Here is a 56,797-nt window from a genome sequence, read left to right on the forward strand (position 1 = left end):
TATGCCTTTTTAACTGTTTTTCTCTCGACCGTTCAGTATTCGTTCAAATGTGATCAGAACTTAACATTTTATGCGTTAAATCTGAGCAAAACTTGGTAGTTAATAGTTTCGGTGCGTAAAATAGGGGAATAAACGAAACTTACGCAACAGCGGATACTATGACCTACAAAAAGATTGATACAGCAAACTACCCAGAGCAGTTCCGAAGCAAAGAAGAAAGCTTAATAAAGAAGTTGTCGAAATTTGGGGTACAACAACTGAATACTTTCGAGTCCCCCCAAAAGCACTACCGTATGCGTGCTGAGTTTCGTGTTTGGCATGAGGGCGATGATCTTTATTACATCATGTTCAACCCGGAAACGCGGGAAAAAATCCGTATGGACGAATTTTTACCGGGTAGCGAGTTAATTAACCGCTTAATGAAACAACTAATAGAAAAGCTAAAACCTAATCCAGTACTCAGGAACAAGCTTTTTCAAGTCGATTTTCTTACGACAACAACGAATCAAGCTGTTATCTCTTTGCTTTATCATCGCGCCCTGGATGACGAATGGGAAAAGGAAGCCACAACTTTACGTGAAGAGTTTAAAGAGTTGGCAGACATTAATATTATTGGTCGTGCTCGAAAGCAAAAACGGGTTTTGTTTGACGACAGTGTTGTCGAGCATATCCACGTCGGAAATAAAACCTACCAATCGATTCAAACCGAAAATAGCTTTACCCAGCCCAACGCAAAAATTAACGAAGCAATGATTGGCTGGGTCAAACAGCATATCGGACAAAATACTCATGACTTATTGGAGCTGTACTGCGGTAACGGCAACTTCACCCTACCTTTAGCAGAAAACTTCCAGCGAGTCTTAGCCACGGAAATTAGTAAAAGCTCGGTAACGTCTGCCCGGAGAAGTGCTGAGCTGAATAACATTGAAAACGTCACTATTGTTCGTATGTCTGCTGAAGAGTTTACTGAAGCACTAAATGGTGAGCGGTCATCTCGTCGCGCTGATGAGGCTGACATTAAAAGCTTTGACTGCAAAACCGTGTTGGTTGATCCGCCTCGCGCCGGGCTTGATGCTGAAACACTGAAAATGGTGTCGGCTTATTCCAGAATTATCTACATTTCCTGCAACCCGGATACGTTAGCAGAGAACTTAGATTATTTAACGGAAACTCATGAAATTACTGCCGCCGCTATGTTTGATCAATTTCCATATACTGATCATGTAGAAACAGGGGTCGTACTAGAGGCTAAAGCTGACTAGCTTTACAAAGGTTGCTGAGAGGAAGTAAAAGCCAACTTTTTAATAAGGCGTAAGTTTGAAACGTGAGCGTATACGATCAAGCCTGCGCCAAATAGAATAATGACGGGTTCGCCCCAATGACCAAGCACGTCTCGTTGTGAGTAAATAGCCGCCCCTAACAGTAGCAGTGTTAACAAATTCCAGTTACCGTGTTTGCGAGCACCACTGACTAATGACCAAAGCCCAATCAGTACACTTAATCCAAGAATTGCGTTTTCTAATGTATCTTCACCAATGAATGCTAAACCTGCCATTGCTAGCAATGGCAGAATAAGAGGCAGCAGCAAGCAATGGATAGCACATAATGTAGTAATCCAAATTCCTGCTTTATCTAAGTTTTTGGGCGTATTGGCCTGCATAAAACGTTCTGCCTTACTCTTTCTTACTGAATGAGTTATTGAACTCATCACCTAACTGACGTGTTATATTATAACATACGCGTTCATTATCCAAGACAGATCATCTAAATTTTGATTTAAGACAGAATTGTTGGTGGGTTTTAGGCGTTATTAATAGTGAAAGGAAGCACTTCGCTAATGTGCTGAGCGCCAGATTTTATCATTAGCAGCCTATCGAAGCCTAAAGCGACACCGGCACAGTCGGGTAAACCGGATTCCAAAGCTGAAATTAGTCGCTTGTCCGCCGCCATTTGCGGCTGCTTGTTTGTCACTCGGTGTCGGTTGTCGTCTTGAAAGCGCCTTGTCTGCTCAACAGCATCGGTCAATTCGTGATACCCATTGGCAAGCTCGACACCTTGATAATAAACCTCAAACCGTTTTGCGACTCGTGGGTCAGACTCATCCACTCGAGCTAGTGCAGCTTGTTCTACAGGAAAGTGCGTTACACATTGCGGCACGTTTTTAGTAAAAGTTGGTTCAATAAACTCCGAGAAAACTACTTGTAATATAGTGGACGCATCGGTTTCTTTTTGCATCCAGTCAGTCAGCGCAGGAACGCTCTCTAACTGTTGTCTTATGCCCTCAATGCCATCCGGCGTCAAAGGATCCAACTTTAGCGTTTCCAGAAAACACTGTTGGTAGCTACGCTCAACGATTGGCGGAGCGCCGCAGGTTTCCGACAACAACTGAGAGACTTCATTAATAAGCGCGTTATCGTCAAAGCCAATACGGTACCACTCGAGTAAAGTAAACTCAGGATTATGATACCGACCAACTTCATCGTCCCGAACCACATGACTGAGCTGATAAATGTCTTGTTGGTAAGCTGCGACAAGCCGCTTCATTGCAAATTCAGGAGAGGTTTGTAAATAGAGGGTGTTTGTACCAGACGGAAGAGGCTGACTAAAATCGGTAGACAGGTTTTTTAGATGGACGTCAGTAACACCATACTGGGAAAGTAAGTGGGTATCGACTTCAGTCACACCACGATTTTCAAAAAACTGGCGCACTGACTTAAATAGGTCAGCCCGCTGTTGCAGCATGCTCCAACTTGCATCAGGGCGCCAGTTCATAGTGCGGACTTACTTTTGAACGCGTGAAACGTATTCGCCTGAACGTGTATCCACTTTAATCACTTCACCAATTTGTACGAAAAGCGGTACTCGAACTACAGCGCCAGTGCTTAACGTTGCTGGTTTGCCTCCAGTTCCTGCGGTATCGCCTTTTAAGCCCGGATCTGTTTCGGTAACTTCCAGTTCAACAAAGTTTGGTGGCTGTACACTGATCGGCTTTCCTTCCCATAAAATCAATGTGCAAACGTCCTGTTCAACCAACCATTTTTCCGCGTCGCCAACAGCCTTAGCGTCAGCAGGCACCTGCTCAAACGTCTCATTGTTCATGAAGTACCAGAACTCACCGTCGTTATATAAATAAGACAACTCAAGCTCGATAACGTCAGCACCCTCAACCGACTCGCCCGATTTAAAGGTTTTTTCTACCACTTTTCCGCTAATTAATTTCCGGATTTTCACGCGGTTAAATGCTTGGCCTTTCCCCGGTTTAACCATTTCGTTTTCGATGATCGAGCATGGCTCGCCATCTTGCATGATTTTTAAACCACCTTTGAATTCACTTGTACTGTAATTTGCCATAACGACATTTTCCTTGCTTAAACCATCATTATTTGCGCGCAATAATAAAACAAAATGACTTTATTTTCAGGTAAAATACGAACTTTGTTGAGTATAGGGAGGTCGCATGACCGAAAATTCTGTGTCCATCAGTCCACGAGCTGACTGGCTCTACGAATTAAAGAAGTCATACACCCGACCTGAAGACTTACTCTCGGCTTTGCAGCTGGACACCAGCGCGTACGCCGACGATATTAAAGCTCGGCAACTATTCTCCATGCGAGTACCACGCCCCTTCGTTCAACAAATGAACATTGGCGACCCTAATGACCCTCTGCTGCGGCAAGTACTTCCTCTAGCGGACGAGTTTAGAGTCGAACCAGGGTTTCACAAAGACCCGCTTGACGAGCAAAGTTCACCAGCTAATGGGCTGCTGCATAAATATCACGGACGCGTTCTATTAATCCTGCAAGGCGGATGCGCTGTTAATTGCCGATATTGTTTTCGCCGACACTTTCCCTATGACGAATTGACCATTAGTCAGCGGCAAATCGATGAAACTCTAGATTACATAAAACAGAACCCAGAAGTTAACGAGGTGATTTTAAGTGGCGGTGACCCATTGATGGCGAAAGACGAGAGGCTGCATAAACTCGTGCAGGAGCTGGAAGCTTTACCTCAGCTGACTCGTTTACGCATTCACAGCCGGCTGCCCGTTGTTATTCCGTCGAGACTGACTGACCGGCTATTAACGTCTTTAACCAAAAGTCGATTACAAGTCGTGTTAATAATACACGCGAATCACGCGAACGAGATTTCTAATGATTTGTCCGCCGCTTTAAAGAAGTGGCATAACGCTGGCATACACCTGCTGAATCAAAGCGTTTTGCTAAGAGGAGTTAACGATAGTTCGGATGCCCTGTGCCACCTGAGTGAAACGCTCTTTCGAGCAAACGTGTTACCCTATTATCTGCACCAGCTGGATAAAGTAGAAGGCGCCAGTCACTTTGAAGTCGATGACAGCGCAGCGCAGCAGCTTTGGCTGGAAATGACGCAACAATTACCCGGCTTTTTAGTTCCTAAGCTTGTTCGGGAGCAAGCTCGCAAACCCAGTAAAACTGCCATAATGCCCGATGGCTTAACAACATAATGAAGGATGATTCATGAGCGACAGCTTTGACAGTGTTGAACAAAAAATTCAAGAGCACCTGCAAGTTCTCTATAGACAGGTCGTCGATGCCGATCAATATCTAGATGATATGCGTCAACAGGGTAAAGCCAAGTTCCAGGGAGTGTTTGCCGAGCAGACAATTTTCAAAAGTAAGGGCAATAAGTTTCAGCCTTACTTAAATGAAATAACTGAGAACTTTGAAGCCTGGAAACAAAACCAAAGTGATGAAGAGCTGCTGCAGCTACTCGTTCAGCAACTGCAGCTTATGACGGAAACTCTGGCGCGACTTAAAAGTATTCGCCAGGCCGGTTAACTCTTTTCGCCCAAGGTTTCATCGAACCAACGGGTCAACATTTCTTTTTCAAAATACAAATCGTCGCGACGTTTTACCGAAGCCAGGCTGTCATAGTTAAAGCCCATGTTCTTTAGCTTCTCCTGGCCTTCTTTTATCACTTCACCGCTACTGTCCGTTAGCTGATAATTAAAGCTGATGCGTGGAAAGTCTATTTCACGAACAATTCGCACATAATTTGAGGTTGAGCGTCCAAACGTAGGCTCCAGACGACCTGTTAAGTCGACATCGGTTACGACAATAGTCAGCTTCTGCCCCTCTGGTAGCTTACCCGCCAGATGATGAATATGCTCAGTCAACTGCTCTTTCACTTTTTCCTGATAACGCTCTTCGTTGCTGTTAGCCGGTTTAAAGTCAGTATATTTATCAACACCTTCCCATTTCACTTCGGCTTCTCCAGCAAAGGAAAAAGCACTAAAGGAGATAGCCATTAATACCACTAAACTACGAATACGCATGCTTGTTCCTCCATCATACGTTTTATCTATATAGCGTTAGAGTGCGCAATGATGAAAAAATTCCATAAAAAAAGGGAGCCAACACTGGCTCCCTTTTTAGGCGTTTATGCGCGCATTACATCATGCCGCCCATTCCGCCCATGCCACCCATGTCGCCGCCAGGCATTCCGCCAGCGTTGTCATCTTGTGGGATGTCAGCAATCATAGCTTCTGTGGTAATCATTAACGCACCTACTGAAGAAGCAAACTGCAGTGCTGAACGAGTCACTTTGGTTGGATCCAAAATACCCATTTCCAGCATATCGCCGTACGTATCGTTACCCGCGTTGTAACCGTAGTTTCCTTCGCCGTCACGAACGTTGTTAGCAACAACAGAAGCTTCTGCACCAGCGTTAGTTGCGATTTGACGCAGTGGCGCTTCCATTGCACGTAATGCTAAACGAATACCAACGTTCTGCTCTTCGTTGTCGCCACGTAGGTCGCCCAGCTTGCTCGCTGCACGAACCAGTGCAACACCACCACCTGGAACTACGCCTTCTTCAACCGCAGCACGGGTAGCGTGCAGAGCGTCTTCAACGCGTGCTTTCTTCTCTTTCATCTCAACTTCGGTCGCAGCACCTACTTTAATGACTGCAACACCACCAGCTAACTTAGCCAGACGTTCTTGCAGTTTTTCGCGATCGTAGTCAGAAGTGGTTTCTTCCATTTGCTGTTTGATTTGCGTTACACGGCCTTCAATAGCAGCGTCATCGCCATTACCATCAACAACAGTGGTGTTATCTTTAGTGATAACCACACGTTTCGCTGTGCCTAAATCTTCCAGCTGAGTTTTCTCCAACTCCATGCCGATTTCTTCAGAAACAACAGTACCACCTGTCAATACTGCGATGTCCTGCAGCATTGCTTTACGACGGTCACCAAAACCAGGCGCCTTAACGGCAGCAACTTTAACAATGCCACGCATGTTGTTCACAACCAATGTCGCCAAGGCTTCGCCTTCAACATCTTCAGCGATGATCAGCAATGGTTTACCTGCTTTAGAAACACCTTCTAATACCGGCAGTAATTCGCGGATATTAGAGATTTTCTTATCTACCAACAGGATGAATGGGTTATCCAGTTCAACTGAACCGCTTTCCTGATTGTTAATGAAGTAAGGAGACAGGTAACCACGGTCGAATTGCATACCTTCAACAACGTCCAGCTCATCAGTCAGCGCCTGACCTTCTTCAACAGTGATAACGCCTTCCTGACCTACTTTGTCCATTGCTTCGGCGATGATTTGACCGATAGTTTCGTCAGCGTTTGCCGAAATAGTACCAACCTGCGCAATCGCTTTGCTGTCGGCACATGGTTGAGAAATTTTCTTCAACTCTTCAACAGCAGCGATAACCGCTTTGTCGATACCGCGTTTTAAATCCATTGGATTCATACCCGCCGCAACAGCTTTCAAGCCTTCGTTTACGATAGCTTGCGCTAATACGGTCGCAGTAGTTGTACCGTCACCAGCTTCGTCGTTTGCTTTAGACGCAACTTCTTTAACCATCTGTGCGCCCATGTTTTCGAACTTGTCTTCCAGCTCGATTTCTTTTGCAACGGACACACCATCTTTAGTGATGTTCGGCGCACCGAATGACTTATCTAAAACAACATTACGACCTTTAGGACCTAAGGTTACTTTTACTGCGTCAGCCAGTACATTGACGCCTTTCAGCATTTTTTGACGCGCTGTATTACCAAACTTAACTTCTTTAGCTGCCATTTTTGCTTTCCTCTTAAATAGGGTTTAACGATTTATGCGTTAGGGTTTGGCTTATTCTTCGATAGCCAAAATGTCGCTTTCGCTCATGATCAGGTACTCTTCACCGTCGATTTTCTCGGTTTTGACACCGTAACCTTCGTTGAACAGAACCTTGTCGCCGGCTTTTACGTCCAGCGCACGCACTTCACCGTTATCCAAAATACGGCCATTACCTACAGCGACGACTTCACCGCGTGTAGATTTTTCTGCCGCAGAACCAGTCAGAACAATGCCGCCTGCCGATTTAGCTTCGACTTCGATGCGTTTAATAATGACTCGATCGTGTAAAGGACGAAGTTTCATTGGTGATAACTCCTCAACCTATGTTGTTAGTGGTTAATACCCCTTAGGGGCGTTTAAAAAAGTTCGTGCCCAATAAATGGGGGAAATTTTTGGCTTATCAAGGGGGCAGATAAAAATTTTTTATGGTAATTTTGCTGCTTAACTGAATAACGCAATGATATAGGTGTTTCCATGGTCAAACTCTTCTATTGCACAACCGATAGTCAGTCGTCCGCTAATGAGTTAGCCGCATCGATTGTGGAACAGCAATTGGCCGCCTGCGTTAATATTATCCCGGGCATTACCTCGGTGTATCATTGGGATAACGAAATTCAGCACGATCAAGAATGGCTGCTACTTATTAAGACCACTGGCGACATGTCTGAGGCTCTCAAAGAAGCAATAATGAAGATACACCCGTACGATTCACCAGAGCTTATCAGTGTCGATGTTACCGACGGCTTACCCGATTATCTGCAATGGGTTCAGGATACCGTCAAATGATAAAATCGCTGTTTCAAGCCGCTCTAACCTTATTGTTGATAGTCGCAGCTACATTACCCGCTACCGCGACACAAAGTCCGTTTGCCAGTAATAACCAAGAGTTTTTACCGGTCGACGAAGCCTTTGACTTTAGCAGCGACGTTGATGGCAAAACGGTAACCATCAGTTGGTTAATTGCACCAGACTACTATTTGTATCAACACCGCTTTTCGGTAGTTCCAAAGAACGCCGTAGCCAATGAGTTAAACATCCCTGAAGCAGAGTCTCACCACGACGAATTTTTCGGCGAGTCTTTTATTTACCGAGAGTATGTAGAGCTTACCTTCGAACTAAGCGAAGACTACTCCGGCCAACAAATTACCATTCAGTATCAGGGCTGTGCTGATGCGGGGCTATGCTACCCACCGACCCAGAAAACCATAACGCTTGACGTTAGCACCGAAGCTGACGCTAGTCCGGTAAACGGAACAAGCTCTAATGATTCCTTGTTTGGTATTGACGAGCAGTCACTTGTGGTGACTCTTCTTCTGTTTTTTGCCTTGGGTATAGGTTTAGCATTTACCCCTTGTGTCTTCCCTATGTATCCGATTCTGTCGGGCGTTGTACTGGGAAACCGTCAGCGCACCTGGCGTAATACGTTATGGCTTTCCTTTATTTATGTGCAAGGTATGGCTATCACCTATTCGTTATTAGGCCTGGTCGTTGCGCTCGCAGGGATGCAATACCAAGCCTATTTTCAGCACCCAGCGGTTCTCATTGTTTTAGCAGTATTGTTCACCGCGTTCGCGTTAAGTATGTTTGGTGTGTTTACCTTACAACTTCCCATTAGCTGGCAGTCTCGACTGCAGCAGTTTAGCGGTCAACAAAAAGGAGGTAGCCCCTTAGGTGTATTCATTATCGGCGCCATCTCCGGATTAGTAGCCTCTCCCTGCACAACGGCACCTCTTTCCGGCGCTTTACTCTTTATTGCACAATCAGGCGATATCGTTAACGGAGCGGCAATACTCTATGCATTAAGTTTAGGTATGGGTGTGCCCCTTATTCTGTTCGGTCTCAGCGGCGGTAAGCTGCTACCTAAAGCTGGCGCCTGGATGACCGTCGTGAAACAGGTTTTTGGCTGGTTACTGCTTGCTGTCACACTGTTCTTAATCGAGCGTTTACTACCAACCCATATAAGTATGTGGCTATGGATATTCTACTTTGTGATTGCCGCCGGTGCGTTAATTGCCGCCATTAGTCGAATTACCTCAGTGAAATCGACCGTTATTTCATTAATCGTTTTATCGAGCCTGGCTACCATTGGGGTTTACTGGCAAGTGAATAAAGCGCAGTTAGAGCAGCAAAGTCATGGCTTATTTAAGCAAGTGAGTACTCTTGAAGACATTCAGCGTGAGATAACGCAGAGCGATGAATGGGTCATGCTGGATTTATACGCGGACTGGTGTGTTGCCTGCAAGGAGTTTGAGCAGTACACATTTTCTGACGCGAGCGTACAAAAGCACTTTGAAAGCATGCACTTGATACAAGCTGACGTTACTGCCAATAACCAGCAGGACATCGCTATACTGAATCACTACAAAGTACTGGGTCTGCCAACCATTTTGTTCTTTTCACCCAAGGGTGAAGAACAAAAAATGTACCGAGTAACTGGCTTTAAAAACGCTGAAGACTTTAAAAAGCACCTTGAAAACATGTTAAATGAGTAATTTAGCGCCTAAATGCTCTGATAAGACCAGTAAAGTGCTGCATTCCTGTCATTTTTGCCTATAATACGGAAAATAAGAACTCACATTAGAAGTTGCTGTCTACAATAGTTAGTTTTCAGTGATTTCGAAGCAGATGGCGGCATAATGGCGAAACCTTCTCATATATTAGTGCTAAATGGCCCAAATCTTAACCTGCTAGGTTCGCGGGAGCCCTCGATTTATGGTCATAAAACGCTCTCCGATATTCAGCAGGACTTGAACAGTATCGCCAAAGCAGAAGAGGCGGAGCTGACCTTTAAGCAATCAAACGCCGAACACCAACTTATTGACTGGATACAGCAAGCAGCAGAATCTGACGTTGATTACATCATCATCAACCCTGCGGCTTACGCTCACACCAGCGTTGCAATAAGAGATGCACTATTAGCCTCTGCTATTCCATTTATTGAAGTACACATTTCCAATATTTATCGCCGTGAGTCATTCCGGCATCACTCGTATTTAGCGGACGCCGCAACCGGCGTTATTTGCGGCTTAGGACCTTCAGGTTATGAGTACGCTTTGAAGGCCGCTTTACAGCACTTAAATAACAACGACATTGAAAGGTAAGCGTTAGCATGGACATTCGTAAAATTAAGAAATTGATTGAACTGGTTGAAGAGTCAGGCGTGGCTGAGTTAGAAATCACCGAGGGTGAAGAGTCGGTCCGTATTAACCGATACAGCGCTCAGGCGGCACCAGCGCCCGTTCAGTATGCTCCGCAACCGGCACCTCAGGCTGCGCCTCAAGCTCAGTCAGCACCAGCGGCTGCCGACAGTGCTGAAGCGCCTAGTGAAGAAATATCCGGTCATATCGTTCGCTCACCCATGGTGGGAACGTTCTACGAAGCCCCTTCACCTGATGCTAAGCCATTTGTCACTGTGGGTTCACAAGTCAACGCTGGCGACACGCTGTGCATCGTTGAAGCAATGAAAATGATGAACCAAATTGAAGCGGACAAGTCCGGTGTTGTGAAGCAAATTCTGGTCGAAAACGAAGAGCCAGTTGAGTTTGATCAGCCACTATTTGTTATCGAATAAAGTAACCGCAGGAATTTGTCATGTTAGATAAAGTGGTCATAGCCAACCGTGGCGAAATTGCACTGAGAATACTGCGAGCTTGCAAAGAGCTTGGCATTAAAACGGTTGCGGTTCACTCGACGGCCGACAGAAATTTAAAGCACGTACTACTTGCTGATGAAGCCATTTGTATTGGTAAAGCCCCAGCGAATGAAAGCTATTTGAACATACCCAGAATTATTAGCGCTGCTGAAATTACTGACGCAGCGGCGATTCACCCAGGTTACGGCTTTCTGGCTGAGAACGCAGACTTCGCTGAGCAAGTTGAACAATCAGGTTTCGTTTTCGTGGGACCAACAGCAGACGTTATCCGCCTGATGGGCGATAAGGTCTCGGCAATTAAAGCGATGAAAAAAGCAGGCGTTCCTTGCGTTCCGGGGTCAGACGGCCCTCTGGACGATGACAATGAACGCAATATTAAACTCGCCAAGCGCATTGGTTACCCAATTATTATTAAAGCGGCAGGCGGCGGCGGTGGCCGCGGGATGCGCGTTGTGCGTCAAGAAAGCGAGTTACTGAGCGCCATTAGTATGACGCAGAATGAAGCAAGAGCCGCTTTCGGGAACCCCGTTGTTTATATGGAGAAGTTCCTGGAAAACCCTCGCCACGTAGAGGTTCAGGTTCTCGCCGATGGCCAGGGCAACGCTATTCATTTAGGCGAGCGAGACTGCTCTATGCAGCGTCGCCACCAGAAAGTGGTCGAAGAAGCGCCAGCCCCAGGTATTACGCCAGAAATGCGTAAGTTCATTGGTGAGCGCTGTGCCAAGGCCTGTATAGAAATTGGCTATCGCGGTGCTGGTACCTTTGAGTTCTTATATGAAAACGGCGAGTTCTACTTCATTGAAATGAACACCCGTATTCAGGTGGAGCACCCAGTCACCGAAATGGTTACCGGTATCGACCTTATTAAAGAGCAGCTGCGCATTGCTGCTGGCCGACAGCTTTCTATCAGCCAGGAAGACGTTGTTATTCGTGGACATGCCGTAGAATGCCGCATTAACGCGGAAGATCCTGACACCTTTGTCCCGTCGCCAGGACAAATCACCCGGTTCCACCCTCCGGGCGGCTTTGGTGTGCGCTGGGACTCTCATGTTTATGCAGACTACAAAGTGCCACCTAATTATGACTCAATGATTGGTAAGCTCATTACCTACGGTGAAAACCGCGATATCGCTATCGCACGTATGCGCAATGCGTTAAATGAGCTGATTATTGAGAACATTAAAACCAACGTACCTCTGCAAAAAAGCATCATGGCGGATGAGAACTTCCAGCATGGTGGTACCAACATTCACTACTTAGAGAAAAAGCTCGGTATGGGTGGTCATTAATAGGATGGCCTGGATACAACTCACCCTTTCCAGTAGTGAAGAGCATGCGCCGCGTGTCGGCGACATGCTCATGGGTAACGGCGCTCAAGCGGTCACCTACCGTGATGGCGCCGACACGCCTATTTTTGAACCCAGACCGGGCGAAGTGACATTATGGCAAAACACTCTAGTAACGGGGCTGTTTGACGCTGAGGCTGATATTAAGTCGGTTGTCACTAACTTGGAAAAGTCGTCGATTTTACCGACACCGCTTCAATACAAAACCGATGCGCTTGAAGACAAAGACTGGGAACGTGAGTGGATGGATAACTTCCACCCTATCCAATTTGGCGAACGCCTTTGGATTTGTCCAAGTTGGCGTGATATTCCTGACCCATCGGCTGTCAATATCTTGCTTGACCCAGGCATGGCCTTTGGTACCGGCACGCACCCAACGACGGCTATGTGCCTGAGATGGCTTGATGCGAACCCACCAAAAGGCAAGACCACCTTAGACTTTGGCTGTGGCTCCGGCATTTTAGGCATCGCAGCGTTGCTATTTGACGCTAAGCACGCCATTGGTATCGATATCGATCAACAGGCGCTCATTGCGACCAAGGATAATGCCGAACGTAACGGTGTCAGCAGCAAATTCGACGTATTCCTGCCAAGTGAGCAACCGCAAATCCAGGTCGATCTGGTTCTTGCTAATGTACTTGCCGGACCTCTCAGAGAGTTATCGGATACCATACTGGCGTTCGTTAAACCGGGGGGGCAGCTCGTACTTTCAGGAATTTTGGAACGTCAAGTCAGCGATGTAATGCAAGCCTACCAGCCTGACATAAAATTCGACGCGCCCGTCATAGACGGCGACTGGGCAATGCTCAGCGGCACTCGAGTTGGTTAACAAGCGTTCGCTTTGTCAATAGTAAAAAGTTAAAAAAAGACTCAAATTGCGTAATAAATAGCCTTTTCTTTATTGCGCAAATTCCATAAAATTCTCTCCCCTTTCGCTGAGTAGTTTTTAACCGATGCGGATTGGTCCATATCAACTCGACAATCAGGTCATTCTAGCTCCCATGGCAGGAGTTACTGATCAGCCCTTTCGTCAGCTGTGTTACAGCAAAGGGGCAGGTTTGACAGTGTCTGAAATGCTGTCCAGTAACCCGAAAGTGTGGAAAACCGGGAAGTCCAGGCAACGCATGGACCACTCGGGTGAGTTAGGTATTCGCGCCGTGCAAATTGCAGGCTCCGAGCCTTCTTTAATGGCAGAAGCGGCCAAAGTGAATGTCGATATGGGTGCTCAAATTATTGACATCAATATGGGCTGCCCAGCGAAGAAAGTGAATAAAAAAATGGCAGGCTCTGCGCTGATGCAATACCCGGAGCTTGTTGAAGAGATACTGACAGCCGTGGTTTCAGCTGTCGATGTTCCGGTCACGTTAAAAACCCGTACAGGCTGGGATCGGGATAATAAGAATGGCATTGAAATAGCCAAAATTGCCGAACGTTGTGGTATTCAATCGCTCGCAGTGCATGGTCGAACAAGAGCCTGTATGTACAAAGGCGAAGCCGAATACGACACCATACGAGCGGTAAAGGAAGCAGTTTCAATCCCTGTCATTGCTAATGGTGATATTCGCACACCACAGCAAGCCCAGGAGGTTTTAGCTTATACCGGCGCTGACGCCATAATGATTGGTCGTGGTGCGCAAGGAAACCCTTGGTTATTCAGGGAAATAAGCCATTTTCTGGAAACCGGTGAAGAGTTAGCGCCACCGTCAATAACGGAAGTCGCGGAAACAACGATTAACCACGTTGAACAGCTGCACCAATTTTACGGCAGCTTTCAAGGTGTTCGAATAGCCAGAAAACATGTTGGTTGGTACTTGAAAGAACAAGCCAGCAACGATGAATTCCGGCAAGTATTTAATCGCCTGGAAGACGCCAGCGAGCAACTCCAGGCACTTGAAGATTATTTTGTCACTGTAGAGAAGAGATAAGCGTATTATGTTTGATCAAAACCTTAATCGTGAGAATGTATCTCCCCTGACCACTATCGGAAATAACGCTCAACCTAAGCCGCTGCGTGACTCCGTAAAACAAGCACTGCACAGCTTTCTGCGCCAGCTTGACGGTCAGGATCCAGAAGAGCTGTATGAACTGGTGCTTTCAGAAGTAGAGGCACCATTACTTGAAGAGGTCATGACTTACACCCGGGGTAATCAAACCCGCGCCGCGACCATGCTAGGCATTAACCGCGGCACCTTACGCAAAAAGCTGAAAAAATACGGCATGAACTAATACGATTTTTGGGCGCCTTTTGGCGCCTTTTTTATGGCTGAAAAAGTAACTTAGAACAGAAAGGCAAAACCATGGAAAACCGTCCTATCCAACGCGCGTTAATCAGTGTTTCAGATAAAACAGGCATCGTTGAGTTTGCTCAGGCGTTAGCAGCGAAAAATATTGAAATTCTCTCTACAGGTGGCACTGCTAAACTTTTGCGCGACTCTGGCTTAACCGTTATTGATGTATCTGAGCATACAGGTCAAACGGAAATTATGGGCGGTCGTGTGAAAACGCTGCACCCGAAAGTTCATGGCGGCATTTTAGGTCGACGAGACATTGATCAGGACGTTATGCAAGAGCAAAACATTGCGCCTATCGACATGGTCGTTGTGAACCTGTATCCATTTGCCGAAACGGTAGCGAAGGAAGGTTGTACTTTAGAAGACGCGATAGAGAACATCGATATTGGCGGTCCAACCATGGTTCGCGCGGCAGCGAAAAACCATAAAGATGTCACTATAGTAGTTAATGCGTCTGACTATGACCGTGTTTTAAATGAGATTAATGACAGCGGTAGTGTCAGCTACAACACCCGTTTTGATCTCGCGGTTGCTGCGTTTGAACACACAGCCCAATACGACGGTATGATAGCAAACTACTTAGGCCAGCAGCTCAGCGACAATGACTTTGCGCGCACCTTGAACTTGCAAGTATCTAAGAAACAAGACTTGCGCTACGGTGAAAACTCGCATCAATCGGCGGCGTTCTACACTGAGCGTAATGCGCCTAAAGGTAACGTGTCTACGGCAGAGCAGCTGCAAGGCAAAGCACTGTCTTTTAATAACATTGCCGATACCGACGCAGCGTTGGAATGTGTGAAAAGTTTCGCAGAGCCTGCGTGCGTCATTGTAAAACACGCTAACCCATGCGGAGTTGCCATTGGCGAGTCTATTACCCAAGCTTACGATAGAGCCTTTAAAACCGACCCGACCTCAGCTTTTGGTGGCATCATTGCGTTTAACCGCGAACTGGATGAAGCGACAGCAACGGCAATTGTTGAGCGCCAGTTTGTCGAAGTTATTATTGCGCCAAGCGTTAGCGATGCCGCGAAAAAAGCCGTCTCCGGTAAGAAAAACGTACGTTTGCTCGAGTGTGGTCAGTGGGCTGACTCTGGCACTCAGCTCGACTATAAGCGAGTCACCGGCGGATTATTGGTACAAGATACCGACACACAAGACTTTAACGAAGACGAGTTGAAAGTCGTTAGCAAGGTTCAGCCAACCGAAGAACAAATGACTGACTTAATGTTCTGCTGGAAAGTAGCCAAATTCGTTAAATCGAATGCTATTGTGTATGCCAAAGACGGCATGACTATTGGTGTTGGCGCAGGGCAAATGAGTCGCGTATACAGCGCAAAAATTGCCGGTATTAAAGCAGCTGACGAAGGCCTGCAGGTTGAAGGGTCGGTTATGGCATCCGATGCATTCTTCCCATTCCGGGACGGAATCGATGCTGCCGCTGAAGCAGGCATTAAAGCCATTATTCAACCCGGTGGGTCTATTCGCGACGACGAAATTATAGCGGCCGCAGACGAACATGGTATTGCGATGGTCTTTACCGGAATGCGCCATTTCCGCCATTAATGCGTAGTGATAAGTGATGTTATTTGCCGCCCCGACGATTCGGGGCTAATCTTTACAAACACTTATAAAAACGAAGAGGCAGGTTTATGAAATATTCTGCAATCGCATTATCTATGGTATCGCTGTTAGCTTTGTCGGCTTGTGATAGCGGCCCTAAGTCATCCGCACCAGCGAGCACCGAGCAGGGAGCTTCAATAACGTTGGAACAAGCGGTCAATCATGATGATCGTACGCCCGCGTATGTTGAGCGTGATCAGTTCCGCCACCCTAAAGAAACTCTAGAGTTTTTCGAACTTGAACCATCCATGACGGTTGTGGAAATATGGCCGGGCGGCGGTTATTACAGCGAAATTCTGGCGCCATACCTTGCCGAAGAAGGGACATTTTACGCAGCTCACTTCCCCGAAGACACACAAAGCGACTATTACCAGCGCTCACTTAATAAATTTAAAGAACGCCTCACCAGCGAAGCTGTGTTTGGCGATGTTGAGCTGACTCAGTTTGCCCCTTTGACACCACTGGAAACTGATATTGCACCACCAAACAGCGCTGATCGCATACTGACCTTCCGTAATTTACACAACTGGTATATGAGCGGCGGCGAAGAAGCTGTACTCAGCGCTTTTCGTCAGTTCCACCAAGCGCTAATTCCTGACGGCATTTTAGGGGTGGTCGACCATCGATTGCCTGAAAGTGCCGATGACAGCGCGATGGAAAACAGCGGCTATATCAAAGAAACCTGGGTCATCGATCTTGCTGAACAGGCTGGCTTTGAGCTTGTCGAAAGCAGTGAAATTAATGCAAACCCGAAAGATACAGCGGACCATCCTAACGGTGTTTGGAACTTACCTCCAACACTCAATGTAGAAGATGGTGATGACGCTGAAATTTATAAAGCTATCGGTGAGAGCGACCGATTCACACTGAAGTTTAGAAAACCCGTAGAATAAGGATACTCATGAAAGTTTTGGTTGTTGGCGGCGGAGGCCGTGAACACGCACTGGCGTGGAAAGCATCACAGTCCTCACAAGTAGACTGTGTGTTCGTAGCTCCTGGCAATGCAGGAACTGAACGTGAGCCAAACCTCACAAACGTTGATATTGCGGCCGAAGACATCGACGGCCTGCTTCACTTTGCCAAACAGGAAAACATCGGACTGACCATTGTTGGCCCTGAAGCACCTCTTGTCGCGGGCATTGTCGACAAATTTACTGAGGCTGGCTTAGCCGCTTTTGGTCCTACAGCTAAAGCCGCTCAGCTGGAAGGATCTAAAGCCTTCAGTAAGGATTTTCTGCAACGCCACGAGATTCCAACCGCCGACTACCAAAACTTCACAGACGTAGACTCTGCAAAAGCTTATGTTGCTGAAAAAGGCGTGCCTATTGTCATCAAAGCAGACGGCTTAGCAGCCGGTAAAGGCGTTATTATCGCTGAAACCCTGGAGCAAGCTAACGCAGCGATAGACGATATGCTGGCAGGCAACCGCTTTGGTGACGCAGGTCACCGCGTGGTCATTGAAGAGTTTTTAAAAGGCGAAGAAGCGTCATTTATTGTGATGGTTGACGGTGAACGCGCAATACCCTTTGCATCAAGTCAGGATCATAAAGCTCGTGACAATGGCGATACCGGCCCGAACACCGGTGGTATGGGCGCCTATTCTCCAGCGCCGGTCGTTTCTCCGGCTATTCATGACTGGGTAATGCGTCATGTTATTAAACCGACTGTTGACGGAATGGCTGCTGAAGGAGCTCCTTATAAAGGCTTTCTATACGCCGGCTTAATGATTGCCGACGACGGAACCGCTAAAGTCCTCGAATATAACTGCCGTTTTGGAGACCCGGAAACACAGCCAATTATGATGCGGCTGAAGTCAGATTTAGTCGAACTATGCCTGCAGGCAGTCGACGGTAACTTAAACCAGGCACCTATCGAGTTCGATGAGCGCGCTGCGGTAGGCGTGGTTATGGCCGCAGGTGGTTACCCTGAAAGCTACCATAAAGGCGACGTTATTCACGGTTTACCAGACACTGAGCTGGAGAACCAAAAGGTTTTTCACGCAGGCACTAAAATGGAAAGCGGAAACGTTGTTACCAGCGGTGGTCGAGTCCTTTGCTGTACGGCCTTAGGTGGTAACGTAACCGAAGCCCAACAACTGGCTTATGATTTAGTTAACCGTATAAGCTGGGACAATGTCTATTTCCGCACAGATATTGCCCACAGAGCGATTAAACGCGAAGGTTAAAACCCACTTCCTGTCATAACATCGTCATAAAACGGACTTATCATCCGTGGTGTTTATGACAGGAGGCTTTATGTCAACGAGCGATAACCGCCGGGCACTCATTTCACTCATTGATAATCAACAATTGTATCCCCTCTTTCAGCCCGTTGTTGATACTACCCGCGGTTGTGTGATTGGTCATGAATCCCTTATTAGGGGGCCTAAAGGCCATGTTCTGGAGTTTCCCGATAAACTGTTCTCGGTTGCTCACGAAAGCGATTTACTTTCAGAGCTTGAGCTTGCCTGTCGTTACGCCGCGATAAAAGAGTTTCAGCGCCGAGGTATGACCGGCAAACTGTTTTTAAACGTAAACCCCAACGTTTTAAAAGATGACTCTCACCCTCATGGTTCAACATTACGACTGTCACAACAACTGGGGCTCGATCCTCACCAAATTGTTATAGAAATTTCCGAACGCTACCCGATAGAAGATACCGAGAACCTAAAAGAAGCTATTATTCATTATCGTCAGTTAGGCTTTATGATCGCCATTGACGACTTAGGTGCTGGCTACTCTGGTCTAAAGCTATGGTCTGAACTGCATCCCGATTACGTTAAGATTGACCGCTACTTCATTCAGGATATTCACGAATCATCAGTTAAAAGAGAGTTTGTTCAAAGTATTTTGTCGTTGGCAAAGAACATAAGAACTAAGGTTATTGCTGAGGGTATTGAAACCAAAGATGAGCTTGAACAGCTTCACGCATTAGGCATTAAGCACTGCCAGGGCTATCTGTTCGGTAGGCCTGCCAAGTTGCCTGCGAGAGATGTGAACACATCCCTTTTAAATACATATCAGCCTACTAAAAGCAGCTACCACGAAACTATCGCCAGCGTTGTTAATTCACTGGAAACTATTGCTGATGATGAACCGGCACTAGAGGCACTCAACCGTTTTACCAAGAATGCCTCATTGTCGTTACTTCCGGTCACCCGATACCAGCAAGTGGTAGGCGTGCTTCGCAGAGAAAAACTGTTAGAGCGTTTTTCCGGCTCTTATGGGCATGCCTTAAATGCCAGCAAGCACGTTGTGCATATTATGGAAAAAGAACCGATAGCTGTAGATTGGCGAGCATCGTTAGAAGACGTCAGTCAGTTAATCACTGAGCACGAAGAAATCGATGTCTATCAACATATTATCGTCACTCGCAATAACAGATATTACGGCGTAGCTTCTATAAAGAGCTTACTGCGGAAAATAACTGAGCTGAAAATTAATGATGCCCGACATGCCAATCCCTTAACTCAATTGCCCGGTAATGTAGCTATAAATCGGGTTATCAACGAAAAGTTGAAAGCTCAAACCCCATTTAGTGTCGCCTACTTCGATTTAAACCACTTCAAGCCCTATAACGATATTTATGGCTACGAGCAAGGTGATCAAGTGATCAAGTGGGTTGCTCAGCTACTGCAGAAACGCCTTACAGGGGGCAGTAACTTTGTCGGTCATATTGGTGGTGATGACTTTGTTGTAATATTTGATCACTCAGCGGGAAATGCAGATCTCGTTGAAAACAGCTGTAAAAACGTTATTGAGCTGTTTGATAGGGATATCATTCAGTTTTATCAAGAGGAACATATAGAGCTTGGAGGCATTAAGGCAGTTAACCGAGAGGGTCACCCAACATTCTTTTCTTTATTGAGCATTGCCGTTGGAGTGGTCAGCCCAGACGCTAAACTTTGTGAGTCGCACCATGACGTTGCCTTACTAGCAACCGAGGCCAAGAAAGAAGCAAAGCGTTTTGGCGGCAGCCATTGTTACCTTTGCCACCGCCAAGCCCCCAGACGCTTAAAGCTTGTTAGTTCACATTCTTAATCTTCGACAATCAAATCGTCTTCTGTGTCTGAAGAAGAACCTAATGAGTCATCTGCAAACTTACCTTTGCCATACATACTGGCGACTTTAGGGCGGTGAATTCGCGCTTGATATTTGGCCCAAGCTTTTTCAACCGGGGTAACAGGCGCTTGCTCGCCTTTTGCAGCAGTCAGTAAGTCGATGTCCTCTTGAAAAGTCGGTTTAAACTCTCCATTAAGCATGGCGGTAATTAAACAGCCATAGTGTGTGAGTGCGTCGCTTTCGCGAATAGAAAAATCGCCCGAACGGGCAAAGCCATAAGGGTAGTTTCTGAAATCGTTAAACGGTTTCTTCAATAATAACTCTCGGGTAATAGTGGTCATGATAAGCCCTTCCTACAGACTAAAACCGAACAAAAAGCCTGTCGTTATTTACGACAAAAACGATATAGAGCTATACCGACGATTTGTCAATGAAAATGTTTGTAAAACGCGTTTTAAATAAGTGCTGTAGTGCCTATAAATAACAGGAGTTAACTCATAAGGAGGAATGCTCATGCGTTTATTTGCTTACACTACGTTAGCTTTAGCGACAGTAACGCTAGCCGCTTGTGGCGGTTCAGATGATGACCCGACCACACCGGATACCGCTCAGTTCACTTTAGGAGTGAGTGACGCGCCTGTCGATAACGCAGAGTCCGTGGTTGCCTGCTTTAATGCCGTGGAGCTCACTGGAAACGGTAATGGAACGCAGACATTTACTGTTGGCGATGATTTAGAAGCACCTGAAGAGAATGATCTTTGCCTCGACGGTGAAGGTAACCCAATTCCCAATACTATAGGTATCGACTTACTTGAATTTACGGGTAACGAGTCGATGGTATTTCTCGAAAATGCGGAAATTGAAGCCGGTCAATATGGACAGCTCAGACTGGTAATGGCCGACGGTTCGTACATTATGACTGACACGAATGGTGATGGAGAGGCTGAGCAAGTGCCTGTCCAGGTGCCGTCCAATGAACTTAAACTCGATGGGTTCATCGCTGATGCAGGCGGTAACCTTAACTTCACCGTTGAGTTTGATTTGCGCCACGCCATGACCAACCCTGTCGGTCAAGAACACTATATTCTCAAGCCTCGCGGCGTTCGCTTAGTTGATAACTCAGCTGTTGGTCACTTGAAAGGCACGGTAGCGGAAGGGGCTCTGCTGTTTAATGAAGCCTGCACTGTCGCACCCGAAGATGAATCGCAGCCAGTTGCTTACGTTTACCTTTATGAAGGCAGCGACTTAGAAGCGTCAGCGTTAGCCGATAACGGCGGTAGCGAAGAGAATGAGCCGTACGCGAGCACAGCCGTTTATTTTGATGGGGTTGATACCTATGACTTTACGATGGGTTTCATTGCGACCGGCGAGTACACCGCTGCGTTAACTTGTAATGATGCGGATGACCCAGAAGCAGATGATGACATAGAGTTTTTCCTCACTGAAAATGTCACCATTGAAGCATCAAGTGAGCCAGTAGAACTCGAGTTCGTTGGTGCCGCAAGCGAATAACTCGTTTCACAGTTTTAGGCAGCAGGGACGCTGCCTTTTTCTTATTTTAGAGAGCTAAAAAGCTCCGAATGCTGAGCCTAAACTTCTGACACTCAGCACAATTGAAATAATGAACACCATTGCCGCTAACAGGTTTTGCCACCAGGAATTGCGATTCTGACCCAACAAACTTCCCCAACTCAACCACCATAAAAAGCCCACAATAACAGGCAGCAAAATGCCGTTCGCCACCTGCGCAAACCAAATAACGGTGACAGGCTCTATGCCAAGGCTGGAAATAGCTACGCCCAACACTAAAATAGTCAACCATACCGCTCTAAAGGCGCGGCTCTTTAAACTCACCGACCACCCCATTATACCGTTGAGGGCATAGGCGCTGGCTAGAGGAGCCGTAGTCGCTGACGATATACCGGCAGCAAACAGACCCATTGCCATTAAGTACGTTGCCGCGTTGCCAAACAATGGCTCTAAAGATACAGCTAAATCGGCAGCACTGGAAATTGTAATTTGGTGACCAAAAAACGCCGATGCGGCAGTCGCCACAATTGCCATGGATATTAAGCCGCCTAATGGAATGGAAACAAATAAATCGCGGCGAACTGCTGGCAAATCACTGGTTGACTGCCATTTTTTAGAAATGCTGGAGGCATGAAGAAAGATATTATAAGGCACAACCGTTGTGCCAATGAGCGCAACCACAGTAAGCGTCGCTCCCGAAGGCATGCTGAGCACAAAAATACCGTTAAATACGCCAGTCCAGTCAGGATCGGTCAAAAAGAACGTACCTAGAAATGCGATACTCATAAGGAGCACCATGGCAATTAACGACTTCTCAATAACCCGAGCATTACCCGACCAAAGTACCAGAAAGGCCACAACACCAATAACCACTGCCCAGGCATTGCTTAACCATTTATCAACGAATGGCACAGGACCTAGCAGTTCATAAGCTCCTAAACTCGCACCAGATAAGTTTCCGCCTTGATAAACGCTGTTGCCAATGGCTATTGCACTGAAAATAAGCAAAAGAGCTAACCACCGCAGCCAGCCGGAGGTTAGATTATTTCGGATATTCTCGCCCAGCCCAGCTTGAGTCACTAACCCGATGCGAGCAGACATTTCTTGCAAGATGAGACAAGCGGAAACAGAAAAAACTAAACCCCATAACAAAGCATAGCCATAATTCGCACCGGCTAGCGACGCTGTAACAACAGTTCCCGGCCCTATGAAAGCAGCAGCAACTAGTGCACCGGGACCAAACTGAGACAGCTTCATGAGGGGTCTTGAGGCGCTTCAGGACCCTCAATGGTTTCCATAGAGATCCATTTATTACTTAATGCCTCAGATAAGTCGGTTTCCAGTATTGCCTGGGCTTCTTCATACGACACATGCAACTCAGTAACCCCACAAGCACGGTTACGTCCATGCGCTTTGCCCATATACAACGCCATATCAGCAACCTGAAGTACTTTCTCCCAATCCATTTGTTTCTCTGAAACACCTGAGAATGGTAAGCGAATAAAACCAATCGTGGTTGTCACTGGAATTTCATAACCTTCATACCTAACAGGCTTTTTAGCCAGTTCATTCAGTATGCGCTCACTCAGCTCTTTTAGGTTTTCATCATCGACATTGCGAACCAAGAATAGAAACTCCTCCCCGCCCCAGCGTATTAGCTTGTCGCTGTCTCGACAGATCATCTGCAGGCGTCGACTGACCTCAGCTAGCACCGCGTCTCCGGCTGCATGACCATACTTATCATTTATACGTTTGAAAAAATCGAGGTCTAGCAAAATCAAGCCATCCGACTGGATCGCAGCATCACGTCGCTCACCGTGTTTTTGGCGTTCATCCATTTCCTTTTGCAGTGCGCGCCTATTCCACAAACCTGTCAGAGGGTCTTTCAGCGATTGATCGGCCAACAGGCTGTTCGCTGCCTTTAATCGCAAGTTTGCTTTCTGAGCCTTGCGGTACATAATAAACACAAAGATAGCAGAGAATAGAGCGACAACCCCCAACAACAGCCAAATCATATTCCGTTGTTTATTAATTTCCAGTAACTGCTCTTTCAAGCGGTTTTGGCGTTCCAGCAACTCAATTTGCTGCTCTTTGTCCTTACTCTCATAAAGCTGTTGCAAGTTTGCTAAATTCTTTTGTTGGTCACTTTGGTAAAGCTCTTCGGATAGTTCCATTTGTTCTTTTAATGTTTCCGCCTGTTTTTGGTACTGCCCCGCAAACTCATAAGCTTCAGCAAGCTCTCCAAGCATAGCTTCTACTTCGGTTTTTCTTCCTTCATCACGGTAATACTGAATTGCTTTTCTCATTTCCTGCAGACCGGCTTCAGTATTACCTTGATGCACCTCAACAAACCCTAAATTAAAATGTATGGTCTGAGCCATCCAGACATCTTCAACTTCTTCAGCAAGCTCCAGAGCTTCCAATAAATGACTGCGGGCTTTTTCCCAGTCCTCTTCATACATATAGTGGTCACCGAAATTATTTAAAATCGTCGGCAATAAATATGTGAATTCTTTTTCCTTAGCTTCGTCATAAGCTGCACTTAACGAGTTTAGTGAGGCATCCCTATCGCCCATGCCTGCTTCTACATAAGACTTATGAAGATAAAACTTTGGTAAGTCATATTCTAAATTATGGGTTTTAGCATGCTCTATCGCTTTATTAATGGTGGTCAGCGAACCCTCCCAGTTTTTCAACTCAGACTGAATAATAGCGATAGAGTAGTCCAAGTATTGCTGGCGAATAGGCGTTCTTTCGTTGTTGGTTTCATTCACAGCTTCCTGAGCTGAAAGCAGGTGGCGCAAGGCATCATCGTAGCGGTTCCAGTCCGCATAAACACGAGAAATACGGTTATGAGCGAAGTAACGCAACCGGGGCATTCGTGCATTGGCAAGGTGAATCTCAATGTCACTAAGTAGTAGGAATGCTTCACCATACTTGCCTTCGTACTGCAGTAACTCTAACTGGGTTGCCAGCGCTTCAACTTTGACATCGGCAATTTCAGTACTGTCAGCAAGGGCAAATAATTTATCCAGTGTTTCAAAGGCAAGTTCTTTATTTTCTTCATAATAGTGCCAATAAGCTTCATAACTCAATGCTCTGGCACGAGTCGCGACAGGAGTTTCGCTAGAAATTTTTTCGATAACGCCAAAAAGCAAAGCTTTGGGGTCGACGCCTTCTTCACCGCTAGTAGTAAGATACTTGTCGAGCTGCTTTTCCATCGCTATATCAACCGGCACTCCGTTGATATTCTCAATGGGCGCCTGGTTTGCCTTAACCGCAAAGCTAAGGAGCAGCAATAATGACAAGGCAGCCCCAAACTGAGCCCATTTATTGTTCTTTTTATGCATGGGTGCGACATCGTTTCGGTTATAAATTAATCGCCGAGTTTACCCGAATTTTAACCATTGCACAAAATATACATCTGCGATAAAACGGATGTTATGGCAGAAACAAAAATTAATTGGTCAAACGTTTTAAAATCGGGGCAACGCATATTTATCGGCTCTCATGCTGCCGTGCCAACTGCCTTAATTGACGACCTGATAGAGAACTCAAAAGATCTGCACGATATTGAAATTGTGCAGCTTATGACGCTGTCCGATAACAAATGGGCAGAGCCACAATATCAGCAACTTTTTAAGGTAAATACCTTTTTTATCGGTGGCGGTACAATTCGCAAAGCTGTTAACGAAGGCCGGGCTGATTACACGCCAAGCTTTATTTCAGACATACCCAACCTGTTCAATAATGGGATTTTGCCACTGGATGCAGCGTTGATTATGGTTGCTCCGGGCGATAAGTATGGCTATCACTCAATGGGCGTATCAGTTGATGTGGTGGCGGCTGCAGCCAAATCGGCAAAAACCGTGATAGCCCAGGTTAACCCGCAAATGCCTGTCACTTACGGACAGTCGTTTTTACACGAAAATCAAATTGACTACTTTTGGGAACATTCGTCACCATTGCCGGAGCTGGCGCCTCCAGAACACGACAACAGCAAAATTATTGAGCGTATTGGTCAATATATTTCCTTGCTGGTTGAAGACGGCGCAACCTTACAGGTGGGTATTGGCAATATTTGTGCAGCCGCTTTGAGATACCTAAGTAATCATAAAGATTTAGGCATTCATAGCGAACTGATTACCGACGATGTCATGCATTTGATGCTGAAAGGCGTCATTAATAATCGCAAGAAAACCTTTCACCCGAATAAAATTGTGACGAGTTTCTGCATGGGGTCAAAAGCCTTATACGACTTTGTCGATCACAACCCCCACGTAGGCTTTTATCCGAGTGAATACGTCAACTCCCCCGCTAATGTCGCACGTAACGATAAGTTAGTGGCGATAAACAGCGCTATTGAGGTCGATTTAACCGGACAAATCGTGTCGGACTCTATTGGACACCAATTTTATAGCGGTATAGGCGGACAGGTGGACTTCAGTCGAGGAGCTTCCTTAAGTAAAGGTGGTAAACCGGTTATCGCTCTTCCCTCAACCACAAACGACGGCAAAGTATCCCGTATTGTCCCATTTATAAGAGAAGGGGCTGGCGTAGTAACAACACGAGGGCACGTGCATTACGTAGTCACAGAGTTTGGAGTTGCTTCATTGCGCGGTAAAAGCATCCGCGAGCGGGCACTTGAGCTTATCCGCGTGGCGCACCCTAAGTTCCGTAGTCACTTATTGCAGGAAGTTCGTAAACATTACTGGGTGCCACATTATCAGCAGCAAACGCCGGTTGATGTGCCGGAACTTGGCGACATTGGCTTTAAAAAGCTGAAAATCAACGGCGAAAATTTCGATCTGCGCCCGTTATACCCATCTGACGAGCGTCGCCTGCAGGAATTTTTCTACTCGCACACTAAAGAAACGCTGCAATTGCGCTACAACGCCGTGCCCACTAGCATGAGTCGTGAAAAGTCTTGTAACTTAGTCAGTGTTGACCAATCTAAAGACTTAGCACTTTGTATTGTTCACCAGAAAGGCTCTGCGGTTCAGATTCAGGCGGTTGGGCGTTACTACTACATCGAGTCGCAAAATAGTTGTGAGGTCGCTTTTGTGACCCGCGAGAAATACCAGGGCCGGGGCATGGCCGGCAAGCTCTTAGATGAAATGATCCGCATAGCCCGGGAGCGCGGCCTGGACAGTATGCAAGCCTACGTGTTAGCCGCCAATAAACCCATGTTAAGTGTGTTTGAACGGGGCGGCTTCAAACGCTTGCCCAGTGAAGAGCCGGGTGAAGTCTTGCTCAAACTCGACCTTAAAGAAGGCAGTGAATAAATTATGTCGATAGTCGTATTCAGTCATGATGACTGCCTCAAACACATACCCAACGAGCAGCACCCGGAGTGCCCGGCCCGTATTGAAGCTATTAATGACCAACTCATTCGCTCAGGCCTCGACTTCGTGCTTATACGCAAAGAGGCTACCGAAGCCCCTTGGGAGGCGATTCAGGCAGCCCACTTACAGGCGCACATAGACTTTATTCGCTCGGAAATTCCCGAATACGACCATGAATGGATAGACCCGGACACCTTAGTGACACCGGGTAGCTTAGCCGCCGCCTTGAAAGCAGCGGGAGCCGCCATCAATGCAGTTGACGATGTTATGACGACCCCCAACAAACAGGCGTTTTGTGCCGTTCGACCGCCGGGACATCATGCGATGCGAACAAAAACCATGGGCTTTTGTTTATTCAACAACATTGCCATTGCTGCCTATCACGCCATTGAAAAACATGGGCTTGAGCGTGTTGCTATTGTCGATTTTGACGTACACCACGGCAACGGTACCGAAGACATTGTTCAGAATGATGACCGTATCTTGTTTTGCTCGTCCTTTCAGCAGGCTTTCTACCCATTTACCGGGGAAGACACCAGCACCGGCAATGTTCATAACGTGCCGCTACCAGCTGGTTGCAAAGGCGAACAATGGCAACAAGCCGTTTCAGAAAAATGGTTCCATGTCCTCGACCAATTTCAGCCTCAACTGGTACTTGTTTCTGCCGGCTTCGATGGTCACGCAGAAGACGACATGTCCCAGTTTCTACTGAAAGAAGAAGACTACCACTGGATAAGCGTTAAGCTGAAAGAAATTGCCGACAAACATTGTGACGGCCGTATCGTATCTACGCTCGAAGGCGGGTATAATCTCAGCGCGTTAGGCCGCAGTGTTGTTGCACATTTAAAAGGCTTACTCTAAGCGCACCTCTATTCTTAAAACAGTCATAAAAAAGAGTCGAATATTATGGGATTAGTTCTTAAGCTTGTGGCGGGTATTGTCGCCGGTATTCTTATTGGGTTGTACATGCCAGAATGGGTTAGCCAAATCCTGCTGACTTTCAAAACACTGTTCGGTCAGCTGCTGTTCTTCACTATCCCATTACTTATTTTGTTCTTTATTACCAGCGGTATTGCGAGCTTACCAAGCAACTCCGGGAAAATGCTGGGTAAAACCTTAGGCATTGCTTATGCCTCAACCGTTACAGCTGGTATTGTTGCGTTTTTCGCTGCCAGCATTGTCGTTCCCTGGCTGACAACCGACGCTCAGAGTGTTTCTACAGAAGCCAAAGCCACTATCGAACCCTTTATTGAGCTGTCGGTTCCACCGCTAATGGAGGTGATGTCAGCACTGGTTTTAGCCTTTATTTTCGGGTTGGGTATTGCCAGTATCAAAGCAGAAAACCTGAAGAAACTGTCGGATCAAGGCCGTGACATTATTGAGCTGCTGCTGGTTAAAGTCATTATTCCTTTACTGCCGCTGTATATTGCCGGCATTTTTGCGGAAATGGCCGTTGCAGGCACGGTGTTTAACACGCTGAAAACCTTTGGTGTTATTCTGATACTCGCTGTCGCCCTGCACTGGGTTTACATTACCTCTATGTACATTATGGCGGGCGTAAAAACCGGTCGTTCGCCGCTGTTTTTAATCAAAAACATGCTGCCGGCGTATTTTACGGCGCTAGGTACTATGTCTAGTGCAGCCACTATTCCAGTCACCCTGCAAAGCGTGCGCAAGAACAAAGTCGATAACGACGTTGCCAACTTTACCGTGCCACTTTGCGCCACCGTTCACTTAGCCGGCTCCACCATTACCATTGTCAGCTGCGCGGTTGCGGTTATGGTTTTGCACAACTCGCTAGCTATTCCCGGCTTCTTTACCATGCTGCCGTTTATTTTAATGCTGGGTATTGTCATGCTAGCTGCACCGGGCGTTCCAGGCGGTGCGGTTATGTCTGCGGTTGGCCTGTTAGGTTCCATGCTGGGCTTCGGCGAAACCGCAGTCGCCTTAATGATAGCCTTGTACATGGCACAGGACAGCTTCGGTACCGCCTGTAATATTACTGGTGACGGTGCTATTGCGATGTTTGTGGACAGCTCGAAAGAGAGTTAGTGAAAAGTTTCAAACTCGGTTAATCGCTAGTGCGTTTAGAAATTTATATATACGCACTAGCGATTAAAATTTGATTTATACGCAAGTGCGTATAATACTGTTCTTAAACGGACTCTCGTTTAGGAATAAGTATGAAAATTACAAGCCCCCACGCGTTAGCGGTTCACTTAAAAGATGAAAGAAAGCGACAAAATTTAAGTCAGGCAAAAGTTGCTGAATCCGTTGGTTTAAGACAGGGCACTGTCTCAAGTTTTGAGCTTTCTCCTGAGAAAAGCCAAATAGATACGTTATTTCGGCTTCTATCAGCGCTGGGGCTAGAATTAAACATTAAGAGCAAGGATAACGCTCAGAAAAACAACACTGAACACTCATGGAATGAGGAATGGTAATGGATAAACTCGATATTTATATGAACGGGCTACTGGTCGGTGAGCTGCACCGTAGTAACTCTGGCGCCCACCGTTTTAACTACAGTCTAAACTGGCTCGAGACACCGGGCGCCCGCCCCATTTCGTTATCAATGCCTCTAACAAGGAACGCCTACGAAGGTCCTGAAGCCATCAACTTTTTCGATAACCTTCTGCCCGATAGCCAGGAAGTTAGAGACAGGATTGTTGCACGCTACCGAGCCGACTCGAAACAACCTTTCGATCTTCTCAAAGCAGTAGGCCGAGATACAGTAGGCGCTTTACAGTTTTACCCTCAAGGGGAACAACCTGGCAATATAAAGACAATAAACTACCAGCCTCTGAATGACAGCGAGCTAGAAAAGGTTCTTCTCGGCTATCAGTCAAAGGCACCGCTTGGCATGGTGGATGAGCTCAATGACTTTCGTATATCTATAGCTGGTGCACAAGAGAAAACTGCGTTACTTAAAATAGATGATAAATGGTGTATTCCCGAAGGAGCTACACCGACAAGCCACATCATCAAGCTACCTATCGGCAAGATCCAAGGAGCAGACCATACTATCGACTTATCCGACAGCGTTGAAAATGAGCTGCTGTGTCTGGAAATCGCCAGAGAATTCGGTTTCGACGTGCCCGCTTGTGAGATTGTTAACACAGGTAAGGTAAAAGCTCTGGCCGTAGAGCGCTTCGATCGCAAATATTCCAGTGATAAATCCTGGCTCATGTGCCTGCCGCAAGAGGATTACTGTCAGGTACTTAGCTGTCCTTCTGCTCGAAAGTACGAGTCTGACGGCGGTCCGTCCATAGCGCAAATTATGAAGCACTTACAAAGCTCTTCTAACTCTCACAAAGACAGAAGAACTTTTATGGCAGCACAGGTGCTATTTTTTCTGCTAGGCGCAACCGACGGGCACTCTAAAAACTTTTCTGTGTTTATAGAGCCAGAAGGTGGTTTCAAATTAACTCCGCTTTACGACATTCTTTCGGCGTACCCAGCAGTCGGCGGTCAAAGTTTTCATTTGAGAGACTTAAAACTGGCGATGACACTTAAAGGCTCAAAAGGTCGAAAGTCAAAGCTTTTCCAGATTTACGGGCGTCATTTCATCAGTTCGGCAAAGGAAGCGCAGTACAGCCTAAAAGAGATGCAGGACATTCTTAAGCTAATGCATGCAAGCACAGATAACGTGATTGAAAAGGTTAGTAAGCGCTTACCCAAACACTTTCCAATGAAAGTTGCAGAGCCTATTTTTGAAGGTCTTAGTCGTAGAAAAGAGAGACTTATTAGCTGACTTTTAGATAAAACTTGGAGCGGGAAACGAGATTCGAACTCGCGACCCCAACCTTGGCAAGGTTGTGCTCTACCAGCTGAGCTATTCCCGCGTATTGGTACTTTTGCAGTATCCTGGAAAGTCTGACGTTGGAGCGGGAAACGAGATTCGAACTCGCGACCCCAACCTTGGCAAGGTTGTGCTCTACCAGCTGAGCTATTCCCGCTTCGTCAGTGCGGCGTGTATTCTACTGATACCACCGATAAGGTCAATAGTTTTTGCGCCGCAATTGGCTTATTTGCTGAAAAAATGTTCTCTATAATGCTTCAGCTCATCGATAGACTCGCGAATATCTGCCAGGGCTTCGTGCGCACCGGACTTTTTGAAGCTATCCGCTACTTCTGGCTGCCAGCGCTTTGCCAGTTCTTTTAACGTGCTCACATCGAGGTTTCGGTAATGGAAAAACGCTTCGAGATCCGGCATGTGACGGGCTAAGAAGCGACGATCCTGGCAGATACTGTTACCACACATAGGCGATACGCCGGCATCGATATGCTGCTGCAAAAACTCAATGGTTGCTGCCGCTGCGGTGCGCTCGTTATGCTGACTTTTTTGCACGCGTTCGACGAGACCTGAGCCGGTATGAGTTTTCACATTCCAGGCGTCCATGCGATCGAGGTATTTCTTGGGTTGATGAACCGCAATAACCGGGCCTTCGGCAATTGTATTGAGTTCAGCGTCTGTAACAATAGTCGCTACCTCAATAATGTGATGCTCTTCCGGCACCAAGCCGGTCATTTCTAAGTCTATCCAAATTAAGCGTTGTTTCTTATCGTCTTCAGCCATTACCCTGCTCTCTCAATGCAATTTGTTGTATGATAGCGTCATTTAAAGCTCGACAACAGGTTATCCCGATTGGCAAAACGCAAACGTCTCAATAAAGGTCAGCAGCGCCGTGTGTCGGCGAATCAGAAAAAGCGGTTGAAAAATAATGACGTCGAATGGAACGATGGCCAGCTTAATGCGCCTGAAACAGGCCGTGTCATTAGCCGTTTTGGACAGCACGCTGACATTAGAGATGAGCAGGGCAATACCTATCGTTGTCATATTCGCCGTGTTGTCGACAGTTTAGTCTGTGGAGACATTGTTCAATGGGCTCGGGCGACGACTGAGCAGCAAGGTATGCAAGGTGTTGTCATCGCGGTACACGAGCGCCAAAGCCTACTTTCCCGTCCGGACTATTACGACGGCCTGAAACCTGTGGCATCCAATATTGACCAAATTTTTGTCATATCCAGCGTACTGCCGAGCTTCTCATCACAAATTATTGATCGCTATTTAGTGGCATGCGAAGACATAGGTATTGAGCCTATTATTGTACTTAACAAAGCCGACTTACTCGACAATATCGGGGACGATGAAAAAGCGCATATTAAGCAACGTTTAGCTGACTATCAGAATATTGGCTACACGGTGCTTCAGGTCAGCAGTACAACCGGCGAAGGGCTTGAAATACTTAGGCAACGACTTAAAGACCATGTCTCTATTGTTGTCGGGCAATCCGGTGTCGGGAAGTCGTCGCTGGTCAATCAGCTACTGCCTGAAGTGAACGCCGAAACTAAACAAGTGTCCGATAATTCCGGACTAGGCCAGCACACAACAACGGTAGCAACCTGGTACGACTTAGCCGAGGGCGGTGCGCTTATCGACTCGCCCGGTATTCGGGAGTTCTCATTATGGCACCTGGAGCCAGAGCGTGTTGCCTGGTGTTATGTCGACTTTCGTGACTATTTAGGCGGCTGCAAATTCCGGGACTGCAAACATGCAGAAGACCCGGCGTGCGCTTTACAAGACGCTGTCAGCAAGAATGCATTGCACGACTGGCGCCTTTCTAATTATCATCGCATTATTGAAACGATGAAAACACAGAAACCCAGCAGGGTCATTAGAGGTAATTAACTGTGGCAAAAACCGATAAAGCCAAAATATTTTTTCAGCACATTATGCCGAAGCATCTTATTTCCCGCTTGATGGGAAAATTTGCAGCAGCCCGTGCCGGATGGTTCACACAAGCATTCATTCGTTGGTTTATCCGTCAATACAAAATTGATATGAGTGAGGCTATTGAAGAGTCGCCACAAGCGTATAAAACCTTTAATGACTTTTTCACGCGTCGCCTGAAACCCGAACTAAGACCATTAAAGGCGGATGATAACGAGTTGGCCCATCCGGTAGACGGTTCAGTCAGTCAGCTTGGCGAGATTAAAGACGGACGTATATTTCAGGCCAAAGGTCACGACTACTCGCTGCAAGAGTTGCTAGGCGGCAGCGAAGAAGACGCCAAACCGTTTATGAATGGCGATTTCGCGACCATTTATCTGGCACCGAAAGACTACCATCGTATTCATATGCCATGCGACGGCGTGCTCAAGAAAATGATTTACGTACCGGGTGACTTATATTCGGTTAACCCGCTCACAGCGGCCAATGTCCCCAACTTATTTGCGCGTAATGAGCGTGTTGTGGCCATTTTTGACACAGAAGTTGGCCCCATGTCGATGGTTCTGGTTGGCGCCACTATTGTTGCCAGTATTGGTACAGTCTGGTCCGGCACTGTGACACCGCCAACTGGTGGACGCATTCAAAGCTGGTCTTATCCGGCATCTGGCCCTGCTGCTATACACCTTAAGAAAGGTGAAGAAATGGGTCACTTCAAATTAGGCTCGACCGTGGTACTGACGTTTGCCAAGGATGCTATAGAATTTGACGATGACCTTGAGCCTCGCTCTACAACTCGCATGGGTGAGGTCATGGCAAAAATAAAAGCAGAAACTAAAGAGAGTGACGATTGATTTTATGGGCTCACCGGGGTGCAAGTTACGAAGCTCCGGAAAACACGCTAGCGGCCTTTACGCGCGCCATGGACTCAGGTGTCCATGGCATTGAGCTCGATGTTTACGGCATTGACGGCGAGCGCTTCGTCTTTCATGACCGCTACCTCGAGCGCCTCACCGCAACGCCTGGTCGCTTAAAAGACTTATCTGCCGAGCAAATAAAGCATCTAAAAATATTTGGACAGCAACCCATACCGACTCTACGCGATGCCCTCAAACACATTAATGGCCACTGTCATGTGAACATTGAGCTAAAAGGCGACATCCCGACCCGTGAGCTACTAAAAGACGTCGATTACGCACTGACTCATACGAGTTTCTCCCAAGACCAACTCTTGTTTTCATCGTTTAATCATCATTGGCTGCAACGTCTTAAAAAGCGTCGCCCTGACGCCCTTATTGGCGCTTTAAGTGCCAGCTGTCCGTTAACTTACTGCCAGTTTGCAGAGGATCTTAATGCTTATTCCGCCCACTTTGCTGTGGACTTTGTAACTAAAGGGCTGGTCAAAGACGGACATAAACGGGGGCTTCAGGTGTATGTCTACACGGTCGATGAACAACACGATATCGAAGAGCTGCACGAAATGGGCGTTGATGGCATTTTCACGAACCATCCAAGCTTTGCACAAAATGTCATTGCCGGCTTAACGACTGCCGGCAATGATCCTATCTTGCACTATTAACTGTGGTGATCCGGATACTCTTCCTGCATTGACTCCAGCTTACGCGTAATTGCCATCGGTGAACTGGTCTTCTGAGCCAGTGCAATGTAAAGCGCAGGAATAACGAACAAGGTTAAGAACGCCGATACCGCCACACCGGCAAAGATTACCGTACCAATAACCTGACGGCTTTCAGCGCCAGGCCCTGAGCCGAGAATAAGCGGCATAGCACTCATGAGAGTCGTGAATGCTGTCATCACAATAGGACGCAAACGCTGACGCGAAGCCCGCAGAACAGCCTCTTTAAACTCGACACCGGAGTCGCGCAGCTGGTTCGCAAATTCAACGATCAGAATACCGTTTTTCGCAGCCAAACCAATGAGCATGACAATACCAATTTGGCTATAAATATTGATACTCATGCCCGTTACGTAAAGGCCAATGAGGGCACCTACAATCGCCATTGGAACCGCCAGCATTATGACCAACGGATGTATAAAGCTCTCAAACTGAGCGGCGAGTACCAGGAAAGTAATCACCAGCGCTAAGCCGAATACAAAGACGATAGAGCTGCCACTTTCTTTATAAAGCTGCGATTCACCTTTGTAGTCAATAGAAACGTCTTCAGGCAACTTCTCCTGAACCACCCCTTCCAGATAACTCAAGGCTTCACCCAGCGAGTAACCGTCCGCCAGGTTCGCTTCTATAGTCACACTGCGCATACGATTATAACGGTTCAGTCGCGCTGAAGTTGCCTGCTCAGTAATGCTGACTAAGTTTGAGAGCGGTATGAGCTCATCACTTTTGCGCGAACGCACATAGATATTATCGATAGCGCTTGGGCTGCGATAGTCTGCTTTCTCACCTTCGAGCATAACGTCATACTCTTCACCTCTATCGAGATACGTGGTGACACGGCGCTGCCCCAGCACGGACTGTAGCGTAATACCAATATCCTGAACCGACACACCTAAGTCTGCCGCACTGGCTTCATCCACTTCAATAAGCAGTTGCGGCAACGTTTCTTTATAGTCGCTGTCCAGGTTTTGCAAACCCGGGTTTGTTGACGCTTCTTCTATAACTATATCGCGAAACTCCGCTAGGCGCTCATACGTATTACCTTGTAATACAAACTGTACCGGTCGACCACCGCCACCACTAATACCGCTGCGCATGAAAGCGAATGCCTGAACGCCAACGACAGAGTCTAATTGCTCTCGCATTTCTTCCATTAAGTCAAAGCTTGACCAGTCACGTTCATCAAATGGCACAGCACCAACAATCGCGATACCGGCACTGCCGCCCCAGCCCGGCGCACGGACAATTAAGCGATCGATTTTGCCTTCGTCAATATATGGCAGAAGTATTTGCTCAATTTCATCCATGTGTCGTGAGCTCGACTCAAAGCTGGCGCCTTCAGCACTGTTTACGCGAATATAAAAGGTACCGCGGTCTTCCGGTGGTGCAAACTCTTGTGGAATAAAGCTAAACAAACCGTAAGCAACAACACCTGACATTACAACTAAAACTACCGCCATTAGCGGGCGCTTAACGCTTTTTTCAAGAATGTTGCCGTAGCCTTTTTCCAGCCAGTTAAAGGTCGCATCAAAAGCCCGACCAAACTTACTGGTTCGCTCTTTTTTGCTGAGTACTTTAGAGCTCAACATAGGGGTTAGCGTCAGTGCCGCAATGCTTGAGAAAGCGACCGCTGCAGCTATGGCCAAGGCAAACTCGGTGAAAAGCTTACCAATATTACCTTCCAGAAACGCCAGCGGTACAAACACGGAAATAAGCACTAACGTCGTTGCTATAACGGCAAAGCCAACTTCTCGCGCACCTCGATAAGCGGCCAGCAAAGGCGGCTCGCCTTCTTCGATACGTCGGTAAATGTTCTCTAACACGACAATGGAGTCATCAACCACAAGACCTATCGCCAACACCAGTGCCAGCAGAGTCAGAAGGTTGATAGAAAAGCCCAAGGCAAAAAGTACTATGTAAGAGGCAACTATGGCGACAGGTACCGTTAACGCCGGAACTATGGTCGCCCGTACATTCCCCAAAAACAGGTAAATCACGACAATAACCAGCGACATAGCTACGGCTAAGGTGTTGTACACCTCATCCACTGACCCCTGTATGAATATCGATGAGTCGTAGCTTGGCGCCAAATACATGGTTTCCGGAAGTGTTTCCTGTATATTCTCCATTTCCCGGTGAACATTATTCACCACTTCCAGCGTATTGCCCTTAGACTGTTTAATGATGCCAATACCGACCATATTCACGCCATTACCACGGAAGTCGGTTTTATCATCCTCGGCGCCGAGTTCGACCCGGGCAACCTCCCCTAAACGAACAAGGTAACCATCATCGCCCTGACGTATTACTAGGTTTTTAAAGTCTTCCGGCGTTAAATAGGTTCTTGCCATCCGAACCGAAAACTCGCGGTCTGTTGACTCAACCTCACCGGCGGGTAACTCAACATTCTCTTCGCGCAATCGGTTTACAATGTCGGTCACTGTCACACGCCGTGCCGCCATCGCATCGCGGTCTAGCCAAACACGCATGGCATAACGGCGATCACCACCGATTACCACTCGCGCTACCCCATCAGCGACCGACAGCCTGTCCACGATGTACCGCTCAGCGTAGTCGGTCAGCTCAAGAATGGACATGCTTTCACTGCGCAGGTTGTACCAAACGACCGTACTTTCGTCGCTGGAGGCTTTTGACACTTCAGGCGGGTCGGCCTCTTCAGGCAGGTTATCGAGTACACGCGACACGCGCTCACGAACGTCATTCGATGCTGCATCAATGTCACGGGTTAAATTAAACTCGATACTGATACGCGAACGGCCATTACTGCTGCTGGAGCTGATATTTTTAATGCCCTCAATGCCACTGATGCGATCTTCCACAAGCTGAGTAACTTGCGTTTCCACCACTTCGGCGGAGGCTCCCGGGTAGTCGGTATCAATTGAGACAATTGGGCGATCGATATCAGGGTATTCACGCAACGGCAGCATCGTGAACGCAACAATACCAAACACCAATAAAAGTATGTTTAGAACCGTCGCAAATACCGGACGTTTAACAGAGAGATCAGACAACAACATAAATTACTCTCCCTGAACGGATACTGGAATTCCGTCGCGAAGGCGGACAATACCTTCAATAATGACTTTCTCGCCAGGCTTAAGACCATCAGTGACCTCAACAATCCCCGGCTTTCTGCGACCAATGGTCACTTCTTTCTGGCGGGCTCTGTTGTCAGGAGTTAACACATAGACATACTGGCGGTTTTGAATAGGAACCAACGCCTTTTCCGGAAGCAACATCGCTTCGTCAATGCTGCGCAGTAGCGTAATTTGCAAAAGCATACCCGGACGCAAACGCTCATCATCGTTGTCTATTTTGGCACGAACACGCACAGCTCTGGTTACCGGATCAATGCGTGAATCAATGCTGGTAATGCGTCCGCTAAAAAGTTCTCCCGGGTATGCCCGGCTGCGCGCCATCACTTCCTGACCAACTGCTATGCTGGCAAAGAAACGTTCTGGCACACTGAAATCAATTTTTATCGGTTTAATGTCGTCTAACGTTGTGAAGACATCGCCCGGGCTTACTAAAGATCCAGGGCTTACCTGGCGGATACCTACGCGTCCTGAGAACGGAGCGTAGACTTTCATTTCTCGTAACGTGGCTTCTGCGACTTCTAAGTCTGCCTGTAAACCGTTAACTTTAACCTGCTGTTCATCATACTGCTGCTGCGAAGCTGCATTCCCTCGGCGCAATTCACTCACTCGATCAAGTTGTCGCTTGGCTTCTTCTAAACTGAACTTAATTTGTTGAACACGAGCCACTTCTTTGCGGGCGTTAAGCTCAGCTAAAAGCTGACCCTCTTTTACCAGGTCACCGCTATCGAAGTATATTTTCTCGACGACGTCTTGTGTCTGCGCAGTAATTTCCACGGTTTCATTGGCCATAGCAGTACCTAAAGCCTCAATGGTATCCCGAAACTCACTGACCTCTGCCTGCTGCACCTTTACCGGCACGGCCTGCTGCCCCCCCTGCTCTACCACTTCTTTTGGCGGAAACCCAAATAAGTAAATTGCTGCCGCTAATAAAACGACAACCACAATGGTAATTGGGTTAATCCAGCTACGTTTCGCCATGTTGACCTCTAAAAGCTTGTGTCCAACGGTTTTAAACATAGCTTATTGTACGAAAAACACCGCCATTAAGGCGGTGCACTTAACGAGGATTATCGGTCTTTAATCGCAAATTCAGTATTTTAAATATGATTTAACGGGTGTCAGCTATTCAAAGCGACTCCTTATGGTACATCGGACTGTGTTTATGAATCGCATCAATAAACGCTTTCGCATGCTCCGGATTTACTTCCGGATGAATACCATGCCCTAAATTAAACACATGACCATCCCCGTGACCAAAGCTTTCAAGTATTGTCTGAACCTCTTGTTCAATGCGCTCAGGCGAGGCGTACAAAACGCTCGGATCCATATTTCCCTGCAGGGCAACTTGTCCGCCAACGCGAGCTCGCGCGTCTGATAAATCGGTTGTCCAATCAACTCCCAGAGCATCGGCTCCGGACGCCGCCATTGCCTCTAACCACTGACCACCATTCTTAGTAAATAACGTCACTGGCACCTTGCGCCCGTCGGCTTCGCGCGTCAGTCCTTTTACAATTTTTTCCATGTAGGCTAGCGAGAACTCTTTGTAGTCTCGTGGTGACAACACGCCGCCCCAGGTGTCGAAAATCATAACCGACTGCGCCCCTGCGGCTATTTGCGCGTTCAAATATTGAGTGACAGAGTCAGCCAGTACATTCAGCAGGTGGTGCATGGCTTCGGGCTCTGCAAACATTAGCTGCTTAACTTTGGAAAAGTTTTTAGTGCTGCCGCCTTCGACCATATAAGTCGCCAGCGTCCATGGGCTGCCGGAAAAACCTATCAGAGGCACTTCACCTTGCAGTTCACGGCGAATCATTCTAACCGCATCCATGACATAGCCCAGCTCATCTTCCATGTCAGGTACTGACAAGTTTTTTATCGCCGCCATGTCTCTGACTGGATTTTTAAACTTAGGTCCTTCACCCGCTTCAAAATACAGCCCAAGGCCCATAGCATCAGGAATAGTGAGAATGTCGCTGAATAAAATAGCTGCATCTAAATCAAAACGGCGTAGCGGCTGCAGAGTGACTTCGCACGCCAGCTCCGTATTACGACAAAGCGACATAAAGTCGCCAGCTTCGGCCCGAACTTCTTTGTATTCAGGTAAATAGCGCCCTGCCTGACGCATCATCCAAACTGGCGTCCGGTCAACAGGTTGCTTCAATAATGCGCGAAGATAACGATCATTTTTTAATGCTGGGGCCGTCATAACTCATCCATTTTTACAAAATTCTGGCGCGCATTTTAGCAGTGCATGCGCACGCACTCCATGAAAACTTATAGCTAGCCGGTTTCTACCTCTTTATGGCTATATCGATAAGCGTTCGCGCGATAGTTCCCTGCGGAGGTATTTGAGGTAAATCATTAATTGGGAACCAGTTTCCGGTAACCAATTCATGAGGGTCAATATGCAAATTCCCGGAGTCCCATTCGGCGGTAAAGCCCATCATGAGAGAATGCGGAAAAGACCAAGGTTGGCTCATATGATACTGAATGTTTTTCACACGAATACCTGCTTCTTCGTACACCTCACGCTCAAGCGCTTGCTCCAGATTTTCACCGGCTTCCACAAATCCTGCGAGAATGGAATAAAGTCCCGCTTTATGCCGCTTACCCTGGGCTAAAAGCAATTGATCATCTTTCGTAATTGCAACAATAATGCAAGGGGACACTCGCGGATAACAGCGGTGCTGGCATTGGTGGCAGTGCATGGCAAGTTCCCACTCAACACTTTGCATGCGAGTACCACAACGGCCACAAAAGCGGTGTGTATTCAGAAAGTCGCTGAACTGCCGGGCACGCCCCGCCATCGCAAACACTTCCATGTCATCCGGCTTTAAGAGTTGCCGCAAAGGTGCAAAATCACCGCCTTTGAACTGCTCATCCATGTAATCCGCCATGACCAGATAGCAGGTTCTTTCGCGAATCTCGCCAATTTCAATAACCTGGTATTGCACCAAGTCCGGAAAAGCAAGCTCATTAAGCGGCCCAAACGGCACTTCGCCATCATGGGTCAGAAAAATATGATCGGCGCTGACAACAAACCACCATGCGGGTTCGTCATTCGCTGGAGTTGCGTATAAAGTTGCCATATTTCGGTTCTTTCTTCCGTAAGACGATTTTTGCGTAAAACCTATTGAGTTCTAACGACTGAGAATTTACATTGATGACTGATATCAATAACGGAGAGTATCATGTTAAGCTGCAATGAACAGGCAAAAAAGCGCTGGGGTGGCGCTCATAAAACCATTGATCACTGGCTGGAAGAACGTCAGGACTTGCTGATCAATTACTTTAAACTTGCCGCCTTACCGCCTTATGAAAACAGTCATAAAGGCTTACCAGACGTTGTTGATATAAGAAACTTCTGCGGTCAGTTAGTCGATTATGTTTCAAGCGGTCATTTTGAAATTTATGACCAGATTGTCCGAGAAGCGAGCAGTCAGGGACATTCAGTTGATGACTTAGCAGACGACTTATTCCCGTTAATTTCTGATACAACCGATATTGCATTAGACTTTAACGACAAATACGGTGACATTGATTCAACCAATCATTGCGATAAGTTTGACCGAGACTTGTCTGCCTTAGGTGAAGCCATTGAGCTTCGCATGGAGTTTGAGGATCAATTACTCAACCATTTAGAAGAGCATCAGCTTATAACCGCATAAGCCGAAAATGCACGTAGCCTGACGTTAGTTACGTCAGGCCACGTCATATTACAAAGTATTACTGCTCTGCACCGCCTGACTCTTCTTCAGTATTTTTCACGTCCAACAGCTCTACCGTGAAAATTAGTGTTGAGTTTGGTGGAATTTGTCCGCCACCCACTTCGCGCTCGCCGTAAGCTAGCTCTGCTGGAATGACAAAGCGGTATTTCGCGCCTTCTTTCATTAACTGAAGACCTTCAGTCCAACCTTGAATAACTCGGTTCAGAGGGAATGAGGTTGGCTCACCACGTTCATAAGAGCTGTCGAATACTTCACCATTAATTAAAGTACCTTCATAGTGAACCTCGACCATATCGGTTTCAGCCGGGCTGTCACCTTCACCTTCTTCCAGCACTTCGTACTGTAAGCCGGACTCAGTCACTTTAACGCCTTCTTTCTTCTTGTTTTCTTCCAGGTAAGCCTGACCTTCTTCAGCCGACTTCTGACCTAAAACGTTTTGGCGCTGCTCCATCACTTCCTGACGCATCGCGTTCAAAATTTCTTCTGCTTCTTCGTCGCTCAGCTGAGGGTCGCCTTTAATAGCATCCACAAAACCAGCAATAATAACATCACGTTCCAGAATGAAGTCGGCTTCTTCCTGACGCTCCAAGTTACGGGCAATAAAGCCGCCAACCGATGAACCTAACGCGTATGCTTGTTTGTCTTTTTCTGTCTGCAACTGAGTGTCGTTCGCCGGAAACTTTTCTTGTGAACAAGCGGCTAACGCCAGGGCGACCGCTGATACTGCCAACGGTTTCATCAGATGTTTCATTGTTTTCTCCAATTATCGTCTTGCATCCTTTCGGACTATGTCATAATAGTGTTAGTGAACAGAACCATACTACACAACCACAGGGGAGTTGCCTATGCCTTTTATAAAGCTTAGCGCTATACTGCTATTCACTTTAGCGGTCAGCGCCTGTCAACCGTCCCCTGATAAAATTCATAAAAAGGTTCATGCAGAAAATGGCACCTACGCTGCCGATATTTCCGACGATGGATCTTACAGTTTAGTGTCCACAGACGAAACCGGGCTTTTGTTGTGGCCTCGCTACGCTAACAATGCCAAGTACCGATGGAAACATGAGAAAGGTGAAGTATCACAAATCATTGATGTTGATATTGCAGCAGACAATAGTGTGGCAGTGGCTGCATCGCATTACGAGTTTTCAATGTGGGATATCAGTACCGGTGAAAACTTAGGTTTTTGGAGTATTGGTAATGGGCGTATTCAGAATATTGTAGTGAGCAAGTCCGGTGGTACCGTTGTGTTAGGTAAACGTGACGGCACTCAGGTCGCTTTTAACCCGCAGTCCGGCCGCCGCATCGAGTTTTACGGACATACCGAGGCCATCAATGCGCTGGATATTTCACCCAATGGTTTTTATGTACTCAGTGCATCTAACGACTACACGGCCATTTTGTGGGACACGCGCAGTGGTCAAATTGTGCACCGCTGGGAGTATGAAGGCCGTATGACGCAAGTCGCACTTCACCCCAGTGGCAGGTATGCGTTTGCTGCTGACTCTACGGATAATGCAGTTATTCGAGCATTGCCCGGAGGGGAGGAAGTGAGTCGATTGAAGTTTCCTGACCGGCAACGTATTTTTAGCGCAGCCCGCTTTAGTAAATCGGGAGACTACTTAATCACGGGAGCTCCTTCACGTCGCATTGCTATTTGGGACACTGCTACTGGCAAACTATTAAGTGACTGGCGGGTCGACTTACGAGACGGTGGACGTCCAAGTAATGCGTCCGTTTTAGCGGTAGTCTTCGATGAAGCTGAAAATACCGTCGTCAGCGAAAGCTCAGCAGGCCTCGTTGAATGGTGGGAAATTGACTTAACAGGCAGTAAATAATGGATTTAAAGAAAGTCGAACAACAAATGGCAAACCTGGAAATGCAATTAACCTTTCAGGAAGACACCATTGAATCATTGAATAAGCTCGTCACTGAACAAACTCAGCAAATGACTGAAATGCAACGTCAAATTCGCTGGCTGGGTAAGCGTTTAAAGCAAATGCAGGAGCAAAGCTCAGACAGCTCTGATCCATCAAAAGAACCGCCACCACCACATTACTAATATTGATCTTGCGGGCTAAGCAACGTATAACAACTGTTCTGTTTTAGTTTGCGGGAATGTTATGTCATCAAAACACCCAATTATTGCGGTCACCGGCTCATCAGGCGCCGGAACCACCACAACAGGCCAGGCTGTTAGACACATCTTTCGTTCGTTAGATGTAAGTGCTGCCTTTGTGGAAGGTGACAGTTTTCACCGCTACTCCCGACCGGAAATGGACCTAGCCATTCGTAAAGCTCAGGAGCAGGGGCGGCATATCAGTTACTTTGGCTCTGAAGCCAATGACTTTGATCGCTTAGAGTCGCTTTTTCGCTCGTATTCACAAACCGGTCAGGGAAAAATTCGACGTTATTTGCACAGTTTTGATGACGCTGTGCCTTACAACCAGATGCCTGGCACCTTTACACCTTGGGAAGAGCTGCCAGAAAACACCGATGCGCTTTTCTACGAAGGTTTACACGGTGGTGTTTGTGGCGACAGTTATGATGTGGCGCAATATGTCGACTTGCTCATTGGCATGGTTCCCATTGTTAACCTGGAGTGGATTCAAAAGCTAATCCGAGATACGTCTGAGAGAGGTCACTCCCGAGAAGCAGTTACCACAAGCATTGTACGCAGTATGGAAGACTATATTCACCATATTGTGCCGCAGTTTTCACGCACCCATATTAATTTCCAACGAGTGCCTACTGTAGATACATCCAACCCATTTAGCGCAAAAGACATCCCTTCGCTGGATGAAAGCTTTGTGGTCATTCGTTTTCGCGGCATAAAAAATGTAGACTTCCCTTACTATCTGCAAATGATAGAAGGCTCATTCATGTCACGTACCAATACTCTAGTCGTGCCGGGAGGGAAAATGGCGTTGGCAATGGAGCTTATTTTAACGCCATTAATTGAGCAAATTATGGATAGAAAGAACCAAGTTCGCCGACAAGTCGACTGGATCTCAAGCCAGCAATAGCTTTTAAGCTTCCTCTATTCGGTAGCTATGGGTGATATTGACTGAGGCTTCCAGCATTTTAGCCACTGAGCAATATTTGTCGGCTGACAGTTTGACCGCACGCTCAACATGACTTTCGCTGACGTTTTTGCCAACCACCACAAACTCGATATGAATGTCTGTAAACACTTTGGGGGTTGAGTCAGCGCGCTTACCAGAAAGCTCACAGTAGCATTCGCTGAAGTCCTGACGGGCTTTTTGCAAAATACTGACAACATCGACTGAGGCGCAGCTGCCCGCAGACATCAAGACCATTTCCATTGGGCTTGGCGCTTTGCCGGGAGAATCCCCATCCATAATGACCTGATGACCGCTGCCGGAGGTAGCTACAAACGTCATGTCTTCATGCCAGCTCACTCTTGCGTTCATCGTATTATCAGCCATTATTGTTCCTTGTCGTCTTAAATAGGTTTATACGCGATACTCTCGCAGATGCTCGTCAAACAGGTTTTTCACCAGCCCGACAAACTCATCTATGAAAGCTTCCTGCTCTGGGGTTGGATGAGTATCCAATACTTTGGAGAGAACTTCTTCTAAGTCATAAACAATAGCATCTGTTTCACGAACAATATCGAGCCGCTGCTCCTGACTCAGTTCATTTTGTTCAAAAACCGCCATCATGCTCATGGAAAGCTTTTCTTCCATCAAGTCTCGCAAAGTGTAGTCTGCGGTTTTTTCCTGAGCGCTTTGGTCAGAAAATAACGGTAACTGCCCCGTTAAATACTGAATCAGCTCAATGTATCCGTCGTTTTCTACTATCATCTGGCTCTCTTTACGTATGCGGCTGGACAATCATTCAAATTGCCCAACCGCTAAAGTAGCACAGATTGTGACTAGAATTTAAGTCCTGGTGCCAATGACTCAGGTAATGTCATGGTATCAGCTTCAACCGAAGCAACAGGGTACGCACAGTAGTCAGCCGCGTAGTAAGCGCTTGCTCTGTGATTACCACTGGCTCCAATACCACCAAATGGCGCAGCGCTGCTCGCACCTGTAATTGGCTTGTTCCAGTTCACAATGCCTGCCCGAATGTGCTTAAAGAAGTAGCGATAGGTCTGCTCGTCATCACAAAGAACACCAGCCGACAAGCCATAACGCGTGTTGTTTGCTTCTTTAATTGCATCATCAAGCTCTTTATAACGATACACCTTTAACAGCGGACCGAAGTGCTCTTCGTCTTCAAGACCTTCAACACCCGTGACATCAACAATACCTGGTGTCACAAAGCCTTTTTTAGGGTCTTCCTGCTTCATACGAACCAGCGACTTGGCACCTTTATGCAAAAGCTCATTCTGTGCATCGACCATTTCGCCGGCAGCTTTAGCAGAAATCATTGCGCCCATGAATGGCTGAGGTTCTGCCTCATAGTCGTCAACCAGAATATTTTCAGTGACTTCGACTAAGCGTTTTAGTACCGCTCGACCTTGTTCTGAGTCTTCAATAAACAGGCGGCGCGCACAAGTACAGCGCTGGCCTGAGGTAATGAACGCAGACTGCACAATGTTGTGAACCGCCGCATCAATGTCCGAAACATTGGTCACTAACAATGGGTTATTACCGCCCATTTCCAGCGCTAAGATTTTATCCGGACGACCACCGAACTGTTTATGCAGTAGGTGTCCGGTATTCGATGAGCCGGTGAAGTACAAGCCGTCAATTTGAGGGTGTGCAGACAGCGCCTTACCCGTTTCAACTTCGCCTTGCACTAAGTTAAGAACACCAGCAGGTATACCCGCTTTTTCCCAAAGCTTAACGGTTTCCTGAGCGACCATAGGCGTTAGCTCACTGGGCTTAAAGACAATGGTATTTCCGGCAATAAGTGCTGGTACTATGTGTCCGTTTGGCAAATGACCTGGGAAATTATAAGGACCATAAACGGCAACAACACCGTGCGGTTTATGGCGGATAAAGGCTTTCGCGCCTGGCATTTCATTTTCAACCGTGCCCGTACGCTCATTATAAGCTCGCTCTGAAATTGCTACTTTGCCCATCATAGCGCCAACTTCTGTACGAGTTTCCCAAACCGGCTTACCAGTCTCTTTTGCCATGGTACGTGCTAAGTGTTCTTTGTTTTCTTCCAGTAACTCTGAAAACTTTTTACAAATAGCCAAACGCTCGTCGACAGACTTTTCAGCTCATTCCGGAAACGCTTGTCGAGCGGCCATAACAGCCTTTTCCACTTGGTTCGCGCTGGCCGATTCACCCGACCAAATGACTTCGTTACGAGCCGGGTCAACAGAATCGAATTTTTGGCCTTCGCCTGCTTCCCATGCTCCGTTAATAAACTGAATACTGTTCGTCATAAATTTCACTCCTGCTTAAAGTGCGACAATTCGTGCGTCGTCGCCGTCACTTAAATGCATCTTATCTGCTTGCTCTTTATCGAGAATCAACTCGCTCGCGCCTTCAGCTAACAGTAGTTTCGTTGCTCGAAAGTTTTCCAACTGTGTATTACAGACAATATGTGGCACCGCTGCTTCAACTTCAGGCACTTGTTCTTTAACACTCACGGTTACCACTTTGCTGTTTCTTACACTGTTTAAGTTGCAGACCTCTGCTTCTACCGTTGGACCAGCATCAAAAATATCGACAAAGCCACGGAAACGAAAACCTTCCGACTCCAGCAATTTAAGTGCTGGTCGCGTGTTGTCATGTACTTTTCCGATAACCGCACGAGCGTCTTCACTCAACAAGTTCGTGTAAATTGGAAAGCGTGGCATTAACTCAGCAATAAAGGTTTTATCGCCAATACCGCTTAGGTAATCCGCTTTCGGGAAATCCATGGAAAAGAAATTATCTTCCAGCCAAGTCCAAAATGGCGAGTCACCATTGTCGTCGGAAACCCCACGCATTTCTGCAATCACCCAGTCGCTGAAACGCTGTTTAAACTGAGCCAAAAACAACATACGGAAACGCGATAACGTACGACCGTTCATGTTGTGACGGTAAGGCTCGCGCAAGAACAAGGTGCACAACTCTGACACACCTGTGTAGTCATTACACAAGGTCAAAGTTTCCAATGCATTATAGATATTAAGTTTTTCTGAATGATGCACGACTTTACCGAGACGGTAATGCCAAAATGCTTCATCCAGACCCACCGCAGCTTCAATACCGCTCACACCCGCGATGGTTCCGGTTTCGGTGTCTTCCATCACAAATAGGTAACTTTCATCACCCGGTGTTTCGACGTTCTCTTTTCGAAAAGCCTTTTGGGCACGATCAATACGGCGCTCTAATAACGACTGATCGACGGGCAACGAGGTAAACCCGTGCCCCGACTCAATCGCACACTGATACAGCGCTTCGTAATCTGACGGCTTAATGGGTCTGATTAGCAACATAAAAACGCCTCAGTAATTAACCAACAACCTGAGCAACGGCTTTTTCAAAGCGTTGCAGGCCTTCTTTGATATCGTCTTCAGAGATGATGAGCGATGGGGTAAAACGCACAACGTTTGCACCCGCTACCAATACCATCACGCCGTGCTCTTGTCCCGCTAACAAGAACTCACGCGCTTTACCTTCGTATTGCTCGTTAAGTGCCGCACCCAACAAGAGCCCCTGGCCACGAATTTCACTGAAGACGTTATACTTTTCATTGATGCGCTGCAGTTCTTCTTTGAAAAGCTGCTCGCGCTTTTTAACGCCATCCAGAGTTTCTTTGGTGTTCACAATATCGAATACCGCTTCAGAAACAGCACAAGCTAACGGGTTACCACCATAAGTACTGCCATGCGTTCCTGGTTTCAGGTGCTCTGCAATTTCTTTAGTCGTTAACATAGCGCCAATTGGGAAACCGCCGCCCAATGCTTTAGCAGAAGTCAAAATGTCAGGTGTTACGCCTAATTGTTCATAGGCATATAAAGTGCCGGTGCGGCCAAAGCCTGTTTGAACCTCATCAAAAATGAGCAACGCGTTGTTCTGGTCACACAATTCGCGCACAGTTTTTACAAACTCGACGTCCGGCGCTACCACACCACCTTCACCTTGTAGCGGCTCCATCATAACGGCACAAGTGTCGTCAGAAATAAGCGCTTTCAACGCTTCAGCGTCGTTATAGTCAACGTGCTCAACAGCGCCTGGTTTCGGACCGAAGCCGTCTGAGTAAGCCGGTTGGCCACCAACAGTTACTGTAAAGAAAGTACGACCGTGGAAGCCTTTCGTAAAAGCAATAATCTTTTGCTTATGCTCACCGTGCTTTTCAATCGCCCAGCGACGCGCCAGCTTAAGTGCCGCTTCGTTGGCTTCTGCGCCAGAGTTTGCGTAGTAAACACGGTCAGCAAAAGTAGCGTCTGTTAATTTTTTAGCCAAGCGAATAGCCGGCTCATTAGTAAATACGTTACTTAAGTGCCACAACTTCTGGCTTTGCTCTTGCAACGCTGACACCATTGCCGGGTGGCAGTGACCTAAACAGTTAACAGCAATACCGCCGGCAAAATCTACATATTCGCGGCCGTCCTGGTCCCATACGCGGGCGCCTTCGCCTTTAACTGGGATCATTGACGCTGGGTTGTAGTTTGGAACCATAACGTCGTTAAACATTTCGCGATTTACTGCCATTTTGTCTGTCATTACTCTCGTCCTTATCGCTCATGCGAATTAACAAAGGTGTCAACAAATGAATGTCTTGAAAAGGGCGCTATTATGCCAAAATTTGACCAGCTTGTCTGTGTTAATTCCTTTCAACCCCCTTTTCATATCAGCATTTGGGAATTTATTGCGTTTTAACTGAATAGTTATGCTTAAGCGCGAATAGTGACTGAATCTTTACTCACACTTTTTTCTTTAAGTTTCGTGTTGTAAAACTTATTAACAACTCTTTATCATGAATTGCATTGCTTTTTGTTCGTTCTTCTTTTAGCCTGAAACTAGTCCTATACAACTTCGGCAGAGGCTATGGAAAAAGAAACACCCACAATACCAGAATCATCTCAGCCCCATATGAAGTTAAATTACTTACGTCCGGGCGATATGATCGACGTTGAGTTTGCATCTGCCACCAAAGTGCGCACCAAACTGCAGCTAATTGGTTTTGATAGCGGTCGTTACCTTTTATTAAAACAACCTAACCCGAAAACCGATGGAAGCTACGTTGACGTTCTGTATGAAGGTAACCCAGTTGTTGTTCGTCTTGTCATAGAAGGCGAAGCCGGCGAGTGTATCGCTTTCAAAAGTAAGATACGGGCAGTGACCAACTTCCCTTTCCGGCTTATTTATCTCGATTACCCTAAAGAAGTTGAGCAACGGGCGCTACGGGCACAAAAAAGAGTCAGTACCCATATTCCCGTTGATGTGACTTCCACTGCTGTTCAAGAAGGTGATCGCAAGAAGCTTGCCAGTGGAGTTATTGTGGATATATCAACGGCAGGTTGCCGCATACTCTTCAAAGCACAGAGTAACGCAGGCAATGTGACGCACATGAACATAAAAATAAACATTGGCTCTGGCTCTCAACGAGAACCGTTAACTCTGTCCGGCCAAATTATGAACCAACGCAAAGAGGTTGGGCGAATTGGTATCGGCGTTCGTTTCACCGATCCGGAAGAACATATAACCGAAGTGTTTAATCACCTGCTTATCGACACCGACTTCGAGTGTTAGTCAGGAACAATAATTGGTGGGCGTTTTAAACTAACGTTGTTCAACCTGGCCACCGTTTCCGCCGACACCGAATACTTGTTCAGTATGCGTTTGCCTTCTTCCAGGCTTGCTAAATCAACTTCTCTCATCATACGAAATTCGCAATACGCATTAGCCTGTGCCAATACCTCAGCATAGTCTGAGTCGTACTTAGGTGTTCTTCTATTCGCCTGAGTAAAAGCAAGTAAGTGCTTGCTAACTGGCACCCGTTTTAAACCCCAGCCCTCAGCAACCAGATAACTCACTTCTTTGTCTTTCTCCAACATTAAATCACGCAGGAAACGCTCGTCAGGCGTCAACTGAACTAAGGCATTGTGGCGCTCAGGCGACTTGTCATTAACTGAAGCCATTGCATACTCGCGCTGCACATCATCAAACAGTTTCAGGTACAACTTGGTCAATGCAATTTTGCCCAGCTCGTGGAACATCCCCATAGTGTATGCCAATATGGGGTCTTTCAGCTTTCTCTCAACCGCAATATTATGAGCAGCAATGGCGGTGCCTAATGAGTGCTCCCACACTTTGCGACGAAATAAAGTAAAAGGCTGCGTCGATGGCGGCAGCCAGTTTTGCATAATATAGGCAGGTGCCAACAAACGGAGGTTTTCAGTACCCACAAAGCTCATAGCTACCCGTAAGTTGTCAAGCTTTACCTGCTTATTACGATCAATAAATGGGGGCTGATTAACCGTTCGTAGTAAACCAGTATGAAACCAATCCATACCCTGAACAAGCGACTCGATACGGCGCATAGACGCTGCTTTAAGGCTTAACGTGTCCAATAACTCAGGAAGCTTTTCCGGCAGGGGAATTAAACGCTCGCGAACGTAATCACCATCTTCAATAGTCTCCAACGCCCGATGGTAAACTTCTTCATGGAGCTCTTCTGAGACCTTATCAGAGAAGCGTTGTCGTGCCTGCGCTTTTCGGTCACGCTCTTCGTAGTTTAAACGCTCTACCTCTAGTAGCTTTCGACGCTGCTCTTTTTCTTCGTCTTCGACCCCATCGGCTTTAGAACGGGCTTTTCGAGCAAACGGAAAACTAATGAGATAGTTAATAAACCGTTTCTCCAGCCTAAGCGCTGGGTCTTTAGAGCCACCTTCCGTGGTATTTGAAAAAAAATGAAACATCGATGTTCGCCTATGAGTTTTAAAGCAACTTAAGTATCGGCGATTTCAGCGCCTGGCAACAGTTACCAATTATCGTATATAACGTAAAAAATTCGCTAATAGATTATGACCTTGCATGGTCATAACCGACTCAGGGTGGAACTGAACACCAAAAAGCGGCCATTTTCTATGTCGAATAGCCATAATCTCCCGCTGCCCTGTCGCGCTTTTGGTTTCAGCATCTACGACAAACTCTCGAGCTAATGTGTCAGGTTCAACAACCAGCGAGTGATACCGGGTGACTTCCATCGGGGTTGGCAACCCTTCAAACAATCCCTGACGGTTGTGTGTCAGGTTAGATACTTTTCCATGCATCACCTGTTCAGCACGCACTACTGTTGAGCCAAACACCTGAGCTAGAGCCTGATGACCCAAACAGACCCCCAGAATAGGAAGCTGGTCTTTAAAGGCATCAATGGCAGCCAACGACACGCCCGACTCATTGGGTGTGCATGGGCCTGGAGAGATAACTAAAGCCTTTGGGTTTAAACGATTAATCTCAGCTACGCTTATTTCGTTGTTGCGAAAAACCTCAACTGACTCGCCCAGCTCGCAAAAATAGCGAGCCAGGTTATGAGTAAAAGAGTCAAAGTTATCAATGAGTACAATCATGTACCGGCGTTACGCCTCTGGGTAGGGCACAAATCCGACGGCGTTATAAACATCTTTTAAAGTTTTTGCGGCAGCTTCACGTGCTTTGTCGGCGCCTTGCTTCATGACGCTTTGCAAAAAAGCCTGATCATTACGCATCTCATGGTAGCGCTGCTGAATAGGCTCCAGCATTGCAACCACTGACTCCGCTACATCGACTTTCAAATGGCCGTACATTTTGTCTTCGTACTCAGGAACCAATTCATCTATCGACTTGCCGGTTGCTGCAGACATTATGCTCAGTAAATTTGATACACCGGGCTTTTCGGCAGGGTCAAAATAAATACGTGCTTGCTCGTCCGAGTCAGTCACTGCTTTTTTAATTTTCTTAAGAATTTTCTTCGGCTCTTCCAACAGGCCGACAAAGTTATTTGGGTTGTCATCTGACTTAGACATTTTCTTGGTCGGGTCTTGCAGTGACATAACCCGTGCACCCACCTTTGGAATCATAGGCTCAGGAATCGTGAAAATGTCACCGTATAAATTGTTGAATCGCTCTGCGACATTGCGCGTCATTTCCAAGTGCTGCTTTTGGTCATCGCCCACAGGTACTTCATTGGCCTGGTATAGCAAAATATCAGCCGCCATTAATGCGGGATAGGTAAACAAGCCTGCATTGATGTTATTCGCATGACGTTGTGACTTATCTTTGAACTGGGTCATGCGATTCAGTTCGCCCATTTGCGTGTAACAGTTCAACACCCAGGCCAACTGCGCATGCTCAGGTACGTGCGACTGAATAAAGACGGTACTTTTCTCAGGGTCTAAGCCACAGGCCAAATACAGCGCTAAACCGTCTAACGTCGCCTGCTGCAGTTGTTCAGGTTCCTGGCGAACTGTTATTGCGTGCTGGTCAACCAGCATAAACTTACAGTCATGCGTGTCCTGCATATTCACCCACTGGCGCAAGGCACCAATATAGTTCCCAATAGACAACTGCCCTGACGGCTGACAACCACTTAATACAATTGGTTTCGACATTCTTTTTCTTTCCTCTACGAACCTGTTACTGCAGCAATTTCATCACGCATGGTCTGTATGACACTGGCATAATCATCCGCATTAAAAATAGCCGAACCGGCCACAAACATATCAGCGCCCGCTTCTGCTATTTCACCAATGTTTGAGACTTTAACACCGCCATCCACTTCTAAACGGATCTCGCGACCACTGTCATCAATTCGCTTACGCACCGCCCGGAGTTTATCCAGAGTTGAAGGAATAAACGACTGTCCACCAAAACCTGGGTTTACCGACATCAGCAAAATAACATCAACTTTGTCCATAACATGATCTAAGTAATGCAAAGGCGTCGCTGGGTTTAACACGAGTCCAGCCTGGCATCCATGTTCGTGGATAAGTTGCAAAGTGCGATCCACATGTTCAGACGCTTCCGGATGGAAGGTAATAATAGACGCGCCGGCTTTTGCAAAGTCAGGAATAATTCTATCCACCGGCTTCACCATTAAGTGCACGTCGATAGGAGCCTTAATACCATAGTCGCGCAGCGCCTGGCATACCATAGGGCCTATGGTCAGGTTTGGCACATAGTGGTTGTCCATCACATCGAAGTGGACAACATCAGCGCCAGCGCTCAATACAGACTCAACTTCTTTTCCTAAGCGTGCAAAATCTGCAGACAGGATAGAAGGGGCTATTAATGGCTTCATCGTTATTTATCCCACGGTGTCAAAACTGGCGGCTATTGTAGCAGTTAACCCGAAACAAAAAAATTCGTATTAATGACTAGAATTTTTACAAAATCGCTGATAAATTGTTCAACCTAATGCTTTTGGGGGACATTATGCGCTTATCTATAGTTACTCTATCACTGACACTGATGGCTTTTGCCGCAGTTGCAGCGGTAACGCCCAGCACATTGTTCGCCCAGCAAAATGCCACTCAGCAATGTCAGCAACTCTTGACTGGCAGTGAAAACTCCCAAGCAAAAAAAGAATGTGAACTGGCGGCGGAAGAAGTCACTTGGGGTGACTGGCTAAAAGGCCACAGTCGTTCAGTGCAGTTCCACTTCTTCGACTTAATAGAGCTTTTTTCAGGCTCTAGCGACGCTCAAAAAGAACGCTACAAAAACAACTACTCTCGTTAAGACGTCAAAAATGTCTGAACAGCAGGAAAACACACAACAAAAACCCGGCTTCATTAGCATGATTGTCAGCGTACTCGCTGCGTTTTTAGGTGTGCAAACCGAGAAAAACCGCCAACGAGACTTCCAACATGGAAACCCCAAAGCCTACATCATTATTGGCGTTATATTGACCATTCTGTTTGTTTTAGGCCTGGTTGGCGTTGTGAATCTAGTCATGGCATCCGCTGCCTGACATTAGGGGCGCGGAGGTTGTAAGGGGTCTTCATGAGGACGCCCGCAAGTACTTCCCTGTAGGGCTTGGGTAGCACCATCCATGGCGCTACACACCTCTTGAAGACCCCTCACACCTTTAGAGCGCCCCAATAGTTAGGCAGCCTTGATGCCACTATGACGTAGCAACGGCTCCACGCTGGGTTCGCGACCACGAAACTCCTGAAATAAGTCAGCGGCTTTACGGCTGCCACCGCGCTCCAAAATCACTTGCAGGAAGTCACGCCCAGTGGCGGCACTGAAAATACCTTCCTCTTCAAAACGTGCAAATGCATCTGACGACAACACTTCTGCCCATTTATAGCTGTAATAACCCGCAGCATAACCACCAGCGAAGATATGTCCAAAACTATGCTGGAACCGGTTGTACTCTGGCGGAATGCGCACTGAGGTCTGCTCACGAACTTCACTCAAAATTTCGCTGATACGTGCGCCTTTGCTTTCATCAAACTCGTGGTGAATCCGCATATCAAACAGAGAAAACTCTAACTGACGCATCATTTGCATAGCCGACTGGTAGTTACGTGCTGCCAGCATTTTATCCAGCAGTTCCTGCGGTAATGGTTCTCCGGTTTCGTAATGGCCAGAAATAAGCGCCAGTGCCTCCGGTTCCCAACACCAGTTTTCTAAAAACTGACTTGGCAGTTCTACGGCATCCCATTCAACACCGTTAATACCAGATAAACCTGCCGTATCGACCTGAGTTAACATGTGGTGCAAGCCATGACCAAACTCATGGAATAACGTCAGTACTTCGTCATGAGTAAAGAGCGCAGGCTTACCACCCACAGGTTTGCTGAAGTTACAGGTTAAAAACGCCACCGGGTTTTGTAACTCCCCGTCAGCATTCACTCTACGTCCAACAAAGTCCGCCATCCAGGCCCCGCCACGTTTACCCTGGCGGGCATACAAGTCTAAATAAAAGCTGCCACGCAAGTGACCATCGGCGTCATGAATGCGGAAAAAGCGCACATTCTCATGCCAGGTTTTCACGTCTTTTTGTTCACTCACCGTCATGCCAAACAAGCGCTTAACCACTTCAAACAAGCCATTTAACACTTGTTGTTCCGGGAAGTACGGGCGCAGTAATTCATCGGAAATGGAATAACGCTGCTGCTTCAGTTGCTCACTGAAATACGGCACGTCCCAGGCTTCCATTTTCTCAACGCCTTGTTCTTTAGCAAACGCCTCGACCTCTGCGTATTCTTCTTTTGCCTGCGGCATGGATTTGTCAGCTAAGTCCTTCACAAAGCCCAGAACTTGCTCGGGTGACTCCGCCATTTTTGTTGCTAACGACATTTCCGCATAGTCATTAAAGCCAAGCAATTTTGCCATTTCATGGCGCAAAGCCAAAGTCTCATCCATCACTGCCGAGTTATCGAACTTACCACCGTTTGGACCGGTTTCTGACGCTCGGGTCACAAATGCCTGGTACATGTCCTTACGAAGCTCCCGGTCTTCGGCATACAGCATCACTGGCAGGTAGCTGGGAATATCCAGGGTAAATAGCCAGCCTTCTTTTTCCTGATCAGCCGCTGTTTCTTTCGCCGCTTCTTTAATGCTGTCAGGCAGCCCGGCTAAGCGACTTTCGTCAGTAATTAAACACGTCCAGGCGTGAGTCGCATCCAGCAAATTGTTGCTGAACGTCGACGACAAATCAGATAGGCGAGCAGAAATTTCAGCGTAGCGTTTCTTTTTGTCCGCAGGTAAATCGACACCCGACAAACGAAAATCACGCAAGGTATCGTTAATGAGCTTCTGCTGAGCTTCGGTCAGTTCGGTAAATTCATCACTGTTACGCAGCGTTTCGTAGGCATCAAACAGGCCTTTGTGCTGACCAACATAAGTTGCATAGTCAGACAGCAACGGGAGGCAGCTGTCATGGGCTTCACGCAACTCAGGCGTGCTGACAACCGAATTTAAATGCGACACCGGTGCCCACACGTGCTCTAACTTTTCATCAGCGTCGGTTAAAGGCTCAATTAAGCCGTTCCAGCTGAAATCTCCTCTCGCCAGCACGTCATCAATAGTTTGTCGCGCATCATTAATGCATTGTTCTACCGCAGGTTTTACATGCTCTGGCTTAATGCTTTCAAAATCAGGAAGTTGACCCTGTTCAAGTAAGGGGTTCTGGCTCATTGTTACCTCAATTTTTTCAAAATGCTTACGGTAGATATTGGGACTTTCCGCTAGTCTTCAAGCAAGTCCCGTGGTTTCTTCTCGTATTTACGGTATTATTCCGTTGTTAATTACTCAGAATAAAGGTAAATGTCATGTCTGACACCTCTTTTCGAACATTACGCCTAGTCGCTGGCGCGGCTGCTTTTATGGCGCTAAGTGCTTGTAGTAGCTTCGACAGCGAACAAGCATCCGACGACACTGCGCAAACAGACGTTGTCGGTAGTCATCAGTTAACACCTGAGAAAATCTTTGCCAGCGATACCTTTAACGTTGAACGCCCTGCGCCGACACGCTGGCTGGAAGATGGTTCAGGCTATACAACGCTGGAAGAATCCAAGTCTGCCAATGGCCGAGATATTGTCCGTTATCATCCGGAAACGAATGAGCGTACTGTGTTAGTCAGCGCTGAGCAATTGACCCCAAACGGCGAAGACAAAGCATTGCATATTGCTGACTACGTCTGGTCTGACGATGGCAACAAAGTATTAATTTTTACCAATACAAAACGCTCATGGCGCACCCATACGTTGGGTGACTATTGGG

56 protein-coding genes, 2 tRNA genes and 1 pseudogene (1 of these 59 cut by a window edge) are annotated in these 56,797 nt (G+C 47.0%); 32 read left to right on the forward strand and 27 right to left on the reverse strand.

Going from position 1 to position 56,797, the window contains the following annotated elements; all coding sequences use genetic code 11:
• Positions 1 to 158 precede the first annotated feature (158 nt).
• Entirely contained in the window at positions 159 to 1,262 is a 1,104-nt protein-coding gene (trmA, locus tag CWI73_RS09315; RefSeq protein ID WP_126752541.1) for a tRNA (uridine(54)-C5)-methyltransferase TrmA, read from the forward strand.
• A gap of 2 nt (positions 1,263 to 1,264) precedes the next feature.
• On the opposite strand, the gene CWI73_RS09320 is transcribed toward trmA, so the two are convergent.
• From CWI73_RS09320 to efp, 3 genes are all read right to left on the reverse strand, one after another.
• Complete coding sequence (locus CWI73_RS09320; protein WP_126752542.1) at positions 1,265 to 1,660, reverse strand: MerC domain-containing protein; 396 nt, start codon at positions 1,658 to 1,660, stop codon at positions 1,265 to 1,267.
• 140 nt (positions 1,661 to 1,800) lie between these two features.
• Positions 1,801 to 2,772, reverse strand: a complete 972-nt coding sequence (epmA, locus tag CWI73_RS09325; RefSeq protein ID WP_126752543.1) for an EF-P lysine aminoacylase EpmA — start codon at positions 2,770 to 2,772, stop codon at positions 1,801 to 1,803.
• A 9-nt stretch (positions 2,773 to 2,781) separates the two neighbouring features.
• Complete coding sequence (gene efp / locus CWI73_RS09330) at positions 2,782 to 3,351, reverse strand: elongation factor P (RefSeq protein WP_126752544.1); 570 nt, start codon at positions 3,349 to 3,351, stop codon at positions 2,782 to 2,784.
• A gap of 106 nt (positions 3,352 to 3,457) precedes the next feature.
• On the opposite strand from efp, the gene epmB reads away from it, so the two are divergent.
• Both epmB and CWI73_RS09340 read left to right on the forward strand, forming a co-directional pair.
• Positions 3,458 to 4,480: an EF-P beta-lysylation protein EpmB gene (gene epmB / locus CWI73_RS09335; protein ID WP_126752545.1), complete on the forward strand. Its 1,023-nt coding sequence runs from the start codon at positions 3,458 to 3,460 to the stop codon at positions 4,478 to 4,480.
• 13 nt (positions 4,481 to 4,493) lie between these two features.
• Positions 4,494 to 4,814, forward strand: coding sequence for a hypothetical protein (locus tag CWI73_RS09340; RefSeq protein WP_053954305.1), 321 nt, complete (start codon positions 4,494 to 4,496; stop codon positions 4,812 to 4,814).
• Here CWI73_RS09340 and CWI73_RS09345 read toward each other — a convergent pair.
• From CWI73_RS09345 to CWI73_RS09355, 3 genes are all read right to left on the reverse strand, one after another.
• Positions 4,811 to 5,311 carry a DUF3016 domain-containing protein gene (locus tag CWI73_RS09345; RefSeq protein WP_126752546.1) on the reverse strand — a complete coding sequence of 167 codons (501 nt, stop codon included), beginning with the start codon at positions 5,309 to 5,311 and terminating at the stop codon, positions 4,811 to 4,813. The two genes, CWI73_RS09340 and CWI73_RS09345, sit on opposite strands and share 4 nt — an antisense overlap.
• Before the next feature lie 115 nt (positions 5,312 to 5,426).
• A complete protein-coding gene (gene groL / locus CWI73_RS09350) occupies positions 5,427 to 7,073 on the reverse strand; it encodes a chaperonin GroEL (RefSeq protein ID WP_126752547.1) in 1,647 nt (548 codons plus the stop codon).
• A 51-nt stretch (positions 7,074 to 7,124) separates the two neighbouring features.
• The gene (locus CWI73_RS09355) at positions 7,125 to 7,415 is read right to left on the reverse strand and encodes a co-chaperone GroES (protein ID WP_053954308.1); all 291 of its coding nucleotides are present in this window, start codon (positions 7,413 to 7,415) and stop codon (positions 7,125 to 7,127) included.
• Between the two features lie 171 nt (positions 7,416 to 7,586).
• Here CWI73_RS09355 and cutA point away from each other — a divergent pair, with 171 nt between their 5' ends.
• The 12 genes from cutA (at position 7,587) to CWI73_RS09415 (ending at position 20,061) form a co-directional block, all read left to right on the forward strand.
• Entirely contained in the window at positions 7,587 to 7,898 is a 312-nt protein-coding gene (cutA, locus tag CWI73_RS09360) for a divalent-cation tolerance protein CutA (RefSeq protein WP_058578397.1), read from the forward strand.
• Positions 7,895 to 9,604 (forward strand): protein-disulfide reductase DsbD, encoded by a 1,710-nt coding sequence (locus tag CWI73_RS09365; RefSeq protein WP_126752548.1) that lies wholly within the window; start codon positions 7,895 to 7,897, stop codon positions 9,602 to 9,604. The genes cutA and CWI73_RS09365 overlap by 4 nt, the downstream gene beginning before the upstream one ends.
• Positions 9,605 to 9,748: 144 nt before the next feature.
• A complete protein-coding gene (gene aroQ / locus CWI73_RS09370) occupies positions 9,749 to 10,213 on the forward strand; it encodes a type II 3-dehydroquinate dehydratase (RefSeq protein WP_126752549.1) in 465 nt (154 codons plus the stop codon).
• An 8-nt stretch (positions 10,214 to 10,221) separates the two neighbouring features.
• Positions 10,222 to 10,683 carry an acetyl-CoA carboxylase biotin carboxyl carrier protein gene (gene accB, locus CWI73_RS09375; protein ID WP_126752550.1) on the forward strand — a complete coding sequence of 154 codons (462 nt, stop codon included), beginning with the start codon at positions 10,222 to 10,224 and terminating at the stop codon, positions 10,681 to 10,683.
• Positions 10,684 to 10,703: 20 nt separating this feature from the next.
• The gene (accC, locus tag CWI73_RS09380; RefSeq protein WP_126752551.1) at positions 10,704 to 12,053 is read left to right on the forward strand and encodes an acetyl-CoA carboxylase biotin carboxylase subunit; all 1,350 of its coding nucleotides are present in this window, start codon (positions 10,704 to 10,706) and stop codon (positions 12,051 to 12,053) included.
• 4 nt (positions 12,054 to 12,057) lie between these two features.
• Positions 12,058 to 12,939, forward strand: a complete 882-nt coding sequence (gene prmA, locus CWI73_RS09385) for a 50S ribosomal protein L11 methyltransferase (RefSeq protein WP_126752552.1) — start codon at positions 12,058 to 12,060, stop codon at positions 12,937 to 12,939.
• 124 nt (positions 12,940 to 13,063) lie between these two features.
• The gene (dusB, locus tag CWI73_RS09390; RefSeq protein ID WP_126752553.1) at positions 13,064 to 14,035 is read left to right on the forward strand and encodes a tRNA dihydrouridine synthase DusB; all 972 of its coding nucleotides are present in this window, start codon (positions 13,064 to 13,066) and stop codon (positions 14,033 to 14,035) included.
• Between the two features lie 7 nt (positions 14,036 to 14,042).
• On the forward strand, positions 14,043 to 14,336 hold the full coding sequence (gene fis, locus CWI73_RS09395; RefSeq protein WP_126752554.1) for a DNA-binding transcriptional regulator Fis: 294 nt from the start codon (positions 14,043 to 14,045) through the stop codon (positions 14,334 to 14,336).
• Between the two features lie 71 nt (positions 14,337 to 14,407).
• The gene (gene purH, locus CWI73_RS09400; protein WP_126752555.1) at positions 14,408 to 15,964 is read left to right on the forward strand and encodes a bifunctional phosphoribosylaminoimidazolecarboxamide formyltransferase/IMP cyclohydrolase; all 1,557 of its coding nucleotides are present in this window, start codon (positions 14,408 to 14,410) and stop codon (positions 15,962 to 15,964) included.
• Between the two features lie 86 nt (positions 15,965 to 16,050).
• Positions 16,051 to 16,914, forward strand: a complete 864-nt coding sequence (locus tag CWI73_RS09405) for a class I SAM-dependent methyltransferase (RefSeq protein ID WP_126752556.1) — start codon at positions 16,051 to 16,053, stop codon at positions 16,912 to 16,914.
• Between the two features lie 8 nt (positions 16,915 to 16,922).
• Positions 16,923 to 18,206, forward strand: coding sequence for a phosphoribosylamine--glycine ligase (gene purD / locus CWI73_RS09410; RefSeq protein WP_126752557.1), 1,284 nt, complete (start codon positions 16,923 to 16,925; stop codon positions 18,204 to 18,206).
• 70 nt (positions 18,207 to 18,276) lie between these two features.
• On the forward strand, positions 18,277 to 20,061 hold the full coding sequence (locus CWI73_RS09415) for a bifunctional diguanylate cyclase/phosphodiesterase (RefSeq protein WP_126752558.1): 1,785 nt from the start codon (positions 18,277 to 18,279) through the stop codon (positions 20,059 to 20,061).
• On the opposite strand, the gene CWI73_RS09420 is transcribed toward CWI73_RS09415, so the two are convergent.
• Positions 20,058 to 20,423, reverse strand: a complete 366-nt coding sequence (locus tag CWI73_RS09420) for a MaoP family protein (RefSeq protein WP_126752559.1) — start codon at positions 20,421 to 20,423, stop codon at positions 20,058 to 20,060. The two genes, CWI73_RS09415 and CWI73_RS09420, sit on opposite strands and share 4 nt — an antisense overlap.
• Positions 20,424 to 20,595: 172 nt before the next feature.
• On the opposite strand from CWI73_RS09420, the gene CWI73_RS09425 reads away from it, so the two are divergent.
• The gene (locus CWI73_RS09425) at positions 20,596 to 21,594 is read left to right on the forward strand and encodes a DUF4382 domain-containing protein (RefSeq protein WP_126752560.1); all 999 of its coding nucleotides are present in this window, start codon (positions 20,596 to 20,598) and stop codon (positions 21,592 to 21,594) included.
• Positions 21,595 to 21,648: 54 nt separating this feature from the next.
• Here CWI73_RS09425 and CWI73_RS09430 read toward each other — a convergent pair whose 3' ends face one another.
• Together CWI73_RS09430 and CWI73_RS09435 are read right to left on the reverse strand one after the other, a co-directional pair.
• Positions 21,649 to 22,869, reverse strand: coding sequence for an Nramp family divalent metal transporter (locus CWI73_RS09430; RefSeq protein WP_126752561.1), 1,221 nt, complete (start codon positions 22,867 to 22,869; stop codon positions 21,649 to 21,651).
• On the reverse strand, positions 22,866 to 24,962 hold the full coding sequence (locus tag CWI73_RS09435; protein WP_126752562.1) for a diguanylate cyclase domain-containing protein: 2,097 nt from the start codon (positions 24,960 to 24,962) through the stop codon (positions 22,866 to 22,868). The genes CWI73_RS09430 and CWI73_RS09435 overlap by 4 nt, the downstream gene beginning before the upstream one ends.
• Positions 24,963 to 25,055: 93 nt before the next feature.
• Between CWI73_RS09435 and CWI73_RS09440 the strand changes: the two genes are divergently transcribed.
• The 5 genes from CWI73_RS09440 (at position 25,056) to CWI73_RS09460 (ending at position 30,708) form a co-directional block, all read left to right on the forward strand.
• A complete protein-coding gene (locus CWI73_RS09440; protein ID WP_126752563.1) occupies positions 25,056 to 26,897 on the forward strand; it encodes a bifunctional acetyl-CoA hydrolase/transferase family protein/GNAT family N-acetyltransferase in 1,842 nt (613 codons plus the stop codon).
• 3 nt (positions 26,898 to 26,900) lie between these two features.
• The gene (locus CWI73_RS09445; RefSeq protein WP_126752564.1) at positions 26,901 to 27,818 is read left to right on the forward strand and encodes a histone deacetylase family protein; all 918 of its coding nucleotides are present in this window, start codon (positions 26,901 to 26,903) and stop codon (positions 27,816 to 27,818) included.
• Between the two features lie 45 nt (positions 27,819 to 27,863).
• Positions 27,864 to 29,009, forward strand: a complete 1,146-nt coding sequence (locus CWI73_RS09450) for a dicarboxylate/amino acid:cation symporter (protein WP_126752565.1) — start codon at positions 27,864 to 27,866, stop codon at positions 29,007 to 29,009.
• Between the two features lie 131 nt (positions 29,010 to 29,140).
• Positions 29,141 to 29,398 (forward strand): helix-turn-helix domain-containing protein, encoded by a 258-nt coding sequence (locus CWI73_RS09455; RefSeq protein ID WP_126752566.1) that lies wholly within the window; start codon positions 29,141 to 29,143, stop codon positions 29,396 to 29,398.
• Complete coding sequence (locus tag CWI73_RS09460; protein WP_126752567.1) at positions 29,398 to 30,708, forward strand: type II toxin-antitoxin system HipA family toxin; 1,311 nt, start codon at positions 29,398 to 29,400, stop codon at positions 30,706 to 30,708. Before CWI73_RS09455 ends, CWI73_RS09460 begins: the two co-directional genes overlap by 1 nt.
• A gap of 15 nt (positions 30,709 to 30,723) precedes the next feature.
• On the opposite strand, the gene CWI73_RS09465 is transcribed toward CWI73_RS09460, so the two are convergent.
• The 3 genes from CWI73_RS09465 to orn form a co-directional block, all read right to left on the reverse strand.
• Positions 30,724 to 30,799 (reverse strand) — tRNA-Gly (locus CWI73_RS09465).
• 38 nt (positions 30,800 to 30,837) lie between these two features.
• Positions 30,838 to 30,913 (reverse strand) — tRNA-Gly (locus CWI73_RS09470).
• A 68-nt stretch (positions 30,914 to 30,981) separates the two neighbouring features.
• Positions 30,982 to 31,533, reverse strand: a complete 552-nt coding sequence (gene orn, locus CWI73_RS09475; RefSeq protein WP_058578412.1) for an oligoribonuclease — start codon at positions 31,531 to 31,533, stop codon at positions 30,982 to 30,984.
• A 69-nt stretch (positions 31,534 to 31,602) separates the two neighbouring features.
• On the opposite strand from orn, the gene rsgA reads away from it, so the two are divergent.
• The 3 genes from rsgA to CWI73_RS09490 are packed head-to-tail and all read left to right on the forward strand — an operon-like array spanning position 31,603 to position 34,264.
• Positions 31,603 to 32,646, forward strand: a complete 1,044-nt coding sequence (gene rsgA / locus CWI73_RS09480; RefSeq protein WP_126752568.1) for a small ribosomal subunit biogenesis GTPase RsgA — start codon at positions 31,603 to 31,605, stop codon at positions 32,644 to 32,646.
• Between the two features lie 44 nt (positions 32,647 to 32,690).
• Positions 32,691 to 33,539 carry an archaetidylserine decarboxylase gene (asd, locus tag CWI73_RS09485; protein ID WP_126752680.1) on the forward strand — a complete coding sequence of 283 codons (849 nt, stop codon included), beginning with the start codon at positions 32,691 to 32,693 and terminating at the stop codon, positions 33,537 to 33,539.
• Positions 33,536 to 34,264 (forward strand): glycerophosphodiester phosphodiesterase, encoded by a 729-nt coding sequence (locus CWI73_RS09490; protein ID WP_126752569.1) that lies wholly within the window; start codon positions 33,536 to 33,538, stop codon positions 34,262 to 34,264. Before asd ends, CWI73_RS09490 begins: the two co-directional genes overlap by 4 nt.
• Here the strand turns inward: CWI73_RS09490 and CWI73_RS09495 are convergent.
• From CWI73_RS09495 to nudC, 4 genes are all read right to left on the reverse strand, one after another.
• Positions 34,261 to 37,359, reverse strand: coding sequence for an efflux RND transporter permease subunit (locus CWI73_RS09495; protein ID WP_126752570.1), 3,099 nt, complete (start codon positions 37,357 to 37,359; stop codon positions 34,261 to 34,263). The genes CWI73_RS09490 and CWI73_RS09495 overlap by 4 nt on opposite strands.
• Positions 37,360 to 37,362: 3 nt before the next feature.
• Positions 37,363 to 38,418 (reverse strand): efflux RND transporter periplasmic adaptor subunit, encoded by a 1,056-nt coding sequence (locus CWI73_RS09500; RefSeq protein WP_126752571.1) that lies wholly within the window; start codon positions 38,416 to 38,418, stop codon positions 37,363 to 37,365.
• Between the two features lie 148 nt (positions 38,419 to 38,566).
• A complete protein-coding gene (hemE, locus tag CWI73_RS09505) occupies positions 38,567 to 39,646 on the reverse strand; it encodes a uroporphyrinogen decarboxylase (protein ID WP_126752572.1) in 1,080 nt (359 codons plus the stop codon).
• Positions 39,647 to 39,731: 85 nt separating this feature from the next.
• The gene (gene nudC / locus CWI73_RS09510) at positions 39,732 to 40,529 is read right to left on the reverse strand and encodes an NAD(+) diphosphatase (protein WP_126752573.1); all 798 of its coding nucleotides are present in this window, start codon (positions 40,527 to 40,529) and stop codon (positions 39,732 to 39,734) included.
• 102 nt (positions 40,530 to 40,631) lie between these two features.
• Between nudC and rsd the strand changes: the two genes are divergently transcribed.
• Positions 40,632 to 41,108, forward strand: coding sequence for a sigma D regulator (rsd, locus tag CWI73_RS09515; protein WP_126752574.1), 477 nt, complete (start codon positions 40,632 to 40,634; stop codon positions 41,106 to 41,108).
• 58 nt (positions 41,109 to 41,166) lie between these two features.
• On the opposite strand, the gene fkpA is transcribed toward rsd, so the two are convergent.
• Positions 41,167 to 41,919 carry an FKBP-type peptidyl-prolyl cis-trans isomerase gene (gene fkpA, locus CWI73_RS09520; RefSeq protein WP_126752575.1) on the reverse strand — a complete coding sequence of 251 codons (753 nt, stop codon included), beginning with the start codon at positions 41,917 to 41,919 and terminating at the stop codon, positions 41,167 to 41,169.
• Positions 41,920 to 42,013: 94 nt separating this feature from the next.
• Here fkpA and CWI73_RS09525 point away from each other — a divergent pair, with 94 nt between their 5' ends.
• The 3 genes from CWI73_RS09525 (at position 42,014) to CWI73_RS09535 (ending at position 44,194) form a co-directional block, all read left to right on the forward strand.
• The gene (locus CWI73_RS09525) at positions 42,014 to 43,006 is read left to right on the forward strand and encodes a WD40 repeat domain-containing protein (protein ID WP_126752576.1); all 993 of its coding nucleotides are present in this window, start codon (positions 42,014 to 42,016) and stop codon (positions 43,004 to 43,006) included.
• Entirely contained in the window at positions 43,006 to 43,230 is a 225-nt protein-coding gene (locus CWI73_RS09530; protein ID WP_053954339.1) for a SlyX family protein, read from the forward strand. The genes CWI73_RS09525 and CWI73_RS09530 overlap by 1 nt, the downstream gene beginning before the upstream one ends.
• A gap of 61 nt (positions 43,231 to 43,291) precedes the next feature.
• Positions 43,292 to 44,194, forward strand: a complete 903-nt coding sequence (locus CWI73_RS09535; RefSeq protein ID WP_126752577.1) for a phosphoribulokinase — start codon at positions 43,292 to 43,294, stop codon at positions 44,192 to 44,194.
• A gap of 3 nt (positions 44,195 to 44,197) precedes the next feature.
• On the opposite strand, the gene CWI73_RS09540 is transcribed toward CWI73_RS09535, so the two are convergent.
• The 5 genes and pseudogenes from CWI73_RS09540 to CWI73_RS09560 form a co-directional block, all read right to left on the reverse strand.
• Complete coding sequence (locus tag CWI73_RS09540; protein WP_198675181.1) at positions 44,198 to 44,602, reverse strand: OsmC family protein; 405 nt, start codon at positions 44,600 to 44,602, stop codon at positions 44,198 to 44,200.
• 42 nt (positions 44,603 to 44,644) lie between these two features.
• A complete protein-coding gene (locus tag CWI73_RS09545) occupies positions 44,645 to 44,995 on the reverse strand; it encodes a DUF3802 family protein (RefSeq protein WP_126752579.1) in 351 nt (116 codons plus the stop codon).
• A 71-nt stretch (positions 44,996 to 45,066) separates the two neighbouring features.
• A pseudogene (astD, locus tag CWI73_RS09550) lies at positions 45,067 to 46,536 on the reverse strand (succinylglutamate-semialdehyde dehydrogenase).
• Between the two features lie 15 nt (positions 46,537 to 46,551).
• Positions 46,552 to 47,577, reverse strand: coding sequence for an arginine N-succinyltransferase (gene astA / locus CWI73_RS09555; protein WP_126752580.1), 1,026 nt, complete (start codon positions 47,575 to 47,577; stop codon positions 46,552 to 46,554).
• A gap of 16 nt (positions 47,578 to 47,593) precedes the next feature.
• Positions 47,594 to 48,796 carry an aspartate aminotransferase family protein gene (locus CWI73_RS09560; RefSeq protein WP_198675182.1) on the reverse strand — a complete coding sequence of 401 codons (1,203 nt, stop codon included), beginning with the start codon at positions 48,794 to 48,796 and terminating at the stop codon, positions 47,594 to 47,596.
• A gap of 336 nt (positions 48,797 to 49,132) precedes the next feature.
• On the opposite strand from CWI73_RS09560, the gene CWI73_RS09565 reads away from it, so the two are divergent.
• Entirely contained in the window at positions 49,133 to 49,837 is a 705-nt protein-coding gene (locus CWI73_RS09565; RefSeq protein WP_126752582.1) for a flagellar brake domain-containing protein, read from the forward strand.
• Here the strand turns inward: CWI73_RS09565 and CWI73_RS09570 are convergent.
• From CWI73_RS09570 to rpe, 4 genes are all read right to left on the reverse strand, one after another.
• Positions 49,834 to 51,006, reverse strand: coding sequence for an HDOD domain-containing protein (locus CWI73_RS09570; protein WP_126752583.1), 1,173 nt, complete (start codon positions 51,004 to 51,006; stop codon positions 49,834 to 49,836). The two genes, CWI73_RS09565 and CWI73_RS09570, sit on opposite strands and share 4 nt — an antisense overlap.
• Positions 51,007 to 51,075: 69 nt before the next feature.
• Positions 51,076 to 51,657 carry an anthranilate synthase component II gene (locus CWI73_RS09575; protein ID WP_126752584.1) on the reverse strand — a complete coding sequence of 194 codons (582 nt, stop codon included), beginning with the start codon at positions 51,655 to 51,657 and terminating at the stop codon, positions 51,076 to 51,078.
• 9 nt (positions 51,658 to 51,666) lie between these two features.
• The gene (gene trpS / locus CWI73_RS09580) at positions 51,667 to 52,677 is read right to left on the reverse strand and encodes a tryptophan--tRNA ligase (protein ID WP_126752585.1); all 1,011 of its coding nucleotides are present in this window, start codon (positions 52,675 to 52,677) and stop codon (positions 51,667 to 51,669) included.
• Positions 52,678 to 52,691: 14 nt separating this feature from the next.
• Entirely contained in the window at positions 52,692 to 53,366 is a 675-nt protein-coding gene (gene rpe / locus CWI73_RS09585) for a ribulose-phosphate 3-epimerase (protein WP_126752586.1), read from the reverse strand.
• Positions 53,367 to 53,500: 134 nt separating this feature from the next.
• Between rpe and CWI73_RS09590 the strand changes: the two genes are divergently transcribed.
• Positions 53,501 to 53,803, forward strand: coding sequence for a hypothetical protein (locus tag CWI73_RS09590; protein ID WP_126752587.1), 303 nt, complete (start codon positions 53,501 to 53,503; stop codon positions 53,801 to 53,803).
• 10 nt (positions 53,804 to 53,813) lie between these two features.
• On the forward strand, positions 53,814 to 54,035 hold the full coding sequence (locus CWI73_RS09595) for a DUF2970 domain-containing protein (RefSeq protein WP_058578430.1): 222 nt from the start codon (positions 53,814 to 53,816) through the stop codon (positions 54,033 to 54,035).
• Between the two features lie 134 nt (positions 54,036 to 54,169).
• Here the strand turns inward: CWI73_RS09595 and prlC are convergent, their stop codons facing one another.
• Positions 54,170 to 56,212 (reverse strand): oligopeptidase A, encoded by a 2,043-nt coding sequence (gene prlC, locus CWI73_RS09600; RefSeq protein ID WP_126752588.1) that lies wholly within the window; start codon positions 56,210 to 56,212, stop codon positions 54,170 to 54,172.
• 134 nt (positions 56,213 to 56,346) lie between these two features.
• Between prlC and CWI73_RS09605 the strand changes: the two genes are divergently transcribed.
• Positions 56,347 to 56,797, forward strand: partial view of a S9 family peptidase gene (locus tag CWI73_RS09605; RefSeq protein WP_126752589.1) — the start only. The gene runs 1,850 nt beyond the window's last position; 451 of the gene's 2,301 nt are visible here — the first part of the coding sequence; it begins with the start codon at positions 56,347 to 56,349; the stop codon falls past the right edge of the window.

Origin of the sequence: Idiomarina piscisalsi (assembly GCF_003987095.1) — a bacterium.
In the GTDB taxonomy this organism is placed as follows: Bacteria; Pseudomonadota; Gammaproteobacteria; order Enterobacterales; family Alteromonadaceae; genus Idiomarina; species Idiomarina piscisalsi.

Excerpts from the sequence above, each read along its gene's own strand:
- trmA (WP_126752541.1), top strand. The coding sequence starts at position 159 with ATGACCTACAAAAAGATTGATACAGCAAACTACCCAGAGCAGTTCCGA.
- CWI73_RS09320 (WP_126752542.1), bottom strand. The coding sequence starts at position 1,660 with ATGCAGGCCAATACGCCCAAAAACTTAGATAAAGCAGGAATTTGGATT.
- epmA (WP_126752543.1), bottom strand. The coding sequence starts at position 2,772 with ATGAACTGGCGCCCTGATGCAAGTTGGAGCATGCTGCAACAGCGGGCT.
- efp (WP_126752544.1), bottom strand. The coding sequence starts at position 3,351 with ATGGCAAATTACAGTACAAGTGAATTCAAAGGTGGTTTAAAAATCATG.
- epmB (WP_126752545.1), top strand. The coding sequence starts at position 3,458 with ATGACCGAAAATTCTGTGTCCATCAGTCCACGAGCTGACTGGCTCTAC.
- CWI73_RS09340 (WP_053954305.1), top strand. The coding sequence starts at position 4,494 with ATGAGCGACAGCTTTGACAGTGTTGAACAAAAAATTCAAGAGCACCTG.
- CWI73_RS09345 (WP_126752546.1), bottom strand. The coding sequence starts at position 5,311 with ATGCGTATTCGTAGTTTAGTGGTATTAATGGCTATCTCCTTTAGTGCT.
- groL (WP_126752547.1), bottom strand. The coding sequence starts at position 7,073 with ATGGCAGCTAAAGAAGTTAAGTTTGGTAATACAGCGCGTCAAAAAATG.
- CWI73_RS09355 (WP_053954308.1), bottom strand. The coding sequence starts at position 7,415 with ATGAAACTTCGTCCTTTACACGATCGAGTCATTATTAAACGCATCGAA.
- cutA (WP_058578397.1), top strand. The coding sequence starts at position 7,587 with ATGGTCAAACTCTTCTATTGCACAACCGATAGTCAGTCGTCCGCTAAT.
- CWI73_RS09365 (WP_126752548.1), top strand. The coding sequence starts at position 7,895 with ATGATAAAATCGCTGTTTCAAGCCGCTCTAACCTTATTGTTGATAGTC.
- aroQ (WP_126752549.1), top strand. The coding sequence starts at position 9,749 with ATGGCGAAACCTTCTCATATATTAGTGCTAAATGGCCCAAATCTTAAC.
- accB (WP_126752550.1), top strand. The coding sequence starts at position 10,222 with ATGGACATTCGTAAAATTAAGAAATTGATTGAACTGGTTGAAGAGTCA.
- accC (WP_126752551.1), top strand. The coding sequence starts at position 10,704 with ATGTTAGATAAAGTGGTCATAGCCAACCGTGGCGAAATTGCACTGAGA.
- prmA (WP_126752552.1), top strand. The coding sequence starts at position 12,058 with ATGGCCTGGATACAACTCACCCTTTCCAGTAGTGAAGAGCATGCGCCG.
- dusB (WP_126752553.1), top strand. The coding sequence starts at position 13,064 with ATGCGGATTGGTCCATATCAACTCGACAATCAGGTCATTCTAGCTCCC.
- fis (WP_126752554.1), top strand. The coding sequence starts at position 14,043 with ATGTTTGATCAAAACCTTAATCGTGAGAATGTATCTCCCCTGACCACT.
- purH (WP_126752555.1), top strand. The coding sequence starts at position 14,408 with ATGGAAAACCGTCCTATCCAACGCGCGTTAATCAGTGTTTCAGATAAA.
- CWI73_RS09405 (WP_126752556.1), top strand. The coding sequence starts at position 16,051 with ATGAAATATTCTGCAATCGCATTATCTATGGTATCGCTGTTAGCTTTG.
- purD (WP_126752557.1), top strand. The coding sequence starts at position 16,923 with ATGAAAGTTTTGGTTGTTGGCGGCGGAGGCCGTGAACACGCACTGGCG.
- CWI73_RS09415 (WP_126752558.1), top strand. The coding sequence starts at position 18,277 with ATGTCAACGAGCGATAACCGCCGGGCACTCATTTCACTCATTGATAAT.
- CWI73_RS09420 (WP_126752559.1), bottom strand. The coding sequence starts at position 20,423 with ATGACCACTATTACCCGAGAGTTATTATTGAAGAAACCGTTTAACGAT.
- CWI73_RS09425 (WP_126752560.1), top strand. The coding sequence starts at position 20,596 with ATGCGTTTATTTGCTTACACTACGTTAGCTTTAGCGACAGTAACGCTA.
- CWI73_RS09430 (WP_126752561.1), bottom strand. The coding sequence starts at position 22,869 with ATGAAGCTGTCTCAGTTTGGTCCCGGTGCACTAGTTGCTGCTGCTTTC.
- CWI73_RS09435 (WP_126752562.1), bottom strand. The coding sequence starts at position 24,962 with ATGCATAAAAAGAACAATAAATGGGCTCAGTTTGGGGCTGCCTTGTCA.
- CWI73_RS09440 (WP_126752563.1), top strand. The coding sequence starts at position 25,056 with ATGGCAGAAACAAAAATTAATTGGTCAAACGTTTTAAAATCGGGGCAA.
- CWI73_RS09445 (WP_126752564.1), top strand. The coding sequence starts at position 26,901 with ATGTCGATAGTCGTATTCAGTCATGATGACTGCCTCAAACACATACCC.
- CWI73_RS09450 (WP_126752565.1), top strand. The coding sequence starts at position 27,864 with ATGGGATTAGTTCTTAAGCTTGTGGCGGGTATTGTCGCCGGTATTCTT.
- CWI73_RS09455 (WP_126752566.1), top strand. The coding sequence starts at position 29,141 with ATGAAAATTACAAGCCCCCACGCGTTAGCGGTTCACTTAAAAGATGAA.
- CWI73_RS09460 (WP_126752567.1), top strand. The coding sequence starts at position 29,398 with ATGGATAAACTCGATATTTATATGAACGGGCTACTGGTCGGTGAGCTG.
- orn (WP_058578412.1), bottom strand. The coding sequence starts at position 31,533 with ATGGCTGAAGACGATAAGAAACAACGCTTAATTTGGATAGACTTAGAA.
- asd (WP_126752680.1), top strand. The coding sequence starts at position 32,691 with ATGCCGAAGCATCTTATTTCCCGCTTGATGGGAAAATTTGCAGCAGCC.
- CWI73_RS09495 (WP_126752570.1), bottom strand. The coding sequence starts at position 37,359 with ATGTTGTTGTCTGATCTCTCTGTTAAACGTCCGGTATTTGCGACGGTT.
- CWI73_RS09500 (WP_126752571.1), bottom strand. The coding sequence starts at position 38,418 with ATGGCGAAACGTAGCTGGATTAACCCAATTACCATTGTGGTTGTCGTT.
- hemE (WP_126752572.1), bottom strand. The coding sequence starts at position 39,646 with ATGACGGCCCCAGCATTAAAAAATGATCGTTATCTTCGCGCATTATTG.
- nudC (WP_126752573.1), bottom strand. The coding sequence starts at position 40,529 with ATGGCAACTTTATACGCAACTCCAGCGAATGACGAACCCGCATGGTGG.
- rsd (WP_126752574.1), top strand. The coding sequence starts at position 40,632 with ATGTTAAGCTGCAATGAACAGGCAAAAAAGCGCTGGGGTGGCGCTCAT.
- fkpA (WP_126752575.1), bottom strand. The coding sequence starts at position 41,919 with ATGAAACATCTGATGAAACCGTTGGCAGTATCAGCGGTCGCCCTGGCG.
- CWI73_RS09525 (WP_126752576.1), top strand. The coding sequence starts at position 42,014 with ATGCCTTTTATAAAGCTTAGCGCTATACTGCTATTCACTTTAGCGGTC.
- CWI73_RS09530 (WP_053954339.1), top strand. The coding sequence starts at position 43,006 with ATGGATTTAAAGAAAGTCGAACAACAAATGGCAAACCTGGAAATGCAA.
- CWI73_RS09535 (WP_126752577.1), top strand. The coding sequence starts at position 43,292 with ATGTCATCAAAACACCCAATTATTGCGGTCACCGGCTCATCAGGCGCC.
- CWI73_RS09540 (WP_198675181.1), bottom strand. The coding sequence starts at position 44,602 with ATGAACGCAAGAGTGAGCTGGCATGAAGACATGACGTTTGTAGCTACC.
- CWI73_RS09545 (WP_126752579.1), bottom strand. The coding sequence starts at position 44,995 with ATGATAGTAGAAAACGACGGATACATTGAGCTGATTCAGTATTTAACG.
- astA (WP_126752580.1), bottom strand. The coding sequence starts at position 47,577 with ATGTTGCTAATCAGACCCATTAAGCCGTCAGATTACGAAGCGCTGTAT.
- CWI73_RS09560 (WP_198675182.1), bottom strand. The coding sequence starts at position 48,796 with ATGGCAGTAAATCGCGAAATGTTTAACGACGTTATGGTTCCAAACTAC.
- CWI73_RS09565 (WP_126752582.1), top strand. The coding sequence starts at position 49,133 with ATGGAAAAAGAAACACCCACAATACCAGAATCATCTCAGCCCCATATG.
- CWI73_RS09570 (WP_126752583.1), bottom strand. The coding sequence starts at position 51,006 with ATGTTTCATTTTTTTTCAAATACCACGGAAGGTGGCTCTAAAGACCCA.
- CWI73_RS09575 (WP_126752584.1), bottom strand. The coding sequence starts at position 51,657 with ATGATTGTACTCATTGATAACTTTGACTCTTTTACTCATAACCTGGCT.
- trpS (WP_126752585.1), bottom strand. The coding sequence starts at position 52,677 with ATGTCGAAACCAATTGTATTAAGTGGTTGTCAGCCGTCAGGGCAGTTG.
- rpe (WP_126752586.1), bottom strand. The coding sequence starts at position 53,366 with ATGAAGCCATTAATAGCCCCTTCTATCCTGTCTGCAGATTTTGCACGC.
- CWI73_RS09590 (WP_126752587.1), top strand. The coding sequence starts at position 53,501 with ATGCGCTTATCTATAGTTACTCTATCACTGACACTGATGGCTTTTGCC.
- CWI73_RS09595 (WP_058578430.1), top strand. The coding sequence starts at position 53,814 with ATGTCTGAACAGCAGGAAAACACACAACAAAAACCCGGCTTCATTAGC.
- prlC (WP_126752588.1), bottom strand. The coding sequence starts at position 56,212 with ATGAGCCAGAACCCCTTACTTGAACAGGGTCAACTTCCTGATTTTGAA.